56 protein-coding genes, 7 tRNA genes and 2 pseudogenes (1 of these 65 only partly in view) are annotated in these 57,671 nt (G+C 42.6%); 50 read left to right on the top strand and 15 right to left on the bottom strand.

The window, feature by feature from the left end; genetic code table 11:
* The 4 genes in view from F9Y84_RS06305 to F9Y84_RS06320 are tightly spaced (at most 2 nt apart) and all read left to right on the top strand, a layout consistent with a single transcriptional unit that may run on beyond the window.
* A protein-coding gene (locus F9Y84_RS06305; RefSeq protein ID WP_147389664.1) for an autotransporter assembly complex protein TamA crosses the window boundary here: on the top strand, positions 1 to 536 show its final stretch. 1,201 nt of this gene lie to the left of the window's left edge; 536 of the gene's 1,737 nt are visible here — the last part of the coding sequence; its start codon lies off the left edge, out of view; the stop codon is at positions 534 to 536.
* Complete coding sequence (gene tamB / locus F9Y84_RS06310) at positions 536 to 4,195, top strand: autotransporter assembly complex protein TamB (RefSeq protein ID WP_147389666.1); 3,660 nt, start codon at positions 536 to 538, stop codon at positions 4,193 to 4,195. The genes F9Y84_RS06305 and tamB overlap by 1 nt, the downstream gene beginning before the upstream one ends.
* Entirely contained in the window at positions 4,192 to 5,013 is an 822-nt protein-coding gene (locus F9Y84_RS06315; protein WP_147389668.1) for a type 2 periplasmic-binding domain-containing protein, read from the top strand. Before tamB ends, F9Y84_RS06315 begins: the two co-directional genes overlap by 4 nt.
* Positions 5,014 to 5,015: 2 nt before the next feature.
* Positions 5,016 to 5,879, top strand: coding sequence for a peptidylprolyl isomerase (locus F9Y84_RS06320; RefSeq protein ID WP_147389670.1), 864 nt, complete (start codon positions 5,016 to 5,018; stop codon positions 5,877 to 5,879).
* A gap of 107 nt (positions 5,880 to 5,986) precedes the next feature.
* Here the strand turns inward: F9Y84_RS06320 and queF are convergent, their stop codons facing one another.
* Entirely contained in the window at positions 5,987 to 6,832 is an 846-nt protein-coding gene (queF, locus tag F9Y84_RS06325) for an NADPH-dependent 7-cyano-7-deazaguanine reductase QueF (protein WP_147389672.1), read from the bottom strand.
* A gap of 115 nt (positions 6,833 to 6,947) precedes the next feature.
* Here queF and syd point away from each other — a divergent pair, with 115 nt between their 5' ends.
* Entirely contained in the window at positions 6,948 to 7,499 is a 552-nt protein-coding gene (syd, locus tag F9Y84_RS06330; protein WP_147389674.1) for a SecY-interacting protein, read from the top strand.
* Between the two features lie 43 nt (positions 7,500 to 7,542).
* Here the strand turns inward: syd and F9Y84_RS06335 are convergent, their stop codons facing one another.
* From F9Y84_RS06335 to F9Y84_RS06345, 3 genes are all read right to left on the bottom strand, one after another.
* Positions 7,543 to 8,316 (bottom strand): Zn-ribbon-containing protein, encoded by a 774-nt coding sequence (locus F9Y84_RS06335; protein WP_125252335.1) that lies wholly within the window; start codon positions 8,314 to 8,316, stop codon positions 7,543 to 7,545.
* Entirely contained in the window at positions 8,316 to 8,576 is a 261-nt protein-coding gene (locus F9Y84_RS06340; RefSeq protein WP_147389676.1) for a hypothetical protein, read from the bottom strand. Before F9Y84_RS06340 ends, F9Y84_RS06335 begins: the two co-directional genes overlap by 1 nt.
* Before the next feature lie 91 nt (positions 8,577 to 8,667).
* Positions 8,668 to 8,895 (bottom strand): DUF2789 domain-containing protein, encoded by a 228-nt coding sequence (locus F9Y84_RS06345; protein ID WP_125252333.1) that lies wholly within the window; start codon positions 8,893 to 8,895, stop codon positions 8,668 to 8,670.
* Positions 8,896 to 9,393: 498 nt separating this feature from the next.
* On the opposite strand from F9Y84_RS06345, the gene F9Y84_RS06350 reads away from it, so the two are divergent.
* Positions 9,394 to 10,026 carry a GNAT family N-acetyltransferase gene (locus tag F9Y84_RS06350; protein WP_147389678.1) on the top strand — a complete coding sequence of 211 codons (633 nt, stop codon included), beginning with the start codon at positions 9,394 to 9,396 and terminating at the stop codon, positions 10,024 to 10,026.
* Between the two features lie 967 nt (positions 10,027 to 10,993).
* Here the strand turns inward: F9Y84_RS06350 and F9Y84_RS06355 are convergent.
* Both F9Y84_RS06355 and F9Y84_RS06360 read right to left on the bottom strand, forming a co-directional pair.
* Entirely contained in the window at positions 10,994 to 11,299 is a 306-nt protein-coding gene (locus F9Y84_RS06355) for a DUF3301 domain-containing protein (RefSeq protein WP_125252331.1), read from the bottom strand.
* Positions 11,300 to 12,328, bottom strand: a complete 1,029-nt coding sequence (locus tag F9Y84_RS06360) for a DUF3549 family protein (protein ID WP_147389680.1) — start codon at positions 12,326 to 12,328, stop codon at positions 11,300 to 11,302.
* Between the two features lie 156 nt (positions 12,329 to 12,484).
* Here F9Y84_RS06360 and F9Y84_RS06365 point away from each other — a divergent pair, with 156 nt between their 5' ends.
* From F9Y84_RS06365 to F9Y84_RS06375, 3 genes are read left to right on the top strand one after another with little or no spacing between them, the layout of a single operon-like run.
* Positions 12,485 to 12,802 carry a YqcC family protein gene (locus F9Y84_RS06365; protein WP_128732556.1) on the top strand — a complete coding sequence of 106 codons (318 nt, stop codon included), beginning with the start codon at positions 12,485 to 12,487 and terminating at the stop codon, positions 12,800 to 12,802.
* Positions 12,802 to 13,536, top strand: coding sequence for a tRNA pseudouridine(65) synthase TruC (truC, locus tag F9Y84_RS06370; RefSeq protein WP_147389683.1), 735 nt, complete (start codon positions 12,802 to 12,804; stop codon positions 13,534 to 13,536). The genes F9Y84_RS06365 and truC overlap by 1 nt, the downstream gene beginning before the upstream one ends.
* Positions 13,536 to 13,979: a flavodoxin gene (locus F9Y84_RS06375; protein ID WP_125252328.1), complete on the top strand. Its 444-nt coding sequence runs from the start codon at positions 13,536 to 13,538 to the stop codon at positions 13,977 to 13,979. Before truC ends, F9Y84_RS06375 begins: the two co-directional genes overlap by 1 nt.
* Before the next feature lie 212 nt (positions 13,980 to 14,191).
* On the opposite strand, the gene F9Y84_RS06380 is transcribed toward F9Y84_RS06375, so the two are convergent.
* Together F9Y84_RS06380 and gloB are read right to left on the bottom strand one after the other, a co-directional pair.
* Entirely contained in the window at positions 14,192 to 15,766 is a 1,575-nt protein-coding gene (locus F9Y84_RS06380; RefSeq protein WP_147391316.1) for a lytic transglycosylase, read from the bottom strand.
* A gap of 223 nt (positions 15,767 to 15,989) precedes the next feature.
* Positions 15,990 to 16,757 carry a hydroxyacylglutathione hydrolase gene (gene gloB, locus F9Y84_RS06385; protein WP_147391317.1) on the bottom strand — a complete coding sequence of 256 codons (768 nt, stop codon included), beginning with the start codon at positions 16,755 to 16,757 and terminating at the stop codon, positions 15,990 to 15,992.
* Between the two features lie 52 nt (positions 16,758 to 16,809).
* Here gloB and F9Y84_RS06390 point away from each other — a divergent pair, with 52 nt between their 5' ends.
* Positions 16,810 to 17,559 (top strand): class I SAM-dependent methyltransferase, encoded by a 750-nt coding sequence (locus F9Y84_RS06390; RefSeq protein WP_125252325.1) that lies wholly within the window; start codon positions 16,810 to 16,812, stop codon positions 17,557 to 17,559.
* Positions 17,560 to 17,621: 62 nt separating this feature from the next.
* Here F9Y84_RS06390 and rnhA read toward each other — a convergent pair whose 3' ends face one another.
* On the bottom strand, positions 17,622 to 18,092 hold the full coding sequence (rnhA, locus tag F9Y84_RS06395) for a ribonuclease HI (protein ID WP_125252324.1): 471 nt from the start codon (positions 18,090 to 18,092) through the stop codon (positions 17,622 to 17,624).
* Positions 18,093 to 18,161: 69 nt separating this feature from the next.
* Between rnhA and dnaQ the strand changes: the two genes are divergently transcribed.
* The 12 genes from dnaQ (at position 18,162) to F9Y84_RS06455 (ending at position 26,888) form a co-directional block, all read left to right on the top strand.
* On the top strand, positions 18,162 to 18,872 hold the full coding sequence (gene dnaQ / locus F9Y84_RS06400; protein ID WP_147391318.1) for a DNA polymerase III subunit epsilon: 711 nt from the start codon (positions 18,162 to 18,164) through the stop codon (positions 18,870 to 18,872).
* A gap of 50 nt (positions 18,873 to 18,922) precedes the next feature.
* A complete protein-coding gene (locus F9Y84_RS06405) occupies positions 18,923 to 20,293 on the top strand; it encodes a TIGR03503 family protein (protein WP_147391319.1) in 1,371 nt (456 codons plus the stop codon).
* Positions 20,294 to 20,403: 110 nt separating this feature from the next.
* Positions 20,404 to 20,480, top strand: a tRNA-Asp gene (locus F9Y84_RS06410).
* Positions 20,481 to 20,510: 30 nt separating this feature from the next.
* Positions 20,511 to 20,587: transfer RNA gene (locus F9Y84_RS06415), tRNA-Asp, on the top strand.
* 32 nt (positions 20,588 to 20,619) lie between these two features.
* Positions 20,620 to 20,696 (top strand) — tRNA-Asp (locus tag F9Y84_RS06420).
* A gap of 32 nt (positions 20,697 to 20,728) precedes the next feature.
* Positions 20,729 to 20,805 (top strand) — tRNA-Asp (locus tag F9Y84_RS06425).
* A gap of 49 nt (positions 20,806 to 20,854) precedes the next feature.
* Positions 20,855 to 20,931 (top strand) — tRNA-Asp (locus F9Y84_RS06430).
* 41 nt (positions 20,932 to 20,972) lie between these two features.
* Positions 20,973 to 21,049, top strand: a tRNA-Asp gene (locus tag F9Y84_RS06435).
* 28 nt (positions 21,050 to 21,077) lie between these two features.
* Positions 21,078 to 21,154 (top strand) — tRNA-Asp (locus F9Y84_RS06440).
* 570 nt (positions 21,155 to 21,724) lie between these two features.
* Positions 21,725 to 22,411 (top strand): translesion DNA synthesis-associated protein ImuA, encoded by a 687-nt coding sequence (gene imuA, locus F9Y84_RS06445; protein WP_147388823.1) that lies wholly within the window; start codon positions 21,725 to 21,727, stop codon positions 22,409 to 22,411.
* 2 nt (positions 22,412 to 22,413) lie between these two features.
* A complete protein-coding gene (locus F9Y84_RS06450) occupies positions 22,414 to 23,811 on the top strand; it encodes a Y-family DNA polymerase (RefSeq protein WP_147388824.1) in 1,398 nt (465 codons plus the stop codon).
* On the top strand, positions 23,811 to 26,888 hold the full coding sequence (locus F9Y84_RS06455; protein WP_147388825.1) for an error-prone DNA polymerase: 3,078 nt from the start codon (positions 23,811 to 23,813) through the stop codon (positions 26,886 to 26,888). Before F9Y84_RS06450 ends, F9Y84_RS06455 begins: the two co-directional genes overlap by 1 nt.
* A 181-nt stretch (positions 26,889 to 27,069) precedes the next feature.
* Here the strand turns inward: F9Y84_RS06455 and F9Y84_RS06460 are convergent, their stop codons facing one another.
* Positions 27,070 to 27,543: a hypothetical protein gene (locus F9Y84_RS06460; protein ID WP_147388826.1), complete on the bottom strand. Its 474-nt coding sequence runs from the start codon at positions 27,541 to 27,543 to the stop codon at positions 27,070 to 27,072.
* 92 nt (positions 27,544 to 27,635) lie between these two features.
* Between F9Y84_RS06460 and F9Y84_RS06465 the strand changes: the two genes are divergently transcribed.
* Positions 27,636 to 28,019: a response regulator gene (locus F9Y84_RS06465; protein ID WP_125254259.1), complete on the top strand. Its 384-nt coding sequence runs from the start codon at positions 27,636 to 27,638 to the stop codon at positions 28,017 to 28,019.
* Positions 28,020 to 28,037: 18 nt separating this feature from the next.
* Here F9Y84_RS06465 and F9Y84_RS22615 read toward each other — a convergent pair.
* A pseudogene (locus F9Y84_RS22615) lies at positions 28,038 to 28,085 on the bottom strand (DUF3789 domain-containing protein); the annotation flags it as partial.
* A gap of 28 nt (positions 28,086 to 28,113) precedes the next feature.
* Positions 28,114 to 28,374 carry a 30S ribosomal protein S20 gene (gene rpsT / locus F9Y84_RS06470; protein WP_010370978.1) on the bottom strand — a complete coding sequence of 87 codons (261 nt, stop codon included), beginning with the start codon at positions 28,372 to 28,374 and terminating at the stop codon, positions 28,114 to 28,116.
* 426 nt (positions 28,375 to 28,800) lie between these two features.
* Between rpsT and murJ the strand changes: the two genes are divergently transcribed.
* From murJ to F9Y84_RS06535, 13 genes are all read left to right on the top strand, one after another.
* Positions 28,801 to 30,363: a murein biosynthesis integral membrane protein MurJ gene (gene murJ, locus F9Y84_RS06475; protein WP_280177899.1), complete on the top strand. Its 1,563-nt coding sequence runs from the start codon at positions 28,801 to 28,803 to the stop codon at positions 30,361 to 30,363.
* Positions 30,364 to 30,430: 67 nt separating this feature from the next.
* Positions 30,431 to 31,357, top strand: coding sequence for a bifunctional riboflavin kinase/FAD synthetase (ribF, locus tag F9Y84_RS06480; RefSeq protein WP_147388827.1), 927 nt, complete (start codon positions 30,431 to 30,433; stop codon positions 31,355 to 31,357).
* A gap of 21 nt (positions 31,358 to 31,378) precedes the next feature.
* Positions 31,379 to 34,207, top strand: coding sequence for an isoleucine--tRNA ligase (gene ileS / locus F9Y84_RS06485; protein ID WP_125254257.1), 2,829 nt, complete (start codon positions 31,379 to 31,381; stop codon positions 34,205 to 34,207).
* 9 nt (positions 34,208 to 34,216) lie between these two features.
* On the top strand, positions 34,217 to 34,720 hold the full coding sequence (lspA, locus tag F9Y84_RS06490) for a signal peptidase II (RefSeq protein ID WP_125254256.1): 504 nt from the start codon (positions 34,217 to 34,219) through the stop codon (positions 34,718 to 34,720).
* Positions 34,717 to 35,157 carry an FKBP-type peptidyl-prolyl cis-trans isomerase gene (gene fkpB, locus F9Y84_RS06495; RefSeq protein ID WP_125254255.1) on the top strand — a complete coding sequence of 147 codons (441 nt, stop codon included), beginning with the start codon at positions 34,717 to 34,719 and terminating at the stop codon, positions 35,155 to 35,157. The genes lspA and fkpB overlap by 4 nt, the downstream gene beginning before the upstream one ends.
* Positions 35,157 to 36,086, top strand: coding sequence for a 4-hydroxy-3-methylbut-2-enyl diphosphate reductase (ispH, locus tag F9Y84_RS06500; RefSeq protein WP_128731376.1), 930 nt, complete (start codon positions 35,157 to 35,159; stop codon positions 36,084 to 36,086). Before fkpB ends, ispH begins: the two co-directional genes overlap by 1 nt.
* A gap of 12 nt (positions 36,087 to 36,098) precedes the next feature.
* Complete coding sequence (locus tag F9Y84_RS06505; protein ID WP_147388828.1) at positions 36,099 to 37,103, top strand: sensor histidine kinase; 1,005 nt, start codon at positions 36,099 to 36,101, stop codon at positions 37,101 to 37,103.
* Positions 37,100 to 37,786, top strand: a complete 687-nt coding sequence (locus F9Y84_RS06510; RefSeq protein WP_147388829.1) for a LytR/AlgR family response regulator transcription factor — start codon at positions 37,100 to 37,102, stop codon at positions 37,784 to 37,786. Before F9Y84_RS06505 ends, F9Y84_RS06510 begins: the two co-directional genes overlap by 4 nt.
* Before the next feature lie 102 nt (positions 37,787 to 37,888).
* The gene (pilV, locus tag F9Y84_RS06515; protein WP_147388830.1) at positions 37,889 to 38,443 is read left to right on the top strand and encodes a type IV pilus modification protein PilV; all 555 of its coding nucleotides are present in this window, start codon (positions 37,889 to 37,891) and stop codon (positions 38,441 to 38,443) included.
* Entirely contained in the window at positions 38,440 to 39,447 is a 1,008-nt protein-coding gene (locus tag F9Y84_RS06520; RefSeq protein WP_147388831.1) for a PilW family protein, read from the top strand. Before pilV ends, F9Y84_RS06520 begins: the two co-directional genes overlap by 4 nt.
* Positions 39,435 to 39,896 (top strand): pilus assembly protein PilX, encoded by a 462-nt coding sequence (locus tag F9Y84_RS06525; RefSeq protein ID WP_147388832.1) that lies wholly within the window; start codon positions 39,435 to 39,437, stop codon positions 39,894 to 39,896. Before F9Y84_RS06520 ends, F9Y84_RS06525 begins: the two co-directional genes overlap by 13 nt.
* 19 nt (positions 39,897 to 39,915) lie before the next feature.
* Complete coding sequence (locus F9Y84_RS06530; protein ID WP_192503250.1) at positions 39,916 to 43,041, top strand: pilus assembly protein; 3,126 nt, start codon at positions 39,916 to 39,918, stop codon at positions 43,039 to 43,041.
* A complete protein-coding gene (locus F9Y84_RS06535) occupies positions 43,028 to 43,465 on the top strand; it encodes a type IV pilin protein (RefSeq protein WP_147388833.1) in 438 nt (145 codons plus the stop codon). The genes F9Y84_RS06530 and F9Y84_RS06535 overlap by 14 nt, the downstream gene beginning before the upstream one ends.
* Positions 43,466 to 43,494: 29 nt before the next feature.
* Here the strand turns inward: F9Y84_RS06535 and F9Y84_RS06540 are convergent, their stop codons facing one another.
* Entirely contained in the window at positions 43,495 to 44,001 is a 507-nt protein-coding gene (locus tag F9Y84_RS06540; RefSeq protein WP_128731384.1) for a GspH/FimT family pseudopilin, read from the bottom strand.
* 160 nt (positions 44,002 to 44,161) lie between these two features.
* Complete coding sequence (locus tag F9Y84_RS06545) at positions 44,162 to 44,698, bottom strand: GspH/FimT family pseudopilin (RefSeq protein ID WP_225740684.1); 537 nt, start codon at positions 44,696 to 44,698, stop codon at positions 44,162 to 44,164.
* A 137-nt stretch (positions 44,699 to 44,835) separates the two neighbouring features.
* Here F9Y84_RS06545 and glnB point away from each other — a divergent pair, with 137 nt between their 5' ends.
* Complete coding sequence (gene glnB, locus F9Y84_RS06550; protein ID WP_010371023.1) at positions 44,836 to 45,174, top strand: nitrogen regulatory protein P-II; 339 nt, start codon at positions 44,836 to 44,838, stop codon at positions 45,172 to 45,174.
* A gap of 67 nt (positions 45,175 to 45,241) precedes the next feature.
* On the opposite strand, the gene F9Y84_RS06555 is transcribed toward glnB, so the two are convergent.
* Positions 45,242 to 46,006: an outer membrane protein assembly factor BamD gene (locus tag F9Y84_RS06555; RefSeq protein WP_128731386.1), complete on the bottom strand. Its 765-nt coding sequence runs from the start codon at positions 46,004 to 46,006 to the stop codon at positions 45,242 to 45,244.
* Positions 46,007 to 46,129: 123 nt separating this feature from the next.
* On the opposite strand from F9Y84_RS06555, the gene rluD reads away from it, so the two are divergent.
* The 13 genes and pseudogenes from rluD (at position 46,130) to F9Y84_RS06620 (ending at position 57,525) form a co-directional block, all read left to right on the top strand.
* Positions 46,130 to 47,107, top strand: a complete 978-nt coding sequence (gene rluD / locus F9Y84_RS06560; RefSeq protein WP_147388834.1) for a 23S rRNA pseudouridine(1911/1915/1917) synthase RluD — start codon at positions 46,130 to 46,132, stop codon at positions 47,105 to 47,107.
* Between the two features lies 1 nt (position 47,108).
* Positions 47,109 to 47,825, top strand: coding sequence for a peptidoglycan editing factor PgeF (gene pgeF / locus F9Y84_RS06565; RefSeq protein ID WP_147388835.1), 717 nt, complete (start codon positions 47,109 to 47,111; stop codon positions 47,823 to 47,825).
* 90 nt (positions 47,826 to 47,915) lie between these two features.
* Positions 47,916 to 50,489, top strand: a complete 2,574-nt coding sequence (gene clpB, locus F9Y84_RS06570) for an ATP-dependent chaperone ClpB (RefSeq protein ID WP_147388836.1) — start codon at positions 47,916 to 47,918, stop codon at positions 50,487 to 50,489.
* A 151-nt stretch (positions 50,490 to 50,640) separates the two neighbouring features.
* Positions 50,641 to 51,576, top strand: coding sequence for a zinc-binding dehydrogenase (locus F9Y84_RS06575; RefSeq protein WP_147388837.1), 936 nt, complete (start codon positions 50,641 to 50,643; stop codon positions 51,574 to 51,576).
* Between the two features lie 118 nt (positions 51,577 to 51,694).
* Positions 51,695 to 53,272 carry a glutamate--cysteine ligase gene (gshA, locus tag F9Y84_RS06580; protein WP_147388838.1) on the top strand — a complete coding sequence of 526 codons (1,578 nt, stop codon included), beginning with the start codon at positions 51,695 to 51,697 and terminating at the stop codon, positions 53,270 to 53,272.
* Positions 53,273 to 53,388: 116 nt separating this feature from the next.
* The gene (locus F9Y84_RS06585) at positions 53,389 to 53,997 is read left to right on the top strand and encodes a transglycosylase SLT domain-containing protein (RefSeq protein ID WP_147388839.1); all 609 of its coding nucleotides are present in this window, start codon (positions 53,389 to 53,391) and stop codon (positions 53,995 to 53,997) included.
* A gap of 30 nt (positions 53,998 to 54,027) precedes the next feature.
* Positions 54,028 to 54,111 (top strand): annotated as a pseudogene (locus F9Y84_RS22100) (transposase); the annotation flags it as partial.
* Between the two features lie 395 nt (positions 54,112 to 54,506).
* Positions 54,507 to 55,046 carry a hypothetical protein gene (locus F9Y84_RS06595; protein WP_128731392.1) on the top strand — a complete coding sequence of 180 codons (540 nt, stop codon included), beginning with the start codon at positions 54,507 to 54,509 and terminating at the stop codon, positions 55,044 to 55,046.
* A 113-nt stretch (positions 55,047 to 55,159) separates the two neighbouring features.
* On the top strand, positions 55,160 to 55,495 hold the full coding sequence (locus tag F9Y84_RS06600; protein WP_128731407.1) for a hypothetical protein: 336 nt from the start codon (positions 55,160 to 55,162) through the stop codon (positions 55,493 to 55,495).
* An 80-nt stretch (positions 55,496 to 55,575) separates the two neighbouring features.
* Positions 55,576 to 55,752 carry a hypothetical protein gene (locus F9Y84_RS06605; RefSeq protein ID WP_167508207.1) on the top strand — a complete coding sequence of 59 codons (177 nt, stop codon included), beginning with the start codon at positions 55,576 to 55,578 and terminating at the stop codon, positions 55,750 to 55,752.
* A gap of 180 nt (positions 55,753 to 55,932) precedes the next feature.
* Positions 55,933 to 56,250: a hypothetical protein gene (locus tag F9Y84_RS06610; RefSeq protein ID WP_167508208.1), complete on the top strand. Its 318-nt coding sequence runs from the start codon at positions 55,933 to 55,935 to the stop codon at positions 56,248 to 56,250.
* A gap of 123 nt (positions 56,251 to 56,373) precedes the next feature.
* Positions 56,374 to 57,246, top strand: coding sequence for a trypsin-like serine protease (locus tag F9Y84_RS06615; protein WP_147388841.1), 873 nt, complete (start codon positions 56,374 to 56,376; stop codon positions 57,244 to 57,246).
* A gap of 99 nt (positions 57,247 to 57,345) precedes the next feature.
* Positions 57,346 to 57,525 (top strand): hypothetical protein, encoded by a 180-nt coding sequence (locus F9Y84_RS06620; RefSeq protein WP_147388842.1) that lies wholly within the window; start codon positions 57,346 to 57,348, stop codon positions 57,523 to 57,525.
* Positions 57,526 to 57,671 lie beyond the last annotated feature (146 nt).

Genomic DNA, 57,671 nt, shown 5'->3' on the forward strand with positions numbered 1-57,671 from the left:
AAGGTGGCGCGCTGCCGTATTGGGGTAATAAAAGGTTAATTTCCATAGAGGGAGCTGCTGACTCCTTATTGTCCTCGACGAATATGTTAAAAGTGCGTTGGAACAATGAGTGGCTAAGAAGTGTGGAGGCTAGACATTTGTTCTTTGGCCGTATCGATCTAGGTGCCATTGTGACTAAAGATATCGATAAAATACCCTTCACTCACCGCTTCTTGGCAGGCGGCGATCAGAGTATCCGTGGCTTTGCCTACGAGTCAGTCGGTCCACGAGATGACGAGGGGCGGATCTTAGGCGGTAAGTACCTGGCAACAGGCACTTTGGAATACAATTACCAATTTCACCCAAGTTGGAGAGCGGCGTTATTCATTGATGCAGGGACTGCAACGAATGACTTCTCCGATGCTTGGGAAGTCGGTGCTGGTTTTGGTTTTCGTTACCTAACACCAGTAGGCCCAATCCGCCTAGACCATGCGTGGGGGCTTACCAAAGAAAGTAAAAGTACTCGTCTTAGTATTGTCATAGGGCCTGAAATTTAATGCAGTTTAGACGCTTCAAAATCAAACTTATCACCGCCTCAATCAGTGTGTTTATACTGCTAGTTTGTTTATGTTTTACTTTACCCGGGCAACAGCTATTAGTTTGGGTCGCGAATAAATCAGTTGCAGGCCTTGAGATAAAGGGGATAGACAAGCGTTTGTTGTCGGGTGCAAATCTGAACTTACGTTACCAGAATGAAAACATAGATGTTCGTCTCAAAGACGCCAAGATAGCTCTGGCGTGGTGGAGCTGCGCTAGTGTGTGTCTGTCTGTAGATGCTAAGACGATAGCAGTAGAACAAAAATCTATCAGTAAAAGTGATACGCAACCTTCCCAAAGCAGCATGCTTGATTTGCCATTTTCATTTGCCATTCAGCAGGCTCAAATTCAGCAGCTCTCACTTAAGACACCTGAGCTTAATGTACAGGTACATAATTTTGATACGCAGCTATCAGGAGCAGGCTCACATATTGATGTCAGTGCTTTATCTATTGACTCGGTGCTGATAAACACCAAAGTGGCTAAGCCGCCAGCTTCTGCTCAAGTATCAACACCATTACGTGAAATAGCGCCACTGCAATTGCCAGAAGTAGCGTTACCGTTTACAGCGATGCTAGGTGAATTGACACTCAACAGGCTCTCCATTGATGAACAGACAATCACTAATATAAAAGTCTCTGGAGTCGAGCTGGCTGAGACCGTGAAAGTGCAACATGCGCAGCTCAACTATCAGCAATGGTTTTTATCGACAGCGGCAGACATCGCCTTAGATAACTGGACGATGACATTAGATGCCACGATGAGCGCGCCGCAAGGACTAATAACTGCCAGCCTAGTAGGTCAACCGCATAACTTAACACTCTCACTGAACACCAAAGGTGCGGTGTTTTCATCAATGCAAGCGCATGCAAACTTAACGCAAAAAAATTGGCCGTTTACGTTGCAAGGAAAAGTTGAAAAGTGGCTTACCCCTGCAAAGCCAGTGGCGCTGAAAAGTGCCACCCTTAGTCTACAAGGAGACATTACAAACTATAAAATGTCTACATCGTTGGCTGTTAATGCGCAGTCTATTGGTGATATTAGCGCTACACTTGATGGTTACGGAGGGATAGACACATTTATCTTGGCTAAAGGCGCGCTTTTACTCAACAAAGCTCAGGCCGAGGTGTCAGGAGAGATAAATTGGCAGACAGGGCTGAAAGCCAGCGCAAAAGGAGAGTTTACTCAGCTACCTATAGATAAGTTGCTAAGCTTGCTACCATCGAATGTTGAGATGGTCGAAGATGATGTGTTAAATGGCCAGTTTGCTCTGGGCTTTTCCAGCCACGCAGAGCAGTGGCAGGTTAATATCGAGCGCTTTAAAACAGAAGGGCAGCTTGCTGGATTGCCAATACAGGCAGAAGTTAAGTTTACTGTTGACCAAAGCCTGCTCGGCGAGCTGAGTCATGCACATTTAACTTATGGCAAAAATAAGCTCATCTTAAGTGGTGAGCTTGGGCAGCAGCTAGATTTACATCTTGATCTACAGCTGGAGCAAACAGCAAACGCGCTGTTTCCTGCGGATATTATAGGTGACGGTGAAGTTTTTATTCGGGGTGATCATACAAAGCCGAGCATTCAGACTGAACTGTATTTTGATTTGTTACGTTATCAGGATAAAACATTACACGGTTTGGCCGCAAACGGGAAAGTTGATATAGCCAATGTGCTGTCTGGTCAAATGAAATTGGCTTTAGATCGCCTGCATATCGACACTGAAGTGTTTGAAGGTATTCACCTTACGGTGAAAGGAGATCAAAAGCAGCATAATATCGCATTGGATGTTCGTGATAAGCGCGTCGTTGCCAGTCTAAAAGTCAGTGGTAAGACCCAGCAGTCAGCTTGGTATGGAGAATTATCGTCAGGTGAAATCACCGCTTCGGGTCAAACGATAACACTCCAAGACCCAGCTGTAATTGTGCTAAGTGGATCTGCTCAGCGTGTTGCATCACAGTGCTGGAAAATGGCGGATAGCATGCTGTGTTTCGCCGCCGAGCAGCAAAGTGGACAAGGAAAAGCAGAGTTTAAACTTGATAAATTAGCGCTGGCTACATTACAAGCTTGGTTACCAAATGAATTGGCGTTAAATGGGCAAACCCATGCTACAGCAAAACTTGCATGGAAAGGTGGTCAGATAATACGTGCAAATGGTGACCTAAATATCGTTGATGTAGAGCTTGCTACACATGGTCAAAGAGTTTCAATTTCTGAGTTTAAAGCACAGCTGAAAACCGATAACAAACAACTCAATGCCGATTGGCGTATGATGTCTGAGACACTAGGTAAATTCAGTGGTACGACGCGTCTACCGCTAAATAAGCAGACTCCAACGCTGGCCGGAAAGATTAAAGTCGAGTCTATCGTGCTGGCCAAGTTGTCTACTTTATTAAATCGAGTAACAGATCAAAGCTTTGATCTTCAGGGCACGGTGTCTGGAGATATAGATATTGCAGGCACACTATTGGCACCTGGGGTTAGTGGTAAGCTGAGTGCTCAACATTTATCTATGTCATCTGACTCTTTGCCGATAGAAATCGACGAAGGCAGTATAAATCTCGATTTTAATACAACGTCTGCACAGCTAAAGGCCGAGCTTAATGCTACCAAAGGCGGTAAATTAGTACTCACAGGTGACGCTGATTGGTCATCGGAATTATCCGCTAAAGTGAGTATGCAGGGGGATGAATTATATTTACAGCCGAGTTCGCGAATAGAGTTAACGGCAAATCCTGATTTAACGCTGTCTTATAAAGACAAAGTAGCACGTGTCTTTGGAGAGATTTTAGTGCCATTTGGTCGAGTGAATATCGAGTCATTGCCTGCGGGCGTAACCTCACCAAGCGACGATGAAATTATTGTCGATGCTAAGGTAAAAAAGCAAATGTCAGTGCCTGTCCAGCATGAAATAGATTTAGAGCTAATAGTTGGTGATAACTTTAGGGTTAATGCTCTGGGCTTAGATAGCTTTGTTACTGGTGCTATCAAAGTTGATAAACAAATAACAACGCCGATGTTAGCAACTGGGGAGCTGCAACTCAGAGAAGGAAAGTACCGAGCGTTTGGCCAAGATTTACTTATCCGTACAGGGCAAATTGGCTTTAATGGTGCGTTAGATAAGCCCTATTTAAATATTCGTGCGATCCGAAATCCAGTGACTACAGCGAATGATGTAACCGCTGGAGTAGAGTTAACCGGTAGTATTACTTCACCGCGTTTAGTTGTGTTTTCAGAGCCCACCATGGATCAAGCTAAAGCATTATCATATTTACTAAACGGCCAACCGCTAGGAAAGTCAGAGACTTCAAATAATGCGCTCCTCACTCAATTTTTACTCTCACAAGGAATTGATCGAAGCGAAAGCTTTTTTAGCAAGGCTGGTGAATCACTCGGCTTTTCCGACGTTAACTTATCAGCTAAAGGCAGTGGTGATGATACACAAGTTGAAGTGTCAGGCTATCTTACCCCCAATATACAAATAAGTTATCGAGTGGGTGTGTTTGAATCAATTAATGAAATTGCATTGCGCTATCGGGTTTTTTCTAAGTTTTATGTGGAAGCAACCAGTGGGTTATATAACAGCATAGATTTTCTATATAAGTTCGATTGGGATCAACAATGAAGTGGTTGATACTGACATTTAGCTTATTGTGGTTACCAGCGGTTGCTCAAGAAGCTAGGGTGATACGGATCAGTATTGGCGCAGATCCTTATATTGTCGAATTATTGACCTTAGCTTTATCTTATGAACAAACGCTGAGCAAAATAGTGTCGGTGCGCAATGTGGTGTCGCAAGCGCGAGCTATCAGGTTACTTGGGAAAAAGTCTGGGGTAGATGTTAGTTGGCTGGTGACTAACTCTCAACGTGAAAAAGCGGCAAGAGCCATTCGTATTCCGTTAGTCAAAGGTTTATTAGGTTATCGGATCCCGCTAGTACATCGAGATAATCGCCACGCACTCAGTGCTATACGTTACATTGGTGATTTACGAAGCTTTACGTTTGGTCTTCGTAGTGATTGGCCGGATCATGAAATTTTTGAGCAAAATGGGCTTCATGTTATGTCGTTTTCGCAAGAGCAAAGTGGCTATGAAATGTTAGCTAAAAAAAGATTTGATATTTTACCCAGCGATTTTGTGAGTATTGAAAGCGCACTCAGTGATCCGCGCTTACACGCAGATCACTATGTCGCATTTTATTACCCTTCTGCGGTGTACTTTTTTGTATCCCATGATGATCAGCTGTTATATGAACAGCTTAAAAAAGGGCTAAAACGAGCGCTACAAGATGGTAAGTTTGAAGCGCTGTTTTTAAAACACTTTTCTAGCCGAGTCAAAGCACTAGATCTCGAAAATAAAACAATTATAGAATTGAGTAATCCAACTTTGCCACCAAGCGCGCCGCTAGAAATACCGCATTACTGGCACACACAAGGAAAATAATAATGAAAAAGGCCTTAATTCTCACCGCATGTATTACTGCTTCATCCATCGTGGCGGCAACGCCATATACAAAGTCACCATCAGAAGTTGTTGCGGGAGCAAAAAAGTCGGATTGGCAGGAGTTAGACCCTCAAAATATCTTAAAAATCAAATTACAAACGGGGCCTGTGTACATTTCACTAAATTCTGAACTTGCACCTAACCATGTAGCAAATATCAAGGCATTAGCGCGAGAAGGGTTTTATACCAATTTAAATATGTATCGGTTTGTCGAAAATTTTGTTGCACAGGGGGGAGATATGTCAGATAAAAAAATTCCCCAAAAAGGAAAAAAGACGATCGCTGCGGAGTTTTACCATAGCACCGACTCAGGGTTACCGATTACCTCTGTGCAGGCTGTAGATGGTTACGCTCCTCGTACAGGCTTTCGAAATGGATTTGCGGTGGCACAAAATCAATCTGGTACAAAAACGTGGATGACCCACTGTGTTGGTGCTTTTGCAATGGCAAGAAGCAATGATGTAAACAGTGGCGGTACTGAGTTTTATATCACCCTCACACCGCAGCGCTATCTTGACAAAAATACCACCGTATTTGGTCAGTTGTTATCTGGGATGGAACATGTACAGCAGCTAAAGCGCCAGCCAGTGGCGGGACAAGCTTATAATGTGATCGAAGGTGTCTCAGTACTTGCGGATGTAAAAAATGCACCAACGTTCAAGCGACTAAGAACGGACACCGAGGTATTTGCAGAGTTAATATCAGCGCGTAAAAATAGAGCTGGTGAGTGGTTTGTCGATACTCCAAATCATACTGATGTATGTTCGGTGCCCGTCCCTGTAGAAATGCAAGAGGCGGCAAATTAAGATCACCTATAGCTTGGGATAAAGCGTCGCTATTTGCTGTTTTTTTATCTTAATCGGTGCCCATTACGCAGTTTGCACCTATCGCAAACTGCGTAATGGAGTTGGTATTATTGCCTGTTAGTTCGCACGGCATAAGGCGTCTTATTTTGCTCGTTTGAGCGGTATGGATTGATGTCCAATCCGCCACGGCGAGTATAGCGCGCATATACCGAGAGTTTCTCAGGATTAAATGTGCGCCACAGCTCGCAGTAAATACGCTCTACGCATTGCTCATGAAACTCGTTATGATCACGAAACGAAATCAGATACTTAAGTAACGCGGCCTTATCAATTTGCTTGCCCTGATAACTAATGACGATACTCGCCCAATCAGGTTGTGAAGTGATTAAGCAATTTGATTTGAGCAAGTGACTGTGAAGCGTCTCTTGCACTACTTTATCAGACGCTAATTTAAGTAAATTATGGTCTGGTGTGTAGGTGTCAACTTCTATATCAAGAGAGTCAATACACTCACCAGGTAATGATGAGAATGGAATACAATCAAAATCACCAGCGCCAAAAAGTGTGACGTTAACCTCGCTGTTTGAAGCTGCGGATAAATCCTCTGCCAGTGTTTGACGCACCACTTCCATCGAATCAAATCGGCTTTGATTAAAGCTATTTAAGTAAAGTTTGAATGACTTTGACTCAATAATATGAGAACTCTGGCAAGGAAAAACAAAGGTGGCAACGGCGACTTGTGGTTTGCCCTTAGTATTTAACCAAGATAACTCATAACCTGTCCACGTATCTTCACCTTTAAATGGTAGCTCAGTTTCGTCTACGTGAATTTGGTCACGATTAAGCTTTCGTGCAATTGGATGAAGTAAACTCGGGGTATAAATACTGGCATATTCTGTGGTTTTACCAAGCACAGAAGATTGCAGCTCTGGTGAATTGTTGTAGTCTGTCATGTTAACTCAAATCTCGTTACAATATTCATATTATAGCGAATGTTCACTTGAGGATTAATACCCCCTTGACGGTATTACCTAAGAATGTGGACAGAAAATAAAGAGAGCTTTACTTATGACTCAGCCTGTGAATATGGCATGCCTTCATCAAGCCCATGCGGATTATTATCAACGCACAGTTAAAGCATTACCCAGTACAGAATATGACGAAGCCTGGCCAAGCCCGTGCGAGCAAGGTGAGCCTAATAAACTCAATGAGATTAATTGGCAAGCTGTCGAGCGTAATCCTAAGGGGACTTTTGACGAGTTAGCAAATGCACTTGAAACACAATTTCCTGACGGTTTGAATACACTATATGGGGATTTTTTTTCAGGTAATATAACAGCCTTCATAGATGGTAAAAAAATTGAGTTACTTCAGGCGTGGAATGCGGATGACTTTGATAGACTTCAGCAAAATATCACAGGGCACATCTTAATGAAACGCAGACTCAAGCAGCCAGATACAGTATTTATTGGATTAACCGAAGCTGATGATTTATTGGTGTCAGTGGATGTGTCGACGGGGCAAGTTGGGCTGGAATTTGTTGGGAAAAAACAACATCATGTGCTGGCAGACTCAATCGCAGAGTTTGTAGATTGCTTGATTGCGAACTATCCCGAGTAAATTAACGAGCTAGGAGCCTAGGCTCCTTATGCCATATATGGTACTACTGAAAGTCCCACGAGATGTTGGAAACTAATTGACACGTCTCACAGCGAAAATCAAACAGCCCAAACCAAGGAGACTCCAATAACCACTCACCATTACAACTTGGGCACTTTCGTGCTTTTTCAGTCGCAAGGCTTTCTCCACCTACTCGATAAAGATAGTAGTAAACTGGCTTTTGAGTGAGGTAGCGAATACGCTTACTTAAATCCATTCCTCTTCTGTATAGGTCACTGTCGGTACTAGATATTTCCTCAAGCGCAGCAAACTCACAGCGTGTAGCACCATTTATCTGGATCTGATCACAGGCTTGCCAATCCTCTTTCCATTTTATCAGCGCCTTGTAGTCGCCATTGGCTATGGCTGGGATTTTATAGAGCGGTACAGGTAAGAAATCATCGCCACAATATAACGGACTGCAGGTATGAACATAAGTCGTATAGAGGATGTAGCTAGACGGTGTTTGGCAAGCGTCGGCACTATTGGCGTGGATGTCTTGACCAATTACCTTTACCTTAGGTGCAAGTAAGCCTGATTTTTGGAGCTCATCAATGGCAAATTTCACGAAAGGACTATGATTGAGCGGGTGTAGTGAGTCTTCCTCAGGACACATAACTCGAGTGATGAAATATCCCTCTTTGAGTACTGTTGGGAACTCATCACCGATAATTTGACCATTGAAGCGCAGCGCATTTACAACACGGTTGATTGCTTGTTCGGCGGCATCTAAGGTAGTTTCCTCGTAGCAATCAAAGATGAGATCAATGACAAACACTATGACTTCTCCAATAATTCGATAAGCTTATCTAGTTTTGCTTCTATGCGGTCTAATTGGCTCTGAGAAGCTTGGGCTGTGGGCTTGTCAATTGCTTGAGAGTCTTCTATACAAGTGGGATCTTGTTTATAAGCCGCAATACCCGCAATGATATCGGGCATTGCAACACTTTGAGTTAGTTTACTCTTGGTCAACGCAACGGTTGGCGTGATTCCACTGTCTACTAACTTCTTAATGGCGTTGGCAACAACTGGGTGCATAAATCTTCCTGAGTCCAGAAACAAGAAAGAGATCATATCACCATGTGATGCTGGGCGCTATTTGCCGGGCACCCAAGTTAATAACAAGAGGTTACCTTAACATAGCGTCAAGCTCATCAATCACTTCACTCCAGTCCGCATCTTCCCGCAACGACTCTTCAATAAAATGCCGTTGGCCTTCATTCCAAAATGGTGCCTGACTCAGTAACATCTCGTCAGGAAGGCGATGCTGCTTAACAAAACCATCGATTGATTTAGGATCATTATCTAGCCCTAATTGGGCAAATAATGTGCTCATTGTGTGGCGGCTTGTATCCATATCGTACTCCCTCATTTAATTGAGTTTTACTTACTTTGGCTTATTAAACTTACTACTGTTGGTATAACCTTTGTGAAAGTACAAGTTGTCATTCCAAGTTTTGGTTAACTATAGTAAAGGTGGTTGCCAACCCTTTAGCAAGTCATCATGGGTAAAAAGTCATGGTGTGAATATCGCAACTAATAACAATTTGCTTAATTTAAGTGGCCTCCTTTAAGGCGGTCAATCTTGTCTATAGGCCCGCGACAATATTTTGCGCACAGCAATATTTTTGTGGCGATTTCGACAAGGTTAAAACTCGCTATTTAGCTGTTTTAAAAAGTAATTCTTAGTGAAGGTTACTCCTTCGAATTGATCAACTAGTAAGCCAAGAGAGTACAATATAACCGCTTATGGCTGAATAAAGCATGACTTGTGTCAAATCAATCATAGCGTAAACGCTGTTGAAGTCGGCTTCAGCTGGTCAACTGTGTCAATAATCAATAATAAGGTTCGGCTATGTCAGTACAAACTAAAATGGATAATTTAGCAGTAAAGTTCTTAAGCCCAGAAGATATAAATGTAGCAGCAAGCGTATTGTACCAAGCGTATCATGATGACCCTTTACTAAAGCATGTGTTGCAAGCAAAGCACGAAGCTAGCTTTGAGAAAAAGCTCAGAGCGCTAATACGAGAGGAACTATCCGCATTTGGTCACACCGGCCAACCTTTAGTAGGGTTATATAACCAAGCTAGGCTGATGGCGGTGGCCTGTGTTATCGCCGATAGTAATGAATTAGAAGCGAGTCGGCAATGGCATTGGCGACTTAGGCTGATGATGAGTGCTGGGTACTTACAGACGCAACAGCTTATTGAAAAGGAAAGAGTAATTAGAGAGGAGTTGCAAGCTCATGAGCCGTATCACTTCTTATCTTTTATTGCTGTTGACCCGCATGTTCAAGGGTTGGGGTATGGACATTACTTACTAACAGCCTTAGATGACTTGCTATCGCAGCATGATAAGACCACGGGTATGGCTGTATTTATCACGCAGCAAGACCACTTAGCGTTATTCACAGCACATGACTACCACATTATAAAAAACTTTGTATTTAGTAGTGTTGAGAGGACGCTGCTGTTTAAGAAAAAGTAACTTTTGCATTTGGATTACACCTTTCCTTTCTGGTTATTGTGCGCCTTATTACCTTCATTGAATGTGTTTGCAATGGTTTAGCTGTTGTAAACACATTTCTGATATCAAGAAACAACTACGAACTTGCGTCAAGCTTCTTAAGTGTAAATAACAACGTCATGCCTTAAGTTTCAGTGAAATAGCAACAACGGAAATTGTTGTGTGAGATATCTCCTACGGTAATGTGGGTAAAGGCGTTTTGTCATACCGAGTTTGGTGTGTTTTTAAACTCTATCTTTTTGTTTATAAATGAAATTGTGTTTTTTGCTTTAAAATTACAGCAAAAAGATTGTCTGAGCCTATCTGCCAAAAAATTAAGAACCCCGTAAACTTAACAATGTAAGGAAACACAAGAGCAGGAGCTCAGCGTCAAAGGATAAGGAATATGACGACAACAGAAGGAAGTAGTACATAAGGCAAGGAAGGATGGAACTCTAGGAAGAGAGTATGAAGCGGAGCTTCATTAGGGATAAGGAGTCATAAGGAATGACAAGGAGCGCGGGAAGCGAAGTGGAACAAGGAAGATAAATAAGGATGAGCAAGGCTTTAGGATGAGGGAGCGTGGTCAGGATGACTACGAAGTGGATAAGTAACATAGGATGTTATAAATGGAGCACATAAGGATAGTGTGAAGTGGAGCCAAGCTGGCGTAGGAGCGCAGGACGCGAAGTGGAGGCCAAGGTGGCTAAAAGGAAACAGCACTGGAAGTGCGAATGGACGATACAAGGATGAGGCAAGGGTAAGTCGGAGTACATACCCGTTCAGGGGATGAAAAATTGGCGGATTGCTTTTTAGTGGTAAAGCAGAGGAATTGGATACCTCTTGGGATAAACGTCAGGATTGAGGCGCGGCAAACAGGCTGGCGCCTTGGTTTTTTTTATTTTTGTAAAAACTCCCTATCGATACGTCAACAATCGTAAATGCAAAATTAGCTGGTGACCCTATACGCTGGCAACTCTTTTCGTACCAACCTTTCATTTTCTAAGTAAAGCTTACCTTGATAGGCTGACTCACCGTCAGAGCTAAATTCGAACATAAACTGGCTCTTTATACCTAGTTTGCCGTTTTTCAACACACCAATTCTACGTTTTGTACAAGCTACACTTAATAATTGCACTTGCAAGCTCTCAGCTTGATGCTGGGCGTGTCTAGTTGCGGCTTCTGCGATTTGACGACTATACCAAAATAGCGCGATAACAGATGATACGATGATAAAAAGCCAGAGTGTTGTCATTTAAGAAAATAGCCTTCCAATTGCACGTGACAAAGTATTACTACGATTCTCTGCCCTCATTATTCCTAAAACATGTGGGCGCAACATTGGGATTGCAACTAAATCTGCGAAAATACTGTTGAAAAGACCATCAATTTGATTGTGCTCAGCGGCTTTCTCCAAATAACTATGTAGTCTATTTTGATCGGTGAGTGTTTCCCAAGTACGACCTGCAATAGTGAGCAAGCAGTCTGCATCGGTGGCCAGTTCAGAAGCTAAAATCGTATCTACTGCCTTTGCGATTAAACCAAGTGCATGACTGCCCGACATCGCGCGTAAATTAGTGACTACGGCATCCTTATTTTGTTCTTGGCAGGCGTGAGCTAAAACGGCTAAAAAGTCTTCGGTTTGTGTTGTTGAGACAGTAACGTGTTCAAGCATGGCGGCTAATGGGGTCTTAACTTCTACAGGCAAAATAGGCCATGCCTGTTGCAGGTTGCTTGAGTTTTGGCCATGGTCTAGGCGTAGAGCGAAGTCTGCAATACCTTGTAGCGCTATCTCTTGCCAACGATCGAACCCAAGCTTGCCAGAAAAGTAGAGTTCGGCGTGCTCGTAATATTGAGAGGCTGGGCGATTAAGATCACGCTTTAATAGTGCATTGAACGCAGCGAGTTTGTTCGCGTTAGGGGTAAAAACATAGGGGTTGTTGTCCAGTTTCCCTTGTGCGGCCTCTCCGGTTAATTGAGTGCCCAAGGCTTCGATCACCATTGAAGCAAAATGATCTCTGCTGGCGATGATCAACTTACTTTGTTCATCCAGTGGAAACTTTAAGAACCAAACATAGGGGTCAACAGTTGCTTGATTATCCCAAAACTGAATCGCCATGATAGCGTGGCCAGCTAAAGGGTATGGGTAAGGGGCTTGAGTATTTTCAATTTGCGCAAATTGCTTTTTGTCGATTTTTGTGATGCGACGGCCTATGTCGTATACACGCCACTGTGTACCGGCGTTAGTTAATAGTTCACCTAAAGTAGAGATTTGCGCTGTCATGAATACTCTGTTGTTACTGATACTGAAATTAGCGGCAATTATAGCGGTTTTTATTGGTACTGATAAGTCTCATAAAAAGGGCAGAGGCGAGAATTGGCTGGCTGAGTGATCACGCATATAGTTATAATGTCTAAAATTTAAAATGAGAAAGTACCGATGAACTCGGAAGTATTAATTCAGTTAGACGAACTAGAAGCGTGTTTGAAAGCGGCTGGTCTTTGGCAAGATTCACCGATTTCAGCAGAAGCCTTGTCCTCTGTTGAACCATTTTGCTGCGATACCATGGCATTCGAGCAGTGGTTGCAGTTTGTATTTTTGAACAAAATACGGGATATGGTGGCAAAAGGCGAGGCACTCCCGACCAACATGGCTATTGCACCAATGGCTGAAATGGTATTAAGTGACCACCTATATTTTAATGCTGTGCATCAGTGCTTGAAAAATTTAGATAGTACATTTGCAAAGGAGTGCTAATGCTTGAAATTTTGTATCAAGATGAACACTATGTTGCCATCAATAAACCATCTGGGTTACTCGTTCATCGCTCTTTTTTAGACAAACGTGAAACGCAATTTGCAATGCAGATGCTACGTGATCAGCTCGATCAACATGTCTTTCCTGTTCATCGTTTAGATAGACCTACATCTGGTGTACTGCTGTTTGCACTGAGTTCAGAGGCTGCACGAGCGATGAATGAAGTCTTTATTGCAGGTAAAATTAAAAAGCGTTATTTGGCCTTAACACGTGGCTTTGCACCTGACTCTAAGCTTGTTGATAAGCCGTTAAAAGAAGAGTTAGATAAGATAGCGGACAAATTTGCCGATCAGAATAAAGCACCGCAAGAAGCCCAAACACAGGTCAACTGTTTGGCGCAAGCTACATTGCCAATAGCTTTTGGTAAATATCCGAGTATTCGTTACTCTTTGGTTGAGTGTTTTCCACATACCGGGCGTAAACATCAGATCAGGCGTCATCTAAATCACTTAACACATCCCATTATTGGTGATGTGAACCACGGTGATAACAAGCATAATCATTTTTTCGTTGAACACTTTGGCTTACGTCGTTTGATGTTATTTGCAACACGGCTGGAATTTGTTCATCCTTACACCAACGTTGAGATTTCAATTACCGCCGATCTCGGAGAAGATACGCTCGCTGTATTTTCTCGCCTAGGGTGGTCAGACAATGAGAAGGATTATAAATAATGGCAAAAATTTCTATTTTTGTGGGTAGTATGTATGGTAATGCTGAAAACTTGGCAAACGATAGCGCTGAGCTCTTGAACCAAGCTGGACATGAAGCACATGTGGTTGAGCCTGCAACCTTAGCGGATCTAAAACAAGCCGAGAATATTTTGTTTATATCGTCGACAACCGGCGCAGGTGATATTCCGGATAATTTATTACCTCTGTTTTTGCAGATGCAAAGTGAGTTTCCGATGCTCACTGGTAAGCAAGTTGCAGTGATTGCGTTAGGGGATAGGAGTTACGGTGATACCTATTGTGGCGCAGGAAAGCAGATTGACGCCTTGGTCGAGGAATTAAATGCCACTCGGGTGCAAGCACGTTTGGATATCGATGCTTGTGAGCATTTTGAGCCATGGGAACCAGCTAAGCCTTGGCTACAGTCACTAGCCGACAAACTATAAGAAAATAGAGCCCGTAGGCTCTATTTCTATCTTTGCTTATAAACGGGTATTATACCAATTAGACTTAATACTTGCTCAATTTGAGGGAGTAAATCTGACGCTAACAGCGTTAAAAACTTCTTATTTAGAACAACTAAATCGCAAAATTTTTGCCTAGTTATCGACAAGATTTTCTCGCCTCAAAATAGACCACTTAATTAAGATAATTGGTATTACACTCGTTTAGTTTGTACGGTTAGTTTTAGTTTTTGACCCGGCTGAAGGTACTTTTGCCCAGCTAAATTATTCCATTTTACAATATCATTGACGTTTACATTAAACTTAGTAGCAATACGGGCAAGCGAGTCACCCTTTCGCACTTTGTAGGTAATTGTACGCTGCGTATCAACGAGTGCTGTTTGGCGAGGTGCTTTTTCACTTTTAAACACTGTGAGCTTTTGACCCAAGCGTAGTACCGCATTAGTTTTTAACTTATTCCAGCTGGCCAGCTGCTTCACAGTGACATCGTACTCGCGACTAATATCCCACAAGGTATCGCCAGGTTTCACAGTATGACTTAGCTTTTGCTTCGTCACTTTATTAGCTGCTAGGCGTACTTCAGGTGGTAAATGTTCGCTTTGTAATTCACCGTCACTCAGTGGCACAAGGAGCTTTTGGCCAACACGTATCATGTTTCCGTTTACATTATTGAGTGAGCGGATAGCGCCAATGCTGGTATTGAACTTAGTTGCGACGACCGACAGGCTATCGCCTTTTTGCACCGTATAATATTGCCAGCGTAATCTATCTTTAACTTCGGTTTTTGCTAGCTTATCTTTAAAGGCATCGACTTTTTCCATCGGTAATAGCAACTGGTGCGGACCATCAGGATCGGTTGCCCAGCGATTAAAGCCTGGGTTTAAGCGATAAAGTTCGGTTAAAGATATGTCTGCCATTTCTGCCGCCAGAGCTAAATCGATTTGGGAGCCTACCTCAACGGTATCTACAACTTGTGCATTAATAATCGGCTGCCAAGTCACTTTGAATTCATCTGAGCGCTTCAGCAGGTCTGACAAAGCGAGTAACTTTGGTACGTATGCGGTGGTTTCTCTTGGTAAATCAAGAGACCAGAAATCAGTAGGAAGGTGCTTTTTTCGATTTTTTCTGATGGCTCTTAGCAATCTGCCTTCACCTGAGTTATAGGCTGCAATGGCATTGAGCCAGTCACCTTCTAATGTTTTATGTAGATAGGTGAGGTAATCAAGCGCTGCTTGTGTTGAGGCAACAATATCGCGGCGACCGTCATACCACCAGTTTTGCTTTAAGTTGAAGCGCTCACCTGTTTGGGGCATAAACTGCCAAATACCAGAAGCGGTTCTATGAGAATATCCAAAAGGGTCAAAAGCGCTTTCTACTATTGGGAGCAAAGCAATTTCTACTGGCATGTTGCGCTTTTCGACTTCTTCTACAATGTAGTAAAGGTATGGCTCTGCGCGTTTAGCTATACGGTCTAAGTAAGCTTGGTGGCGTTGATAATAGTTACGTTCAGCAACTACTGGGCGGTTTTGTGGTACTTCGATAGAGAGCTGATAGCGGATCCGCTCCCATACATCGTCAAATACAGGGGCAACTTCTTCGTCCTCATCTTGCCATGAGGTGCTCAGTGTCTGAGAGATATCATAAGGGCTCGCATGGTCTAAATTAGCCTGCTTAACTTGCTCTGTTGCAGTCTCTAAGGGAGTTTCTTGGGTGATTTCACAACCACTTAAAATTGTTGCAGATGCAACAACGAGGGCGAGCTTTTTCATAAATGCGTTCTTTCGTTTGGAGGTTCGGACAAAAACTCGGCAATACTACCGAGTTTGTATCTGCATTTAAAGCTTCTTTGCTATTTTCTTTATAGCTGTCTAAATATGACGCAAGCAGCACTTCGTAGTGAGCGCGAGAAATAAATGGTTTTCCAGTGGAGATAAAGCAAGGTAACGCCAAATAGCTAGCCATTGACGTTACATTGAATCACTGTTGAATATGTTAAAAGTTATCCTTCCACTTTCTCAAAGCAGCAAAGTGAGCTTCGGGTGTGCTGTCATTGCTGATAAACTCTATAGGTGTATATGTAAGAATGTCAGCTTTAGCCGCGCGTGCAAATGGATTTATGGCTTTTTGCTGACCAATGGTAGTCGGGATAGTGCTTCTACCACCTTGGCGCAGTTTTTGCGCTTGTTGATGATACTCAGTGAGTGCGAGGTTATTTGGATCAACGGCGTGGGCAAATGCTAAGTTAGCTAGTGTGTACTCATGTGTGCAGTAAACTTGGCATGAGTTAGGGAGAGAGAGGAGTTTATTAAATGAGTGCCACATTTGCTCAGGCGTCCCTTCAAATAACCGGCCACACCCTGCGTTAAACAGAGTGTCTCCAGTGAAGGCGACCTCGTTATTAACATAACAAATATGATCTAACGTATGTCCCGGTGTGGCGATAACTTTTAGGGTAATACCAGCTAGGGTAATGGTATCGTGCTCTACGAGTGGACGCGTGATCCCCTGATACTTGCCGTTTTTTGGCCCATAAACGGGAAGATGTGGAAAACTCGTGAGCAGTGGTGCGATGCCATCAGTATGATCCCAATGGTGGTGAGTAACCAAGATGCCTTCAAGGGTAAGGTTTTGTTGATTTAAGTAATCTAAAACAGGTTTTTCGTCACCGGGGTCGACGACCCAGCAGCTTGAGCTGGTAGGGTCTTTTATCACCCAAATATAATTATCATCAAATGCTTTGATTGCATCGACTTGCACCATAACGCAATGCTCTATAAAGTGATTAATAACATCAGTATAACGAGCTTAGTAAATGAAACCAGCGTTAAGTTTTTTACAAGGACCTAAACCGGATGAGTGGCATGACTTCCCTCACGGTGATTACTTAAAAGTAGGGATCCAAAAACGGCTGGATGAATGGTTGCCTAGAATGTTCGGCTATCACATGCTAAAGCTGGGGTGTTTAAGTGGTCAAATGGATACCTCTGCAAGTCCCATTAAACATCAAGTTTGTGTTGCGCCGCAAGGTAAGCATGTAGGGGTCTTTGCCGAAATTGATGAGCTACCATTTTATGAGAATTCGGTAGATGCGTGTATTTTGAGTCAATGTTTAGAGTATCACTCCGACCCACATCATATTCTACGAGAAGCCCATCGGACATTAATTCCTGGTGGCTATATTGTTATCTCAGGCTTTAACCCATTCAGTCTTTGTGGCGTAGCGCAAATGTTGCCCTTCAGCAAAGAGAAGCTGCCCTGGTCAGGACGCTTTTTTACGCCATCAAGAGTAAAAGACTGGCTAGATTTACTTGGTTTTGAAATCGTTGCTGATGAGCGCTTTATTCATGCTTCGTTGGCACGTGGGTCGAGATTATCTCGTTTTGCCCCTTGGCGGCGATTTTGTCGACATTACTTAAAGCCGATGGGTAGTGTGTATATGCTGGTGGCCAGAAAGCGAGTAATGCCTCTGACACCCATTAAACCTAAGTGGCACGTCAAACCTAAGTGGACACCAGCAGTCAAAGGGGCTGGACTTAGACAAACTTGTCAAGATAAAGAGTAGCTTTGTGACTCAAGTTAATTATTAATGGAGCAGGTACAGGGAACACTGCTCCTGAGGGCGTATCAAATACTGGCTTCGTAGCCCTCATCTACAAGTAGATTAGAACCTGATGCAGCCTCTCGCGCTAAGTCATCAACCCGTTCATTGTACTTGTTTCCTGCGTGACCTTTTACCCAGCGCCACTGGATTGTGTGGCGGCTAGTTGCAGCATCTAACCGCTGCCATAAATCTACATTTTTAACCGGTTGCTTCGCCGCGGTTTTCCAATTGCGTTTTTTCCAGTTTTCTAGCCACGACTCTATGCCTTGCTTCACATACTGACTATCCGTATACAAGGTAATTTCACATGGGCGCTTTAGTGTTTCAAGTGCAACAATAGCGGCGAGCATCTCCATGCGATTATTGGTGGTGAGTTTATACCCTTCACTCATTTCTTTTTCATGCCCTTGATAGGAAAGGTAAATACCATAACCTCCAGGACCTGGGTTGCCTAAACATGAGCCATCGGTATAAATCTCTACGGTTTTTTGCACTGAATTGCCTATTTTTATGTAAAATGTGCGAATAGGGTAAAATAATAGCAAAGTTAAGCGAGCAACGATATGCACACTCGGCAAATAGTACTGGATACAGAAACCACAGGTATTGATCCGAAAGCAGGACATAGGATCATTGAAATAGGTTGTGTTGAGCTGGTTAATCGCAGACTAACAGGTAATAATTTCCACGTTTATATTAACCCCCAACGTGACATTGAAGAAGAAGCCATTGACGTTCACGGTATTACCAATGAGTTTTTACGTGGCAAGCCATTTTTTCATCAAGTTGCTCAAGAGTTTTTTGACTATATTAAAGGGGCACAGCTTGTTATTCATAACGCACCGTTCGACGTCGGCTTTATGGATCACGAGTTTGCTAAACTAAACCAAGGTTTTCCGGCAACCCATGAATATTGCCAAGTGCTAGATACTCTCGTAATGGCACGAGATCTTCACCCAGGCCAGAAAAATAGCCTCGATGCACTTTGCCGACGCTACGATATCGATAACTCAAAGCGTACGCTACACGGCGCTTTGCTGGATTCCGAGATTTTAGCAGATGTTTACCTGTCGATGACGGGAGGACAAAAAAAGCTGAATTTGGCAAACCAGAACAAAGGTAACCAAGCTAATTCAGCTGGAAGTATTATTCGATTGGATAGTAATCGTCCTGCGCTTAAAGTTTTACGCGCCTCTGCCGATGAAGAGTTAGCGCATTCAGAACGCTTGGAGCTGGTCAATAAAGCTTGCGGGCAAAGTCTGTGGCAACAATAGCGATAGAGATACAGTCAACTTTTCCACCAAAGTGATATTAAGGTTAATGCATGGTTTTACATCGGCTTTTTTTGGTGCTTATTTTGTTTGTCAGTATGGTGGTGAGTGCGCAAACACCGCAAATTACCATGCTACAGCGAGATGGCAAGGCAAATGAAATTCCGCTGCTAGATAACCGTTTTCGAATTGACCATAACATTGAAGAAATAACACTGCTATTTTTTCGAGCTCCTGGTACGCCTGCTGTTGTATTGGTAAAACCAGATGGTAGCAAATACTATGCAACAAGCTCGTTGGATAACGACGCTTTACAGTGGTATGACGAAGTTAGCTATGATCTTATCATCTTAAAAAAACCCACACCGGGCCCTTGGCAAGTGATTGGGCAAATTCAAAAAAACAGTCGGATCATGGTACTTGGAGATATTGAGCTTGAGGTAGAGGCGTTACCGCCACTTCTTTTTCGTGGTGAAGTACTAAAGGTAACAGGGCGTGTTACCAATGACGACAAGCCAATTGAAGTTGGCTATTTTCGGGATGTCGTTACATTATATGTTGAGTTTTCTAGCACCAATAATGATGAATATGCAAACTTTGGTGCAGGTACACAAAGCGTAACGGATTTTAAAGATGATGGTCGAGAGTTCGACGAAAGACCACTAGACGGTATTTTTACTGGGGAGTTTAAACTTAACTTTCCGGCAGGCGAGTGGCAACCTGAGTTTTTTATAGAAACTCCCATTCTCAAACGTAGAGTCATCAAACCCCCAATTATAATTGCAGAGCCACCATTTAATTTTGAACTGATGTTAGCGGGAGAGAATGAGTTTGAACATGGCCTCACCATCTCTATTGATGAGTCGGTGGTGAAGCCAGAAACAATCATTTTGCAAGGTAAGATTTTTTACCCTAACGGTGAAGAGCAGATGTTCACTTTAGACAAACAAGAACGTCTGTATCGCCAGCTTGCAATAAAAAACTATGATTGGGGACGATATAGCGTTGAGATTTCAGCATTTGGAGAAAACATCAATGGTCGTGAGTTTATGGCGACATTACCGAGCTATAATTTTGAAATAGAAAGACCGATAGAAAAGGTGCCAGAATTAGAAGCGCCGCAATTACCGCAAACAGCACTGCCTGAGCCTGAGCCAGAACCAACAATCAGTACAGGCTTATTAATTAGCATTATTGTGGCAGGTAACCTTGTGGTTTTACTCATTGGTTGGCTTGCGATCCGAGTTTTTGTTCAGAAAAAACCAATAAAGATTAAATTACCCGCACTAAAGAACCCTTTTAAGAAAACAGAAGAAGTGATTGATCTGAATGATTTGGGGGAAGATGAAAATAACACAACTGCAAATGGTTCAAAAAATGATAAATCAGGTGATATTTTGAACCTTTCGATGAAAGATAACTAAAAAACACGGTTTTTTTTCAAAAAACGGTTGACTCATGAGGGGGTCATTCGTATTATTCACGCCGCTGTCAGGGAGCACACCTTACAGCAAACACTGCAAGAATATGACGCGGAGTGGTAGTTCAGTTGGTTAGAATACCGGCCTGTCACGCCGGGGGTCGCGGGTTCGAGTCCCGTCCACTCCGCCAAATTTCTTCGTAGTATCAATAAGTCGCGCTGGAGTGGTAGTTCAGTTGGTTAGAATACCGGCCTGTCACGCCGGGGGTCGCGGGTTCGAGTCCCGTCCACTCCGCCAATACTTATTACAAACGTGCATTTGCTTCTTATGGAGTGGTAGTTCAGTTGGTTAGAATACCGGCCTGTCACGCCGGGGGTCGCGGGTTCGAGTCCCGTCCACTCCGCCAACACTTCGAAGCAAAAAATGCGAATACTCAGTGGAGTGGTAGTTCAGTTGGTTAGAATACCGGCCTGTCACGCCGGGGGTCGCGGGTTCGAGTCCCGTCCACTCCGCCAATGTATCGCATAACTATATTCAAGCTTTATGACAGCTTGTTTACTCGCTGGAGTGGTAGTTCAGTTGGTTAGAATACCGGCCTGTCACGCCGGGGGTCGCGGGTTCGAGTCCCGTCCACTCCGCCAACACCAAAACGAGTAAAATAATGTCATTAAGATATCTCTGCGGAGTGGTAGTTCAGTTGGTTAGAATACCGGCCTGTCACGCCGGGGGTCGCGGGTTCGAGTCCCGTCCACTCCGCCATTAAGATATCTTGCAAATCTATCACTGCGGAGTGGTAGTTCAGTTGGTTAGAATACCGGCCTGTCACGCCGGGGGTCGCGGGTTCGAGTCCCGTCCACTCCGCCAGTTTGCATTGTTTCCTCTAAGCAAACTTAATTATTCAAAGTAAAAGTCCCTTCTTATTGAATCTATTCACAACCTAAATAAAAGCTCACCGTATACTAAAATCTATTTTTACGCCTTGTCTGTATGATGTCAAAAGGTGGTATATACCAATTTTTCTTAATACATTGCTCAATGTGAAGATATAAATCCAAGCCTAACAGTGCTAAAAATTTCTTATTTAGAACAAGTAAGTAGCAAACCTTTTGCTTCAACATAGTTCATGTTTCTAAACAAACTAACATAATACCAATTAGACTTAATACTTGCTCAATTTGAAGGAGTAAATCTGACGCTAACAGCGTTAAAAATTTCTTATTTAGAACAACTAAATAGCAAAATTTTTGCCTCGTTATCGACAAGATTTTCTCGCCTCAAAATAGACCACTTAATTAAGCAAATTGGTATAAGTTTTTGGCTGACCCCATATTCACTCCTATGCTTTTGAGCGAGGCTCTATCTCGATTTTTTATGATCTACTTGCGATCCTTACAGATTTAAATATACTGTATATATAAACAGTGTTGGTGGGTTATGGCTAATTATCTAGAGCTTCTTGAGCGTAAAAATTTGCTTTGGCGCGGACGTGGTCGAGTATGTAAGCCTGAAGCGGTAAGTACCGGGTTTACCTTGCTTGATAGTGTTTTGCAAGGAGGTTGGCCTAAGCATGGTGTGATAGATATTCAAACAGCTGTTGGTATAGGGGAGCTACGTCTAATACTGCCTCATTTTACACAAGAAAAGCGCTTAAAGGTGTTAATTAATCCACCGGGTCGAGTGCAGGCTGCTGCAATTAATTACTTATCACTAGACTTAAGTGAGTTTGTAATATTGCAGCCAAAAAGCGATAGCGAAGCATTATGGGCTGCTGAGCAATGTTTAAAAAGTGGAGCATCGAGTGCTGTAGTACTTTGGCAGGATGCGCTTTCTATCGCTGTGGTGAAGCGTTTGCAGTTAGCTGCGCAATCTGGCGATAGTCGGTTATTTGTTTTACATCAAGGGCAATACATGAGTACCTTGCCTTTTTCTCTTTCTTTGGTACTAGAGGCAAAGCCCTGTGCCTTACAGGTGTCGATAAAAAAGCAAAGAGGGTCTTTTTCCCAGCATGCCATTAAGCTGCGTAATACAAACTACTGGCCGGAACTTGAAAAGCAAACCTTACCGAATATAGATGAGAGTATCACCATGCCTTGTGGATATGATCAGCGGTTAACGAGCTAATTATGTGGATATATCTTTATTTTCCAATGCTGCAGCTGGAGGGAATAAGTAAGCAAGCAACTACAACTGATTTTATCTCGTCTGTTGTTATCATTGATGGGCGCAAGAATCAGGTAGTGCAATTAAACTCTGTTGCAGAGCAAAAAGGCATAAAAATTGGCATGGGATTAGGTACGGCCTGCGCATTATGTATGCAGCTTCATGTTTTAGCATATGATAGCCAGCTAGAGCGTCAACAGTTGCTTGAAATTGCAGATGCACTGTACCAAGTTAGCGCTGATTTGGTGATAGAGTCACCTAATGGTATTGCGCTTAAAGTGGATGGCATGTTGTCTTTACACAAAGATTTGAGCTGCTATTGGCTCGTGATTACCGAGCAACTACGCCAATTAGAGGTCAGCTATCACTATGGTGTTGGCGTATCAATAACCATGGCTAAGCTATTAGCGCGGAGCCACAACGATACTTTGCAATTAACCGCCTCACAAACTCGTTATGCGTTGAGTAAAGTGACGTTGCAGCACACGACTCTTGCAGAAAAAGTGATAGATAAGCTGATACGCACAGGCGTGAAAACGGTAGCGCAGCTGGAACAGTTTACGCTGTCTGAATTAGCAAAACGGTTTGATACTGAGCTGGTGCATTATGTTGGTTGCTTATTTGGTAAGCTAAGAGAAACTCCCACTTTTTATCATCCTCCTGAGGTATTCGAGTTAACAGCCCCTTTACTATATGAAGTGGAAGTGGTTGCGTGGCTAGATAAGCCAATAGGGTATCTATTATCACGTTTATCGATGTTTTTACAAAAACGCAGTCTAGTGACCAGAGCCGTCAACTTTACATTTGTGCTGAGAGACAAAAACGCTTTGGAGGTCACGTTACACAGTGCTGAGCCCGAATATCGAATATCATATTGGCGACGACTGCTAGATCTAAAACTGGAGTCTATTACGCTCGAGGCCCCAGTACAAAGCGTATCGTTAAAAGTCGATGAACTAGAAACACAACATGCTACGGTGCAGGATTTATTTTCAGCCCAACAAAGTGCGATATCCCAGCAGGGGTTATTATCTATCTTATGTACAAAACTTGGTGATCAAGCTGTGCAGCACCTAAAATTAACGGGAGATCCTCGCCCCGAGAAAGCCAGTACGTATAGTCGTACACCTGATATTAGCAATATTCAAACTCCACCAAGGCCGACTATTTTGTTGTCTGAGCCACGGCCTTTATGTGAAAAAGTCAGAGTCATCTCAGGCCCTGAGCGAATAGTATCCGGATGGTGGGATGGTGAGCCAGTTCAACGTGATTATTTTATTGTGCAAAACCAACAAGACCAGCATTTATGGGTATTTCGCGAGCACAGTAATCAATGGTATATCCATGGGGTGTTTAGTTAATGTCGTATGCAGAGCTATTTTGCCAGAGTAATTTTTCGTTTTTAACCGGAGCTTCACGACCAGAAGAGCTGGTAAAACAAGCGGACTTTTTAGGTTACAGTGCTATTGCTATTACCGATGAGTGTTCATTAGCGGGTATTGTTCGTGCTCACGCCTATATACAAGAGCATAAGCTCAAGATAAAGCTTATTATAGGGAGCTTATTAAAATACCAGAACATTAAGTTTGTTGCGATTTGTCCAAATCAACTTGCTTATTCTGAACTATGTAGAGTGATTAGCAACGCTCGTAGACGCAGTGAAAAGGGCGCTTATCAACTGAGTGAATGGGATATTATGTCCCTTAAACATGTTTTACTATTGTGGCTACCACAGGGCAATATCCAAGATACTCAATCAGTACAGTGGCTTTGTAAATATCATCACGACAGAGTATGGATTGCTTATCAGCGCAAATTAGCTGTAGAAGACGACCGTTATTTTGCGCATTGTATCAAACTTGCAAAAGCCTATCATATACCTCTATGTGCAGTTGGTGGGGTATTAATGCACTGTCCATCCAGACTGGCGCTACAGCATACGCTCACCGCTATCCGCTTGAATCGTGTGATCAGTGATATTCCAGAGTTTATGATCAGCAATGCTGAGTTTGCGCTTAGGCCTATTCCCAAGCTCAAAAAGCTATATGCACTTAGCTTACTTGAAGAGAGTGAGCATATTGCTAGGCAATGTGATTTTAATTTAGCCAATTTAGCGTATCAATATCCTCAAGAGCTTGTGCCTCAAGGATTAACACCTATGGCTTACTTACGTTCACTGGTTGAAAAAGGTAAAAAAACTCGTTTTCCAGATGGTGTGCCGCCAGAAATTGCCGCGACAATAGAAAAAGAGTTGGCACTAATTGAAGCGCTAGACTATCCATTTTTCTTTATTACTATTCACGATATTGTGATGTATGCCAAGCAACATGACATCCTGTATCAAGGACGCGGATCAGCGGCAAATTCTGTCGTTTGTTATTGTTTGGAAATTACCGCAGTCGATCCTAGACAAGTGGGCGTGCTATTTGAACGTTTCATCAGTAAAGAGCGCAATGAGCCGCCGGATATTGATGTGGACTTTGAACATCAACGCCGCGAAGAAGTTATTCAGTATATTTACAATAAGTATGGCCGCAAACGGGCTGCGCTTGCTGCAACGGTGATCACATATCGTTTAAAAAGTGCAATGCGTGATGTCGGTAAGGCTCTAGGCATTGAGATGGCGCAAATAGAGTACTTTATTAAGCACTTGAATAGGCGTGATAAAGGACTTAATTGGCAAGCGCAGTTGGTTGAGCTTGGTTTTGAACCAAGTTCGCTAAAGGGACAGCATTTTATTCAACTTGTAAATGAAATTATTGGTTTTCCAAGGCACTTATCACAGCATGTTGGTGGCTTTGTGATCTCACAAAGCCCGCTGCATGAGCTAGTTCCCACAGAAAATGCAGCCATGCCCGAGCGCACGATTATTCAATGGGATAAAGATGACTTAGAAACACTAAAGCTGCTTAAAGTGGATGTACTTGCGTTGGGAATGTTAAGCGCAATACGCAAGTGCTTTGGTTATATAGCTCAACATACAGATAAAAGCTTGGATTTAGCCCAATTAACGCGTATGCAAGACGACCCTTTGGTTTACAAAATGCTGCAAAAAGGCGATAGCATTGGGGTATTTCAAGTGGAGTCACGCGCTCAAATGAGTATGCTACCAAGGCTCAAGCCTGCTTGCTATTATGATTTGGTGATTCAAATTGCAATCGTACGGCCAGGGCCTATTCAAGGTGATATGGTTCATCCATTTTTAAAGCGCCGAGAGGGAGAAGAACAGGTAAGCTATCCATCTGAAGCGGTTAAATCGGTATTAGAGAGGACCATGGGGGTTCCCATCTTCCAAGAACAAGTGATAAAACTAGCTATGGTTGCAGCTGGATTCACGGGAGGAGAAGCAGATAGCCTACGCCGAGCCATGGCGTCATGGAAAAAAACCGGAGAGCTGATGCAGTTTAAAGAAAAGCTCATTCGAGGCATGTTGGAGCGGGGCTATGAAGCACAGTTTGCTGAGCGTATTTTTGAGCAGATCTGTGGCTTTGGTGAATATGGTTTTCCTGAAAGCCACTCAGCCTCTTTTGCTGTGCTGGCTTATGCCTCTGCATGGTTGAAATACTATTACCCAGCTATGTTTTATACTGCGTTACTTAATAGCTTACCAATGGGGTTTTATTCGGCTTCACAGCTGTTGCAAGATGCCGCTAGACATAATGTGACTATTCTACCTATCTGTATAAACCACTCAGACTATCATCACCTAGTTGTGAAAGCAGATAACACAAACACTTTTGCTATTCGGTTAGGACTCAGGCTAATAAAGGGCTTAAGTGAGACTGAGGCGCAGCATATCACACAACAAAGACCTGACAGCGGGTTTCATCGGATCGCACAGTTACAACAAGTTGGTATTGCGAAAAGCACGATTAAAAAGTTGATTTCAGCAGATGCTTTACATCGCTTTGTTGATAGTCGCTATGCCGGGAGGTGGTCTTTGGCAGATCAAAGTAGGGCTTTGCCACTATTTGTTGAACTTGAAGAATCTGCACCCCAATATAATCACTTTCAAACCAGTGAGTTTGAGGAGCTTCGAGAAGATTACAATACCACTAAAGTTTCCCTACGAACCCATCCAGTTAAGCAACTTGAACAAGCTAAATTGATCAGTCGTACGGTGAAAGCAAATGAATTACTTTACCGCACACATAAGTCCTTAGTAACAGTGGTAGGTCTTGTCACTGGAAAGCAATCGCCTGGAACTGCAAAAGGAGTTACTTTTTTTACGTTGGAAGATGAAACGGGCAATATGAATGTAATTGTTTGGTCTGGCACAGCAAGAGCACAAAAACAGGCTTATATGGGAGCCCAACTACTAGAAGTAAAGGGCATACTGGAAAAAGAGGGGGAGGTTGTACATGTGATAGCAGGAAAGTTGATTGATAGAACTGAGTTACTAGAAGCGATGACTATTAAAGCACGCGCTTTTCGATAAGCATTTATTGTTTCAAAAATAAATGTTTTTTGGCTCCCCGCTGTTGGCGTTAGTTTTATTGAGATTACTGTTAATAATCAACTGCTGGTATTGCACCCATTTTTTGGAAGTGGCAATGAGCGTGGATGCAATTAATCTTATCGCTGAAAAGTTAAATGCCTCTTTTAAGATATAATTATTGCTATCCTTTAATCAATTTGATGGTTGCAGCAATAAAACCTTCTTGTTTGATTATTTGGTACTTTTGGCACGTGTCTGGTTTTTTCAAATCGTGGCATAGGTATAGTGTATTACGCTCAAGCGCGGGCTGAGGGTGTAAACTTGAATCAAATAGCACAGGATCTATCCCTGGTAGCCCTGGCCAATAAACACTGCTTGCAACAAGACCTAATTTTTCATAAGTAATTAACTTTGGCTTTGGAAAAACAATAAATAAAGCGAGTAACACACCAAGTATTATCCACTTTGCTTTGCGTTTTGGTTTTTCCTCATTTAGGCTACTTTGTTGATTTTGAAGTGCTGCTGCTTGTTGCGCTTTCAGTGCAGCTACCTGCTGCGGTGAGGTGCGATGGTTTTGTACCTTGCGCTTTATTGGTTTTTTGGTGCTGGGCTGTACTTGGCCTAAAAGCGATTGTTTTTTTGATGTTTTTGCCATGCTTTAAGTAGCCTTTTAGTTGCAGGTCTCTATAATGCTTCTATGCTAAATATAATAGCCTATTTTTACATTACAGCCTACGGGAAAGGACTATGGATCAAAGTATCTCTATTTTAATTGTTGATGATGTAGGGACAGTTCGCAGTTTTTTACATCAAACCTTGATGCACTTAGGCATTGACCATGTGCGTGAAGCCTCAACAGCAACACAGTGCGTAAAGTCATGTGAAGAGCAGCACTTTGATATTGTCTTCTTGGATATTGAGTTACCAGACGGTGATGGTAAAGAGTTAATTGCGACGCTTAACGAGATTAACCCGAATGTCAATGTGGTTATGGTATCCGCCCACTCAACGGTAGACAATGTAAAAGATGCTATTGAACGTGGCGCAAAAGGGTTTGTTGTAAAGCCATTCTCACCTAAGAAAATCGCAGCTATGTTGAAGAAGTTTTACCCAGATCTAGAATTGGTGTAGTGGTTATACCAAATTCATTCATTGACATAAACACATGTGAATTACAGATATAAAAAAACCGACTAAGCGTCGGTTTTTTCAATCCAGCAACAAATTAAAGTGCTTTAATCTTAGCAACTAAACGACTCTTATGACGAGCAGCTTTGTTTTTGTGGATTAGACCTTTAGTTGCGTAACGGTCTAGGATAGGCGCAGCAACAGCAAATGCTTGAGTTGCAGCTTCTTTATCACCAGCTTCAATTGCAGCGATTACTTTTTTGAAGTATGTACGCATCATTGAACGACGACTTGCGTTGTGCTTACGACGCTTTTCGCTAGTGATAGCGCGTTTTTTTGCAGACTTGATGTTAGCCAAGGTTTGCTCCTAACAATCTTAAAATAAGCTTAATTTAAAGGCCGAGGAATATGCCTGTTTTAATCGCAAAAGTCAATATAAATTAACAAGCGCGGCCTAATGTTCAACACCCAAGACTTGACTTGGGCTATTCTCAATTCTTAACCTGCAAGCAAAAGGCATTGTAAGGTAATGCTTTTTGTCTAACACAGGCAAGTAAACCCGTAATATCCCAAGTTGCACAAAAAATGAAAAGCCGTAGCTTTGCATGGTGCCTTGAAAATCTCAGGTTCGAACCAGAGTAAACAGTTTATATTCCACTAACGTGCAATAGGCTTACTTAGGTTAATGGCGCGTATTGTAGCAAAGCTGACCGAGCGCGCCTAGTGCTAAATGCACAACGACTGTGGCATAATTTGCTGCTAATCGCTGAATTTAGGAGTTAAGGTGATAAAAGGGTTATTTAAATCAGGTATGATTGTCAGCGCGATGACAATGATTTCGCGTGTGCTCGGTCTGGTGCGCGATGCTGTGGTAGCAAATTTACTGGGCGCAGGGTTGGCCGCCGATGTCTTTTTATTCGCCAACCGTATTCCTAACTTTTTACGTAGATTATTTGCTGAAGGAGCCTTTGCTCAAGCATTTGTCCCTGTATTATCAGAAATCAAAGAAAAACATGGCGACGATAAAGTACGGTTATTCGTTGCACAAGCCGCTGGTACCTTGGGAACCGTCTTACTGTGTGTCACTATCTTAGGCGTAATAGGCTCTCCTGTCATTGCTGCATTATTTGGCACAAGCTGGTTTATAGATTGGATGCAAGAGGGAGCCGATGCTGAAAAATTTGTCCTTGCAAGCGCGTTATTAAAACTTACATTTCCTTATCTATTTTTTGTTTCTTTGGTTGCACTAAGTGGCGCAGTATTAAATGTGTATAACCGCTTTGCGGCCGCGGCGTTTACTCCAGTTTTACTTAATATTACCATTATCGCTTGCGCTATTTTCCTTCATGATAAATTTGAGCAAGGCGCGTATGCACTGGCTTTAGGTGTATTTATTGGTGGTATTGTACAGCTACTTTTTCAACTCCCATTTTTGCTAAAGCTTGGTGTCTTAAGCCGTCCGCGGTTTGCTTGGCAAAGTCCTGAGGTGACAAAAGTGAGGACGTTAATGATACCTGCATTATTTGGCGTGTCGGTGAGTCAAATTAACTTATTATTAGACACTATGATTGCCTCGTTTTTAGTTACAGGCTCTATTGCATGGCTGTACTATTCGGACAGACTGATTGAGTTCCCACTTGGGCTGTTCGGTGTTGGTATTGCTACTGTTATTTTACCGGCACTTTCTAAGCTGCATGCGGGTGACAAAGGCTCCGACTTTCAAAAAACGCTTGATTGGGGAGTGCGTTTTGTGATCTTTTTGGGGTTGCCTGCCATGCTTGGTTTAATGGTTATAAGCCCACTTATCATCTCGGTTTTATTTGGTCACGGTGAGTTCGTATCGCAAGATGCAGACAACATTAATAAAGTTAGCATGGGGGTCGCAGCATATTCAGTTGGCTTACTTAGCTTTATGTTAATTAAGGTTTTAGCTCCAGGCTTTTATGCAAGGCAGGACATCAAAACACCGGTTCGTATTGGGATTATCGCAATGGCGCTCAATATGGTATTTAATCTGATGTTGGCACCATTTATTGGTTACCTTGGCTTAGCTCTTGCGACTTCTTTATCTGCATCTTGCAACGCGTTTTTGTTATATCGACATTTATCTCGTCAAGGGGTGTATAAGGTAAGTGGGTTCTCATTAACTTTTGCGGCAAAATGCTTGGTATCGGCGGTGGCTATGGCTATCTCGGTATATAGTTTGGCAATACAATTTGATTGGCTAGCATGGGGACTCATAGATCAAATTTTATTACTTTGTGGTTTATTAACGGTCGCGATAGTGAGCTATTTCAGTCTACTATTTATGCTAGGGGTAAGATTCAACACAATCCGTGATGCTTGATTCGCATTTTTAAGCAACTTGGGTATAATCGAGCTCTTTGATATTTGCTGCACAAAGGCACGGCACTATGCAACTAATCCGAGGGATCCATAATATTCGACCACATCACTTTGGTTGTGTGTTGACGATTGGAAACTTTGATGGGGTTCACCTGGGACATGTAGAAGTTTTGAAAGGGCTGATTAGCGATGCAAAACACTACCAACTACCAAGCACTGTGATGTTATTTGAACCACAACCTTTGGAGTTTTTTGCAAAAGATAAAGCGCCGGCAAGATTAACTCGACTGCGTGACAAACTCGTTTTATTGCAAGAATTGGGAATAGAACGGGTGATATGTGTGAACTTTAATCATAAGTTTGCATCACAAGATGCCGAGCAATTTATTAGGGATGTGTTGATAGCTAAGCTCGGTACTCGTGCCTTGACTATTGGCGACGACTTTCGTTTTGGCCGTGAACGAGCCGGAGATTTTTCGATGCTAAAGCGGGTGGGTGAACCACTTGGTATGCACGTTAAGGATACGGCAAGCTTTCGTAAACAAAACTGCCGAGTGAGTAGTACCTTAATCCGTAGCGCACTGGCACAGGGAGACTTAAACCAAGCACATGAAATGCTGGGTCATACTTACGCTATCTCTGGTCGTGTTATCCATGGGTGGAAAAAGGGTAGAGAGCTTGGGTTTCGTACTGCAAATATCGCCTTGAAACGCCAGGTCAGTCCCGTATGTGGGGTATATGCGGTAATTGCAACGGTAAATCAAAAAACACATTATGGTGTAGCTAATGTGGGTACTAAACCAACGTTAAATGGCACTAAAGCCCTCTTAGAGGTGCATCTATTTAATTTTAATGAGACCATCTACGGTCAATTTATGAAGGTGGAGCTGATTGAAAAGCTTCGCGATGAGCAAAAATTCGAAACATTGTCGCAACTAACAGAGCAAATCAGCCGAGATGTTAGTCATGCAAAACAGTGTTTTTCTTTAACGTAGCCGATACGGAAAGTAGGATAAATGAGCGACTACAAACATACTTTAAATCTACCGGAAACTGAGTTTCCGATGCGTGGTAATTTGGCGCAACGCGAACCAAAGATGCTGAAAAAATGGTATGAAGAAGACTTATACGGTCAAATTCGCATTGCGAAAAAAGGTAAAAAGCCATTTATTTTGCATGACGGTCCTCCGTATGCAAATGGTAATATTCACCTAGGTCACTCAGTAAATAAAATCCTAAAAGATATTATTATTAAGTCAAAAACGCTTTCAGATTTTGACGCACCCTACGTGCCAGGTTGGGACTGTCATGGTCTACCCATTGAGCTACAAGTTGAAAAGAAAGTTGGCAAGCCAGGCAAAAAGGTATCAGTTGCTGAGTTTCGCGAAAAATGCCGTGACTATGCTAAAAAGCAAGTTGAAGGTCAAAAGGTAGACTTTAAGCGTCTTGGTGTTTTGGGTGACTGGGACAAACCATACTTAACCATGAATTTTGATTTTGAAGCCAATGCTATTCGTGTACTTGGTCGTATTATCAAAAATGGCCACCTACACAAAGGTGCAAAACCAGTTCATTGGTGTACAGACTGTGGCTCGGCACTTGCTGAAGCGGAAGTTGAATATCAAGATAAGCAATCTCCAGCTATAGACGTAAAATTTGTATTTGCAGACCAAGCAGCAATTGTCGACGCGTTTAGCTTGACCGATGGCCATGAGGGCAAAGGCGAAGTAAGTACTGCAATCTGGACTACAACACCTTGGACATTGCCTGCAAACCGCGCTGTAGCGGTACATGGTGCACTAGAATATGCGTTGGTACAAATCGAAGATGAAGGTCAAGAGCAGCGAATTGTACTTGGCTCTGAGTTAGTCAAAGATGCAGTAGACCGTTTTGGCTTTAAGCACTTCCATGTATTAGGGTATGCAAAAGGCGCAGCACTTGAAAATCTTCGTGTTGTACACCCATTCTTGGACTTTGATGTTCCAGTGATTTTAGGTGAGCACGTAACAACAGATTCAGGTACTGGTATTGTTCATACGGCACCTGGTCACGGTCAAGAAGACTTTGTAGCAGGTCAGGCTTATGGCCTTGAAGTTGCAAACCCTGTTGGTGCAAATGGTGTTTATCTACCGGACACGCCAATTTTTGCAGGTCAGCACGTGTTTAAAGCGAATGACAGCATTATCGAACTGTTGAACGAAAAAGGTGTGCTGTTCCGCCATAAGGCACTGACGCATAGCTACCCGCATTGCTGGCGCCACAAGACTCCTATTATTTTCCGTGCGACGCCGCAGTGGTTTGTGAGTATGGATCAAGCGAACTTACGCACAGATTCACTGAATGAAATCAAAAAGACCGAATGGTTACCAGAGTGGGGTGAAAGCCGCATTGCAAACATGGTTGAAGGTCGCCCAGATTGGTGTATTTCTCGTCAACGTACTTGGGGTGTACCAATCGCGCTATTTGTTGACAAAGACACAGGTAGCCTGCACCCAGATACAGAAAGCTTAATTGAAGCCGTTGCCAAGTTAGTAGATGAGAAAGGTATTCAGGCTTGGTATGACCTTGAGCCGACAACTTTACTGAGCGATGCAGATGCGCAGCAATACGTTAAAGTACAAGATACACTCGATGTTTGGTTTGATTCTGGTGTAACACACGCTTGTGTAGTAGATGCCCGCGAGGAGTTAAGCGGTCCTGCTGATCTGTATCTAGAAGGTTCTGACCAACACCGTGGCTGGTTTATGTCATCAATGATGACTTCTGTTGCTATCAACGGTCATGCGCCATATAAGCAAGTGCTAACGCATGGCTTTACGGTAGACGAAAAAGGTCACAAGATGTCTAAGTCATTGGGCAATGTGATTTCACCGCAAGATATTATGAATAAACTGGGAGCAGACATTCTGCGCCTGTGGGTTGCGTCAACAGATTATACTGCTGAGATGACGGTATCTGACGAAATTTTTAAGCGCTCAGCGGATCGTTATCGCCGTATTCGTAATACAAGTCGTTATTTACTTGCTAACCTAAGCGGTTTTGATCCAAAAACTGACTTAGTAGCGATAGAAGATATGGTTGAGCTAGACCGCTGGATTGTAGCGCGTGCAGCACAACTACAAACTGAGATCAAAGCAGCCTATGACAAGTATCAGATGTTGCAAGTTACACAAAAGCTTATGAACTTCTGTACTGGTGAGCTTGGCTCTTTCTATCTTGACGTAATTAAAGATCGTCAATACACCGCGAAAAGTGATAGCCACGCTCGTCGTTCTTGTCAGTCAGCGCTTTATCATATCGCTGAGGCGATGACACGTTGGATGGCGCCGATCATGAGCTTTACCGCACAAGAAATCTGGGAAGTTTTACCGGGTGAACGTGGAAAGTTCGTATTTACTGATACTTGGTATGATGCAATTGAAGGTGCAACAGAAGGGTCACTAAATAACGAATACTGGCAGAACTTACTGGCAGTACGTGACGAAGTGAACCGTGTACTTGAAAATGCGCGTAAAGAAGAAGTTATTGGTGCGACTTTACAAGCTGAAGTAACGCTGTACACGGGTGGTGATTTAGCTGAGCAATTAAATGCTATCGGTGATGAACTGCGCTTCGTACTATTGACTTCAAAAGCAGTGGTAGAGGTGGTGAATAGCCAGCCTGAACATGCTATCTCAACAGAAATAGATGGTTTGTTTATCAGTGTTACTGCAACAGAAGCTAAAAAGTGTGACCGTTGTTGGCATTATACTGATGATGTAGGTAGTGACTCACAATACCCTGATATTTGTGGTCGCTGTATCAGTAATGTTGAAGGTGATGGCGAGCAACGCCAATTTGCCTAGGAGTCAAATGTGACACAAACTACACAGAAAAGTGGTCTAGTGTGGTTGTGGCTTAGTCTACTGCTTTTTGCAGTAGACTACTTCACCAAAGCACTGGTAATGACCGAAATGGATCTCTATGAGTCCATCGATATCCTACCTATCTTCAATTTAACCTATATGCACAATTATGGGGCTGCATTTAGCTTTTTAAGTGATGCGGGTGGTTGGCAGCGCTATTTTTTAAGTGGTATTGCTATTGCCATTAGTACGTTATTAGTATTTTGGCTGCGCAAACTTCCGGCTTCGAATTGGCAGTTAGGTCTTGCATATTCACTCGTACTCGGAGGGGCAGTTGGCAATTTATTCGATCGGATCATCCACGGGTATGTGATCGACTTTTTGCACTTTTATTATCAGGATTGGCATTATCCGGCATTTAATGTTGCGGACATGGCAATTGTTGGTGGTGCAGCACTGCTTATTTTTGATGCCTTTACCAGTGGCGATAAACCACAGGAGAAACAATCGTGAATGAACAAGTGATTGGAGCAAAATCAGAGGTTTTGTTTCACTTCTCAATAAAGTTAGAAGACGGTTCAGCGGCCGACTCGACTAAGGTCCATAACAAACCAGCCAAGCTTTTTATGGGCGATGGCAGCTTAACTGAAAACTTCGAAAAATGCTTACTGGGACTAAAAGCAGGCGATGAAAAGTCGTTTGAGCTTGAGCCAGAAGATGCGTTTGGGCAACCAAACCCTGACAATATTTACTACGTTGATAGAAGTAAATTTGGTGCAGATACACCGGCTCAGGTTGGTAGTATTATTGCCTTTACTCAACCTGATGGTACTGATCTACCTGGGTTGATCCGAGAAGTTGCTGGTGATTCGGTAACGGTGGATTTCAACCACCCGCTTGCGGGTCAAAAAGTGACATTTGAAGTTGAAATCCTAGAGGTAAGCAATTAATGGAAATCTTGCTCGCAAACCCAAGAGGATTTTGTGCTGGCGTTGATAGAGCCATCAGTATTGTTGAGCGTGCGCTCGACATTTTTACTGCGCCCATCTACGTCCGTCATGAAGTTGTGCACAACAAGTATGTGGTGGATGGTTTAAAATCTCGTGGAGCCGTGTTTGTTGAAGAGCTGGATGAGGTACCCGATGACAGTATCGTCATTTTTAGTGCACACGGTGTTTCTCAGCAAGTCCGTAACGAAGCAAAGCGCAGAGAGCTAAAAGTGTTTGACGCTACTTGCCCGTTAGTGACCAAAGTGCATATGGAAGTAACTCGCGCTAGTCGAAGAGGCACTGAATGTGTGCTGATTGGACATCATGGTCACCCTGAAGTTGAAGGGACGATGGGGCAATATGACAACCCTAATGGTGGTATCTATCTTGTTGAGACACCCGAAGACGTAGCGGTGCTTGAAGTTAAAGATGCCAATAACGTGTTTTATTGTAGCCAAACGACACTCTCTGTCGATGATACAGCTGACGTTATAGACGCTCTGCGAGAGAAGTTCCCAAACATAAGTGGCCCGCGTAAAGATGACATTTGTTATGCGACCCAGAATCGTCAAGATGCGGTACGTGACTTGGCAGACAAAGTTGATTTACTTCTTGTTGTTGGTGCTAAAAACAGCTCAAACTCGAATCGCTTGAGAGAGTTGTCGGATAAAATGGGCACTAAATCTTTTTTGATTGACGACGCCTCTTCCATCGATGAGTCATGGTTATCAAATGTCGAAAAAGTTGGTGTGACAGCAGGAGCATCGGCACCTGAAGTATTAGTACAGCAAGTTATAACTCGGCTTCAGGAACTTGGCGGTAAAACCGTTGTTGAAAATCCAGGGCAAGAAGAAAATGTTGTCTTTGCAGTTCCTGTCGAGCTGAGATAGCAGGATAGGGCGATGACACCGAGAATTAGGTTGTTGTCAGCACTATTATCAGAACGAGGCATACTAGCTTTACTAGTTGCCTCGCAGCTCTTTGCTTTTTTATACTCTTTGATCATTTCAGGACCATTTTGGCAGAGTTTGGGTCTTGTTAGCTTATTTATTCACTTCACGAGCTTTTTATCTCTCACTATCTTAGTAGTGATACGTCGCTTCGTAGAAACTCGCTCTGATCTTGTTGAAGCAGGCATACTTATCTTAGTGTTTGTGATGGCAACGGCGCTCACCAGTTGGTTCTTTCCTTACTTATTTACGCTACTTGGATGGATTGATGAAGCCAAAGTTGAGATCAACCTTTGGCGGAACATTGCAATGTGTTTGTGCATTATGACTATCTTTGCTCACTTTCTCGCAATTTTTACAGACAACATCCGCAAGGTAGAAGCATTATCTCGGGCTGAACTAGAAGCATTGCAGGCAAGGATCCGACCGCACTTTCTATATAATACGTTAAATACGGTTGCTGAGTTGATACATCTGGATCCGAGCAATGCAGAAAAATCAGCGCTAGCACTAGCTGATTTATCCCGTGCAGCGATGTCAACCCAAAGTGTTGTACGTTTAGACGATGAAATTCAAATGTGTAAAGCGTATCTGGATCTGGAACGCTGGCGGTTTGCTGAGCGCTTGAGGGATGACTGGATACTAGAAAATATCATAGGAGATGAGCGTATCCCTGCACTTATTTTGCAGCCGCTCGTAGAAAATGCAGTAAGCCATGCTGTTGAGCCAAACCCCTCTGGTGCAGATATTAAAATATCTATCCATCGAGCTGGGCGCATATTGACGATAGTGATTGCCAACTCCTACAATCCAACATTACAACCTACTCACCAAGGTCATGGTATTGGTCTGAGTAATATCCAGCGTCGTTTGGCGCTATATTATGAACCGTCTGTTGATTTTGAGGTTAATGCCAGTGAAGACAGCTTTACCGTTTCTATTTGTATACCGTTATGAATACGTTAATACCTTACCTCATTGTGGATGATGAACCACTCGCAAGAGCTCGCATTAGACGATTGATGGACAAACAGTTGCGATTTGTCTGTGTGGGTGAAGCGAATAACTCAGCAAGTGCTAGACCAGTACTTGATGAAACGGCGGTCACACTTATTTTTTTAGATATTTCTATGCCAGGTGAGTCCGGTCTGACGTTTGCCACTGAACTTAGACAGCGGTTTCCTCGGATAAAAATTGTTTTTTTAACAGCACACCCAGAATATGCACTTGAGGCATTTGATTTGCATGCTAATGGCTATTTGGTGAAACCGCTGCGCGAAGATAAGTTGATGGCTTTATTGATGACTATTTTCCCAGAAGTAGAAACGATTAGCTATCATGTCGGAAATGAGCTTCGTCATGTGCAATTAGCCGATGTGCTTGTGGCACAAGCAGATGATAAATATACTCGTATTACGTTAAAGTCAGGGACAGATGCACTTGTCGATATATCACTCAAAGCATTGATGGATAAATTCCCCTCACACTTTGTACAAATCCACCGAAGCACGCTTGTCAATCGTAATGATATCGCTGTATTGGAGTCGCAGGGACACAAGCACTTTGTTGGTTTAAAGTCGTTATCTGCACGATACGAAGTGAGTCGAAGAGCTTATTCCCAATTAAAAGCGCTACTGTAATAAACCGTTTATCGGCTAAATAAACCTTTCAGACCATTTCACGTTGAGTTTCAGATCCTCCTGTTTACACTGAACCTAGGATAATAATATTCTGGTTCCACTATGAGGATAAAATACAGGCAGCAAGGCTTCACTCTGTTAGAAGTGCTCATTGCCTTTATGATTCTGAGCTTTGGGTTATTAGGCGCGGTGGCGCTGCAAGCAAAAGCAAAACAAGCAAGCTTTGACTCAATGCAAAGAGCGGCAGCAGTTGAATTGGCCAGCGACATTATGCACCGTATTCGTAGTAACGACGCAACGAATATCGCTACTTTATACAACGTTGATTTTAATAGTACCGAAGCGGTGCAAGACACAACGGCATGTTATAACAACTTTTGTAATGCCGCAGCCATTGCACAGACGGATATTGCGAATTGGCGTCGAGCGATTAGAGCGCGAGAAAACACAGGCGCATTGGATAATGCAGTTGTATGTATTAATCCAACGACAGGGGCGGACGCCTCGGGGATCAATGTAGAGGTTATCGTAACATGGCGCGGTCGCCAAGCGATGACAGCGCTAGAGAATAACCCCGCAGGTGATTGTGGTGTGGCTGACGATAGGCGCAGGGCGGTTGTAATGCAGACATTTGTACTCATTAGGAGTGAGCCATGAGAAAAGTACTTGGCTTTACTTTGCTAGAAATCATGATAGCTATGTTTATTGGTGCCATGCTTTTAGGTGGCGTTATTGCCACCTATGTTGGAATGAAAGCCACGACAAGCGATACCATGCAAATCGGAGAGCTTCAGGAAAAAGGGCGTTTAGCGTTGTCAATTATGCGTCGTGATATTGAACAAGTTGGTTTTTGGGGCACGTTTTACGACAAAGGGTTTACACTGGATAACCAAAGTGCGCCAGCAAACCCTGGTAATGACTGTTCTGGTGGGATTAACAATGGCAGTTTTCCGAACAACCAACCAGCTAACTTTAGACCAATTTGGGCCACATTTACGACTAATGCTACAGCGCTCGGCTGTGTGACATCTGCAAGACCGCAATCAGAAGTACTACAAGTAAAATTTCTGGAAGGAAACCCGGTCACAACAGTAGGGCTTGTCCCTGACATGGCGGCGATCCGAGACACAAGGTATTACTTTATTGCTCAGCAAGAGCAAGCTGAATTTATTGCTGGGGGTAATATCGCTAATATGCCAAGTGTCAACGCGACGTTATGGCCATACAGTCATCACGTTTATTATGTCAGTGAAGAACAGCAAGTGATCAATAATCGCACCCTTACCATTCCGGTGTTAAGGCGACAACGTTTGCTCGTCAATGGCGGAATGAGTGATGAGCTGGTCATTGAGGGGGTTGAACAAATCCGCTTTGTTTTCGGTCTAGATACAGACTATGACGGTCGCGTTGATAGGTATCGACACACAGCCAATATGTCTGAAACCGATTGGGAAGGCACCCGCGGTATTTTGTCGTTACAGCTTTTTGTATTGGTTAGGGTATTGCAACCCGATCCTGACTTTGGTGTACAGGCACGAATGTACACCCTAGGAAATGACCCTAATAGACGTGAGCTGACTTACACAGACGCTATTCGTCGCACCGTATTCTCAACCACTATTTCAATGCATAACATGGGGGGCTCATCGTGGGAAATGTAAAACAGCGAGGAGTAGTTTTGATCATGGCCATGGTAATGGTGGTGGCTGTGATGGCGATAGCGGTGACACTGATGAGTACCAGTACACTGGATATTAAAATGACACATGCGGTGATGGAGCGAGAAGAAGCTGAAAGTCTGTTATTTGGTGAAATGCAGCGCTTGATCAGGCAAGAACAAAGGGCGCCAAACAACGTTTTTTTACGTTCACGGCAGCAACTCGCTGATGATGGTGCAACAGTACAGACTCCTGGCGGCCTTCAAGCTACGGTAACGAATTTAAACAATGGTGAGCTGGAGCTATTTTGCCCACGCCAATTTGATTATACCGCAGGCTTTGTTTGCAACATGACAGAGGTACAGGCCACAGTAGGGTATGGTGATAAGGGTCGTCACAATGTCACAATTGTGATGGGAATAGGCCAAGAAATTGTCAGTGTTTCTAACTAGTATTTCTCGAGTACAGACTATGAATAAGCTCTTTTATGTTATTACCGTTATAGCAATAGTGCTACAGACTGCAAAAGCGGAAGATATAGAACTTTATGTTAAACACAATGTGTCAACTCGGGAGCAGCCGAGAGTTTTGATGCTTTTTGATACCTCAGGCAGTATGGCTTGGGATTCACAAAATGGTAAAACCTGCTATGAACGCTACTCCTACAGGTATCGAGGGCGCTGGCGGTATGGCTATCGAGAGGCCGAGTGCTTTAACGGTAGTAATTGCTACCAAGCTAACCAATATAACCAAGCTGTTCAAGGTTGTGCCGATAGCCGTTTAAAGGTTGCTAAAGACGCCATGCGTAACTTAGTAACTAAGAATGATGACATTCAATTTGGCTTATCTCGTCTGTATTCATCAAGTGGTGGATATATTTTAAATGGCATTGGCAGCAGCCAGTCTGATATTGTAGATAAAATAAACGCCTTGCCAGCATCGGGGTCAACTCCGCTATCAGAAACGCTGTGGGAGCTTTATAACTACTTAAAAGGCGGAGATGTATATTGGGGAGAGAATGGTGGCTATGACCGAGATAGAAGTATTGAAAGTGGTGGTGATTACATTTCTGCATTTAAGCGTCAGCCCGGTGCAGAAGAGCGCTGTGATACATCTGTAAATTTGATCTTGATGACAGATGGCGATCCAACTAGTGATACCGACTCGAATAATAGCATAGTCAATGAGTATTATTCTGTGTATGGCGCATATCCGGATTATTTTGATGTAAATGCAGGCTCTGGCGTTACCAGAAACTACTTACCAGCATTAGCAAAAGCCATGCGTGGTACTTCGCAGGTAAAGGTTGACTTATATCCGACTACCCCAGATGAACATGATTTTGCACGTGTATTTACCATTGGATTTGGTAATGGGATGTCAGAGCTAGGTAAGAATTTACTTGCTGAAACCGCAGAGCAGGGCGGTGGACAATACCTACATGCTAATAGCGCAAATGAGTTGTCAGACGTACTAAAAACTACCATCACCAACATTCGTAACATTAGCGCTAGCTTCAGCTCGCCAACCGTTTCTGCTAATGCAGAAGATCAAACGCAAACTGGTGATGCGCTTTATTATACTTTGTTCAAACCTGAAACTCATACACGCTGGCGTGGTAACTTAAAAAAGCTAAAGTTTGAGAACAAGAAGATAATTGGCCAAGAGAAAACGTCAGCAATTGACAGCAAAGGAGCCATTTCAACTAACGTTACAACCTACTGGTCTGAACCAGGCTCAAAAGATGGTAACAATATAGAAAAAGGCGGAGTAAATTACGCGCTTCAAAATCAGATCAGCAGAAAAGTACTATCTGATTTTGGTGGCAGTGCACTGGTTAGTTTTACCTATACTAATGGTAAAAATACCTACGGAGATCATGCTAGTTTAGCTTCAGCTATGGAGATGAGTGGGGCAAGTGAGGGCCAATTACAAGAAGTTTTTGATTGGGCGATGGGTCAAGATGTTGACGATGATGATGGCGACAGTAACCGCTCAGAAAGAAGAGCGGATATTTTCGCCGATCCACTTCACTCAAAGCCTGCTACGGTTGACTATGGTAATGGAGACGTCCGTATTCTCGTCGGTACGAATGCTGGTATGCTGCATATGTTTAAAGACAGTGGTAATAGTGTTAGTGAGAGCTGGGCGTTTATTCCTGGAGAGCTGCTGCCAGTCTTAAACTCAGTTAAGACACAAAAACCAGAAACAAAAATTTATGGGGTCGATGGTCCAATTACGACTTATTTTCATGACCTAAATAAGAACCACAAAGTAGATAATGGTGATAAAGTCTGGGCGTTTGTTGGTTTGCGACGCGGCGGGAATGAGTATTATGGCTTTGATATTACCGACCCTGATTCGCCTAAATTATTGTGGGGTGGGCCTATTTCTGGTGACAAGACCAAGTTTAATCACCTAGGGCAAACGTGGTCGAAGCCGGTTGTTTCTTTTATTGAAAAACAAAAAGAAAGGCCTGTATTAATATTCGCCGCGGGTTATAACACGAATAAAGATAATGTCTCGAGATCAGAAGATAAAGACAATAAGGGCGTAGGGCTTTACATGGTTGATATTATGTCTAGCAATGCTGATATTGTTTGGTCACTAACAGGTGATGCTTTTAAAGGAAAGCATAGTATCGTAGCGGAGCCAACACTGACTGACTCTGATTATGATGGCTTTGTTGACAGAATATATTTGGCCGACACCGCAGGTAGTATTTGGAGAATTGATATTCCTGGTCCAAATCCCAATGATAGCGACGAGCCTTGGACACACTTTGAGCTTGCCCGTTTAGGCAGCTCCGCAGCTGATCAAGATAGGCGTTTTTTCTATCGCCCGACTGTGGCAAGGACATTCTATAGCCAAGTCACAAAGACAGTGAACAGAGACAATGTTAATGATACTCGAATCGATAGGAAAGACACGCCATTTGACGCTATTGTCATTGGTAGTGGTAACCGTTCCAAACCAACAGATTCAAGTGTGACTGACTATTTATTTATGATCCGAGATATACACACCAAAACACAGTCGTTCGTTAATGATATTCCCGAACCCATTTTGGTTGAAGAGTTAATGGAAATGAAAAACGACCCATTTGGTAATGCTGTTAGCGATCTAAATACATTTATCAACCTAGAGGTAGAGCTTAGTAAATTTAAAGGTTGGAAATATCAGCTATCCGGCGGCGAAAAGTCCTTAGCTGCGACAACAGTTATTGGTGGAGTTGCATATTATACTTCCTTTACGCCAGCTGATCAGACAACACAACAGTGCACATTGACAGGTGGTAAAGGACAGCTTTATATGTTTCATCTTCATTATGGAACAGGTAAAACCTATATTACATCACAAGACTTACCTGATACACCGACCATGATCGTGAGAGAAAACGTGGTTTATATCCCAGGTCCTGGTATTGAAGCCGGTCCTGATGCAAGTACGCCATTTGCGCCACCAAGTATTCCGAGTGAGCCGGTTCCTGTCGTCGGAGAAAATGGTTTAATCGAAATTTTTAAAAGTAAAAGTACAGGAATAAGAACTAGGCAGCTTTACATCTATAAACGGGAAGAAAGTGATGAGAAAAATTAACGGGCTACCTCATAATCGTCAGGGCTTTACGTTAATCGAAGTCATGATAGTGGTGGTAATAATTGGCATCATGTCAGCTATAGCGTACCCTAATTATACTGACTACGTCAGACGAGGTGCACGTGCTGAGGCGATGACTGTGTTGCTCGATGCAGCAAATAAGCAAGAACAGTTTTTTGTTGATAATCGTCGCTACTCCAATGATTTAGGTGCAATAGGAGTACCTCGGGAAACAGGTAATGGTTACTTTGTTATTACCTTACAAAATGTCACTGTAGATACATTCAGGGTTGTTGCAACTGCAACTGCGGGCCCAGTAAGAGGAGACCAAGAATGTCCAGCACTAACAATTGACGAGCTTGGTGTGCGTGGCGTAGCTGGCGTAGTAGGGCAAGCCCAAATTGATCGTTGTTGGGAGCGATAAGCACACATCATGAGGGAGATGTCACTCCCTCATTGATTACACTTCTCAGTATCTTTAAGTGTACTACGTCCAGTGTAACTAACTGATAGTGCAAGTCCTGATGTATTGCTACTATTGCAGTAAATAAACGTACCATTATATAACCCTGCAAGGTGGCCAAAACGGCGAAATACCACAGCATGGCGAGGATAAACTAATGTATCTCCACGCGCTGTTGAGTCAAATACACTTAACTTAACGTCTTTACCTGTAAAAATACCTACAGGGTAATAGTCTACAAATATCGTAATAGACTTATGCCAATCACGTTTGTCGCAACGGTCTTTGTTTAAGGGGCAAAGTGTGACAGTCGCATCATTAGCAACAGCTTTAATACGAGCAAAGTTAATTGCACGCCTTAATGCCTCTAACTTAAATTCAGCATTGTTAGCGCGTAACGACGAACTAAGAAATGGTAGCGTCAACGCGCTAACAATAAGAATAATGGTGATGCAAACTAAGCTTTCTAAAAGTGAGAAACCAAATTGACGACGCATATCCTTTGCCTCGAAATGATCATATAAAGGAGCGTAGCGTCACTATGGCTAAAAACAAGGAAAGTGAAAAGCTTTCAAGTTAACTGACATGATGTCTAAACAGAAAATAGGCTGCCTGGTTACGTTAGTTGATTAACTCACTGTTTATTCCGAAATCAGGTTAATTACACTGATCCTCAGTATCGCCTCTATAGAGTGCTGTGCCAGCTTGAGACACACTAAGTTGTTGATTGTTATCTTCACTGCCCGGACAATAGGTGAAATTACCAGTAGCTGCGCCACTAAGTAGCCCACTAGAGTCAAATCTTAGGCGATTATCGCCAGAAAATACCATATTATCACTGGTATTTACGACTTCCATTACTCTGTGAAGCGTATCATTATTGTTAAATTGGCCGTCATTATTCCTATCGACAAAAACGGAAATTCGGTTTGTTGCCCAATCATCTGCACAAGCGAACGGAGCCCGGTTTTGTATACTTTCAGGGGGAGCTGGGCATAGAATGACAATCTCATCAGACGCTGTAGCTTTGACGCGAGCAAAGGCAATATTTCGCTGTAACTCCTGTAAAAAAGATTGCGCGCGGTCACGTTGCAACAGGTTGCCATCAAAGCTAAATGAAACAGCTAATACAATTGCTAAAATGGCAATTGTTATCATAAGTTCTAACAGGTTGAATCCCGCTGATTGTTTCATTACTGCCTCACAACCAAAAATTAATAATTTAATATTAGTATTATTGCGTGAAATCACCTCAACTTTCAATGTCTTTGTTTGCCTTGAACAGGTGTATTGTCTAAAATCGACGCTATACCAAAGGAATCGAGATAGTCATGAAGAAAATAGAAGCAATAATTAAACCGTTCAAACTAGATGATGTCCGAGAGGCGCTTTCGGATGTGGGGATCACGGGGATGACAGTGTGTGAAGTAAAGGGCTTCGGTCGTCAAAAAGGCCATACTGAGTTGTATCGTGGTGCCGAGTATATGGTAGATTTTTTGCCCAAGGTAAAACTTGATATAGTCACGGCAGACGAAGATGTTGATAGAGCCATTGAAGTGATCTTGAAAACAGCACAAACAGGCAAAATTGGCGATGGCAAAATATTTGTGACTGATGTTGAGCGTGTGGTGCGGATCCGTACCGGTGAAGAAGACGAAGAAGCGATTTAAGCCAGTGAGTCGGCTATTGTAGTGTAGTCAGTCGCGACCAGTATGTAGTCGCGACTGACTAGTATATCTATTTACTGCGTGGGTTAGCTGATTTTGCTTTTTTTACGTTTTCTGCAAGATCCTGTAACCCCAATTTACGGTAACTCTTTTCCATAATATCAAAAGCTTGTTTTAGGTAACTACTTTGAGAGTAGTGTTCCACAACATATTTACCTCGATTAGCTGCTGCAAGGTACGCTTCACGTTCAAAGTAATATTCAGCTACTTTTAATTCATAACGCGCCATTTTGTTTAATAGCCAGACGATGCGCTTTTTGGCTTCTGGTGCATAAGGACTGTTGGGATAGTTTTTAACGAGTGTGGTTAAATCTTGAAATGCTACACGAGTACGATTTGCGTCTCTGTCAGCCCTATCCACTCCAAAGTACTCCTGAAATGCGTTTTCATCAGCTTTGATGCTTACAAGACCGCGCATGTAGTACATGTAATCAAGATCTTTATGGTTTGGATTTAAACGGATAAAGCGGTCAATTGTCGCTAGTGCTTGATCTGTGTTACCTGTTTGGTAATAAGCATAAACTAAGTCCATTTGAACTTGTCTTGCATATGGCCCAAAAGGGTATCTTGCGTTAATTGCGCCAAGTAACTCAATGGCGCGTGCATAAAGACCTGAATCTAAAGTTTGCTTTGCATCTTCATACAGTGCTTGTGCAGATTTGTTTGGTACGCGTTCTATATCTTCTTGTTCTGGTGCGGATGAACAGGCTGCCAAACCTAAAACAGACGCGGCTAACGCCAGCCTAAAGGCGTGTGTCCTTAAGTTTTTAATCATTTTATTTTACTACCTTTGTTTTCTTCGGCTAGGCCAACTCGGCAAAACCGAGTAAACTATGCATTTATACGATTCTAACCCAGTCGAGCACGGCTTGCACTGGTAAATTAGGTAAAGTTTCAGATGTCAGAGCAAATTTCCCTCCAAGCGGAGGTTCCAGTCGAACTCGGTGGTAAACGTCTAGACCAAATATTGGCGCAATTGTTCCCGGATTTTTCTCGTTCAAGAATAAAAACTTGGATCCTTGAAGATAAGGTCACCGTCGATGGTGAAGTTTTCAACACGCCTCGTGAAAAGTTATTAGGTGGTGAAAGCGTCGCCATTGAAACGGTAATTGAAGCCCAGCGTGAATACGAAGCGCAAGATATAGACCTAGACATCGTCTATGAAGATGATGATATTCTGGTGATAAATAAGCCGATGGGGTTGGTCGTTCATCCTGGTGCTGGTAACCCAGATGGCACAGTGTTAAATGCTCTGCTACACCATCACCCAGAAATCATTAACGTGCCTCGTGCTGGTATAGTTCACCGTCTTGATAAAGACACGACCGGTCTAATGGTTGTGGCGAAAACCATCCAAGCGCAAACACATTTAGTAAAAAACTTACAGGCGCGTGAAAACTTCACCCGTGAGTATGAAGCAATTTGTAACGGCACCATGACAGCTGGTGGCATGATTGAAAAGCCAATAGGGCGCCACGCTACAAAACGTACGCATATGGCGGTACATGAAATGGGTAAACCTGCTATTACGCACTACCGTGTTGCAGAAAAATTCCGTGCACATACTCGGCTTCGTCTGCGACTAGAAACGGGTAGAACGCACCAAATTCGCGTGCATATGGCATATTTAAACCATCCACTGATTGGCGATCAGTTGTACGGTGGCCGTCCTCGCCCACCGAGAAATGCCACTCAAGGACTTACAGAGCAGTTAAGAGCATTTAAACGTCAGGCGCTACATGCGATAAAGTTGAGTATCGCTCACCCAATTACGGGTGAGATGATGACATGGGAAGCGCCAGTGCCTGAAGATATGGTAAATCTGGTGACGGCGCTAAGAGAGGACACCAAAGAAAACCCAGACTTGACGCTGTAAGATGCAGCTAGCTCAGTGGCCACTTTCTCAACTTGTTGGGACACTATCGACAACGCGCGAAGGTGGTGTTTCTCTACCGCCTTTCGACAGTTTTAATCTTGCCTCTCATGTTGGCGATAATGCCGAACATGTTGCAGAAAACCGTCGAATTTTGCATGGTTACGTTGCCAACCCCATTGTTTGGCTTGAACAAGTCCATGGCGCTGAGGTTGTGGTGGTTGATGAGCAGTTTGAGGCGGCGCAAGTCCATCAAGCAGATGCAATCTATACGCGCTTACGGCAAACGCCTCTAGCTATCATGACGGCAGACTGTTTGCCGATCTTGTTGGCATCAGAAAGTGGCGAAGAAGTAGCAGCTATCCATGGTGGCTGGAAGCCGCTCGCTGCTGGTATTATTGCAAATACACTTGCTAAGTTTCGTTGTGCCCCTGAAGAAATTCACGCATGGTTTGGCCCTGCAATAGGACCTGATGCTTTTGAAGTGGGTGAAGATGTAGTAGATGCGTTCGAAGCACAAAAAAGTACGGCCTTTAAAGCTACAAAAAAGGGTAAGTACCTTGGTAATATTTTTGCGCTTGCTGAAACACTATTGCGCCAACAAGGTGTTATAAAATGCTACGGTGAGAGACACTGTACAGTCAGTTTGCCTGAGCTGTACTTTTCTTATCGTAGAGACAACATAACAGGCCGTATGGCGACTTTGATTTGGCGCAAATAATCAGGTTAAATTATTACTTTAACGCTTGATCTTCGCTCCACTAATACCCATAAATAAGGTAATTCAATATTTTATATGGGTAAATAAATCATGCGTTTAGATAGATTTACAAGCAAATTTCAAGCTGCGCTTTCTGACGCGCAATCACTCGCGCTTGGGCGTGACCATCAATTTATTGAACCTGTTCATTTAATGTACGCTCTGCTACAGCAAAGTGGCTCAAGTGTACGAGCGTTATTGGCGCAAGCAGGTGTAAGCGCTGATGAACTCAATACCAAGCTATCTCAAGCCATTGAAAAACTATTTAAGGTTGAAGGCGTAGGTGGAGATGTCCAGCTTTCGAATAACCTGATTTCACTTATCAATCTATGTGATAAATACGCTCAAAAACGCAAAGATAAATATATTTCTAGTGAGCTTTTTGTTTTTGCGGCAGTTGAAGACAAAGGAGCTTTGGGTGAAATTTTCAAAACTTTGAATATTACCCAAGCAAAAATCGAGCAAGCGATTAAAGCGATCCGAGGCGGGCAGAAGGTTGACGATCCCAATGCAGAAGATACACGTCAAGCACTTGAGAAATTCACCGTTGACCTTACTGAGCGAGCCGAACAAGGTAAACTAGACCCGGTAATTGGTCGCGATGATGAAATTCGTCGCACCATTCAGGTGCTACAGCGCCGTACTAAAAATAACCCTGTACTTATCGGTGAACCGGGTGTTGGTAAGACCGCTATCGTTGAGGGACTTGCACAACGTATTATCAACGGTGAGGTGCCAGAAGGGCTGAAAAATAAGCGTGTACTATCACTGGATATGGGGGCGCTAGTCGCTGGTGCTAAATACCGTGGCGAATTTGAAGAGCGTTTAAAGTCGGTGTTAAACGAGCTTGCCAAAGAAGAGGGGCAAGTTATTCTGTTTATTGACGAAATTCACACTATGGTTGGGGCCGGAAAAACCGATGGTGCAATGGATGCTGGCAATATGCTCAAACCTGCACTTGCGCGTGGAGAGCTCCACTGCGTCGGAGCCACGACGCTCGACGAGTATCGACAATATATTGAAAAAGATGCTGCACTTGAGCGCCGCTTCCAAAAGGTATTTGTCGCAGAGCCAACCGTTGAAGACACTATTGCCATACTCCGTGGCTTAAAAGAGCGCTACGAACTTCATCATTCAGTCGATATTACTGATCCGGCGATCGTAGCTGCGGCGAACCTGTCACACCGTTATATTACGGATAGACAGCTTCCAGATAAAGCCATTGACTTAATTGATGAAGCCGGTTCATCAATTCGACTGCAAATAGACTCAAAGCCGGAGCAATTAGATAGACTTGAACGTCGTATTATTCAACTGAAGTTGGAAGACAGTGCACTGGCCAAAGAAAAAGATGAAGCCAGCCAAAAGCGTCGAACCGAGATGCAAGCACTCATCAATGAATTAGAAATGGAGTATCGTGAGCTAGACGAAGTATGGAACGCTGAAAAAGCCTCGCTTCAGGGTACACAAGTGATCAAAGCAGAGCTGGAACAAGCGCGGTTAGATTTAGAAGTCGCGCGCCGTGCAAGTGATTTACAACGTATGTCTGAGCTGCAATATGGCCGTATTCCTGAACTAGAGCGTAAGCTTGACTTGGCATCCCAAGCAGAGATGCAAGAAATGAGTCTACTGAAAAATCAGGTTGGCGAAGATGAAATTGCAGAAATTCTCTCTCGCTGGACAGGGATCCCAGTGGCTAAAATGCTTCAAGGTGAACGTGAAAAATTACTCCAAATGGAAGATGAACTGCACAAAAAGGTCATTGGTCAAGATGAAGCGGTGAATGCGGTTGCCAATGCTATCCGCCGCTCTCGAGCTGGGCTTGCTGATCCTAATCGTCCAATTGGTTCGTTTTTATTTTTAGGCCCAACTGGTGTTGGTAAAACGGAGCTAACCAAAGCATTAGCCAACTTTATGTTTGATACCGAAGATGCCATGGTGCGGATTGATATGTCTGAATTTATGGAAAAGCATTCGGTGGCAAGGTTGGTAGGTGCGCCTCCGGGTTACGTTGGTTATGAAGAAGGTGGATATTTAACTGAAGCGGTGCGTCGCCGTCCGTACTCGGTGGTGTTACTTGATGAAGTAGAAAAAGCTCACCCTGATGTGTTTAACATCTTACTGCAAGTCTTGGATGATGGTCGCTTAACTGACGGACAAGGGCGTACGGTAGACTTTAAAAACTCAGTGATCATCATGACTTCAAACTTAGGCTCAGATGTAATTCAAGAGCAGGCCGGTAGTAATGATTACGCCGCACTTAAAGAGCGGGTGATGGCAGTGTTGGCAAATCAATTTAGACCGGAGTTTATTAACCGGATTGATGAAACCGTTGTGTTCCACCCGTTAGTTAATGAGCATATTAAAGAGATAGCGAGTATCCAATTAGCGCGATTAAGCCAGCGCTTAACGCAAAGAGGTTTTGTGCTTGAACTAAGTGACGCTGCGCTTGATAAAATTGCTGCAAGTGGTTTTGATCCAGTCTATGGTGCGCGGCCATTAAAACGTGCTGTACAACAGTACATTGAAAACCCGCTGGCACAGGATTTATTACAAGGTAAATTTGTGACAGGAGATACTATCAAAGTCGATGTAGTGGATGACCAAATCGTTTTTAATCATTAACCGAGATTTGGATAAAGCATAAACTATCCACCACTAACAGTATACAAACGCGCTTGCTGGAGTAAGGCAAGCGCGTTTTTCATTGTTGTAAATTGCGTCTTCTTTCGCGTATTCTAAAAAACAACAAGCTCTCTCTAAAACTGAATCTCTTATGATAAATGAGTCAACTACTTACGGTGTTTATGAGTTTGGTGATAGCAGCCAATTATGTCCGCTCACTCGTACTTTGCTAGCCCTTAACAACGGGCAGGTAGTGGTGAGGGTACTCAGCACCAGTGTTAACCCAATCGAGCTTAAAACAAGACAAGGCTTAGGCTATGTTGCAGAACAAAAAGAGGCAGGTACCTTTCTACCTTTGGGGTATGACTTATTTGGCGAAGTGGTGGGAGTATCTGACTCTGGTACACAACTTCAAGTGGGTCAACATGTTATAGGCATGGTTGGTTTTGCAAACAACCCTGGTACCTACAGTGATTATGTGGTTGCCAATGAAACTGAATTATTAGCGGTTTCAGCGCAAGAAAGTCTAGCGATCTCTGGTCTATGTTTAGCAGGCTTAACTGCAAAGCAAGCCCTTGATAAATTTTCCCAGTACGAGCGTCCTTTATATGTTTTGGCACCTACTGGGGGGGGGGGCCACTTAGCTATTCAATTAGCACAACTTCAAGGACGTAACGTAGTTGCTGTGTCCACTCGTGCAGAACACCCACTATTGGCTCAGCTAAATGTTACCGCGATTAGTTACGATGAATTTTATCAGTGTGATGTTGAATGCGACCTATTAGATTTGATTGGTGGTGAAATAGCACTACAGTGTTTGAATGCACTTCGCAGTGGCTCACAATTAGTTACAGTCCCCAGTGTGACCAAGGCACTTATTTGTGAGCAAGCCACGATAAAAGGGATAACGGCACAGGGAATGTTGGTTGCGCCTGATTTAGATGACCTGAAATATTTGTATCAGGCGTACCAAGCTGGCAAAATCAACATCAATGTGAGTCATTATTTTGATCTGGCAGACATTGCGCTTGCGCATGCTTATATGGAAAATGCGCAATATGTCGGTAAAGTTATTATTAAAGCCTGACCGTGGTGAGATAGGCAGTGATGGACAGTGAGCCTCACTCTTTTTATCAACACCCTTGGTATAAACTAATTTCGACCCCATAAACTTGAAATTGGCCTGTAGGTTCGAGGAAGAATTTTTGAAACAATTAGACTTAAACACTAAGCTGGATTTGTTGTCTGGCGGTGTACATCGCGGCGCTTTTAAGGGTATCAAAAGAGGTATCGAGAGAGAGGCCTTGAGGATCCAAGGGTCAGGAAAGATAGCAAAAACTCCACATCCAGAAAAGACTGGCCATGCTCTAACTAATGGTTACATTACCACGGATTTCTCTGAATCCTTATTAGAGTTCATTACTCCAGTCAGTGAAAATCCTGAAGAGACGCTAGCGCAGTTGTCTGATTTACAGAAATTTACGCTAGCCAATATGGGCGATGAGTTATTATGGCCTTTATCTATGCCATGCTTCATTGAAGATGAAGAAGATATTGTATTGGCGCAGTTTGGTACTTCCAACATTGGGAAGATGAAAACGCTGTATCGTGAAGGGTTAAAAAACCGCTATGGTAGTATGATGCAGGCCATTGCCGGGGTGCATTTTAATATCTCTTTTCCCGAGCAAGTATGGCAAAGCCTGCAATCCATATCAGAAGATAAACAAGCTCAGCAAACGTTTATCTCACAACAGTATTTAGGCTTAATTCGCAACTTTAAGCGTGAAATGTGGCTGATCAGTTATCTCTTTGGTGCTTCACCGGCGCTGTGCCCATCATTTTTGCAAGGTAAGAAAAGCGACCTACCATTTAAGACACTAGAAAACGGTGCTATTTACTTAGAATATGGTACTGCGTTGAGATTAGGTGATTTAGGTTATACCAATAGCGCGCAAAGCTCGCTGAAAGTGATGTATAACGACTTGGATGAGTATATCGCTGGACTTAGAGAAGCGATTAGATGTCGCTCTGATTTATATCATGAGATCCCAGACTACCGTGCAGCAGAGCCAAAGCAGTTAAATCGTAATATTCTACAAATAGAAAACGAATTCTACTCGCCAATTAGACCGAAGCGTAATGCGAAATCGGGTGAAACGCCAACTCAGGCACTAGAACGTGGTGGCATTGAGTACATCGAAATCCGTGCCTTAGATGTTAACCCATTTGAACATACCGGTATTAGCCTTGAACAAATTCATTTCTTGGATGTCTTCTTAACTTACTGCTTATTAAAGCCAAGTGCTGAGTTGACCTTTGATGCGCAAAAATTAGCAGGTAAAAACTTACGTCAGGTAGTAAACCAAGGGCGCTGTACTGAGCTTGAATTGGAAAGGGAAGGTGTACCAGTCACAGTAAAGCAGTGGGGGTCAGAGATCTTCGCTGATTTAGGTCGTGTCGCACGGATGTTAGATTCTAATAGTGGTAAATCTGTTTACGTAGAAGTGATTGAAAAGCTATCGCGCGCGATAGAGGCACCTGCACTGACCTTTTCAGGACAGTTGCTATCGCAATTACAAAACCGAACCCTTGAACAGGGGTCAATGGGACTTGAGCTTGCAAACAACTATAAGCAGCTGCATCAAGACGTAGAATATGGTTACTATGATGAAGCGGAACTTGCAGCATTTGCGCAGCAATCATTTGAGGATGAAGAAGCAGTAAGAGCTGGTGATACAGTTGATTTTACCAGTTTCTTAGATGATTATTTTTCTCGAGCATAAAAAAGCGCAGCCATAGGGCTGCGCAAATAAATTTCAGGGATGAAACAATGCTAAACTGCTGCATTCATAAGTTCAGACCAATGCAAATTGTTAAAGTTCATTAGGTTTCGAAAAAAATGCAAAAAAAATTAATTTTAGTTGGTCTTATTGCTGTTTTATCTGGATGTGCGACTGCACCACCAAAGCAACCTCATGATATTTGCAAGATTTTTGAGGAAAAAGAAGATTGGTACTATGACGCTCGAGACGCCCAAGAAAAATGGGGATCGCCCAAACATGTTCTGATGAGCATGATGTTTCAGGAAAGCTCTTTTCGTCATGATGCTGCACCTCCGATGGAATATTTCCTTTGGTTTATTCCCATTGGCCGTGCCAGCTCAGCTTATGGCTATTCTCAGGCCAAAACTCCCACCTGGTCAGACTATATTAGAGAAACGGGTAATTCTGGGGCAGACCGTGATGACTTCGACGATGCTATCGATTTCATGGCTTGGTTCGTTTACAAAACCAATAAAGTAAATGGTGTGTCTAAGTGGGATGCTTATGCGCAATATTTAAATTACCATGAAGGTTGGGGTGGCTATCGCCGTGGCACCTATAAAAAGAAAAAATGGCTCATGCAGGTCGCTAATAAAGTGAAACATCGCGCGGCAAGATACGCCGTTCAGCTAAAACGCTGTGAAGATGATTTGGATAAGAATTGGTTCGAAAGGCTATTTTCTTAGAGGCGTGTTTTCTTTATTTTAGAAAAGGTGATAGTGCATACTTGGAGGCAAAATTTAAGTCAGCATATTCACTTATATTGTTTAATCCCTGCCGGTACGCTCGATAAGGTTCAATGAAGTGAGATAGAAAAAGGCTATCATTTCTATTTCACTTTGATAACCCTAAAAGTTATCTTGCTTTTTACACAATTCCTAATGATCCAGACGTTATAAATATTACTTCCTATAGATTTAAAGTATAATATTACGCCCAGTTAGCTTAATATTATGTGCAAATTACATTGATAAGTATTCTGATGAGCAACATATTCAACAGAAATTTGAAACTTTTGATATTAAAGAATATGTCGCAAAAACAAAAAGTTAACAATGCCGTAAAGCCAAGGACACAAAACAGCAGGCTCGCGCTCCTTCGCCGCCAGCTTTAGCCAACTATTAACCGCCGCTTTTAGGGGCGTTGTTTTCAATCGGGTTCTAATCATACATTCGAAAAACAAAAAGGCAGAAAAATGAAAAAAGTAGTATTAGCAGCAAGTATTTTAGCATTAAGTGCGTGTTCAACAATGCAACCGCCACGCTACGCTGTTTCTGTAGATAATATTCAAACTTTAAAAAGTCTAACGGAGATTAAAGGCGAATTTGCATCATTAAATCAACCTGCAAAATTTAGTTCAAATTGTCGTCTAATGGGGCCAATTGAACCTGCGGATGGTTTATCGATTCCGCAATTTATTACTAAAGCTTTCAATGATGAATTGAAGATGGCTGATAAATATTCAAAAGATAATGTTAAAATTACGGGTGATATTACAAAAATTGAATTTTCATCAATTTCAGGTTTAACCAGTGGGTATTGGGAAATTGGTCTCAAATTGAAATCAACGAATGGAACTAATTTAACTGTTAATAATAAATATTCATTTAAGAGTGGTTTTGACGCAATCACTGCGTGTAATGCTACAGCAGATGCCTTATCCCCAGCAGTACAAGATTTAATTAAAGCAACAGTCAATCACCCTGAATTTTCAAAATTAATGCAAGAAAGCTAATAAGGTGCTCAAACGGAAAAATTACAGTTGACTAGCGCTCCGGGCAGTTTAGTCGAACTGTATTTTTCCGCTTATCTTAGCGTTAGCTGTACAAGGAAAACCGAGTAGTGGAAATGTTCGTAGAAATTATCAAAAATATGTATGGGATATCACTGGCTGAGTTTGCAGTGATGATAGTAGATACTTTTACTTATTTAATTGCTCTTTTCATAGTACTCTTCGCATTTGTTAAGCTCGATAAAGTTACAAAAAGTAAGCATGCCAAAGGAGTTAAAATCTCTATTGTTGCTACAATTTTCTCTTCGTTTGTAGCGAGCTCAATTGTAGAGAATTCTGAAGAGCTTGGCTTAATTGAGGTTTCGGTATTTCTTATACCCTCCATTTTCACACTATTAGCCGCAGTTTGTTTTTATCGGTTTGCTAAAGAAGTTCTGGTAAAGTACAGTTAACAAAGCCGTTTACAGCAAGGGTTATGTTGTACGGAAAATAAGCTCAGAAATTAATATAAGATTAAATAAAAAGGAGCTTTATGAAAGCAGCTATGAATGAATTAAAAAATGAGGCAAAAGCTAAATTATTGTTTTGGAATAAGATTGACAGCAAAGCAATTAAGGTTGGTCTCGTATTTGTTTTTATTGGTTTAATCGCTTTAAAAGTGTTTACCACCGCACTTACTTTTGACTGGCTGAAAAATTTATTCGCTTAATTAACTCGTGGCTAAGTATGACATAACGAGCTGTTCAAGTGAGACTGCTAGCATTTGGTTCGGGTTCGCCTCGCTACACATTTTAGTCAAACATTATCAGCCCCGTAACAGGATGTCATGTTTCTAGGCAAATATACTCAAGCTTTTAGTTGTCCTTACATTTTAACAAGTTGGAATGTTGTGGCGTCTTATACCTTACATATTGAGCGTGAAAACCAAATCTCTGAGACCGAATGGCTCGCAATTTGTGAAAGTGACTCATCGTTAACGGTTCAGCATGTTGCTATAACCACGAACCCACAGACGGGAGAAGCTATTGAAATTCAAACACCAAACAGTTGCATCTGGACGAGCCCAATATTAAGAAGAAAGTACAACTTTAGTTATACTAATGGCAGTATCACCTTCGGTAGCGATAAGGCTCAAATTAAAAAAGCTAAAAAACTAGCTCAGCTACTTAGTGCAAAAGTCATTGGTGATGAAGGCGAAGAATATTAGGAATATAAAAAGTTAATTAAAAAGTGGACGTAAAACCGTAGGCTTGCGCTCACTCTTTGCGTTGTAAAGCCAGCTATTTTACGCCATTTATTAACGCGTCAGTACTTACTCAAAGGAATAAGCATGATTAAAATACTTACTATTACATTCCTTATAATTTCATTCGCTTGCCCTGCAGTTGTTAAACGACATGATGTTCAGCCAGAAATGTATGAAGTTAAAAAGATCCCTGATTTTTTTATTGATATGCCGCATGAAGGAGCTGCTGTTCTTATTGATAAATACTGGTTGGTCACTGCTGCGCATGTAGTCTTTTACGATTATCACGATAAACCTATAATGCTGCACGGCGTAGAAAATAGAATTGAAAGGGTTATCTTTCATCATGGATACAAAGAAGATCCAGGTAATTGGGGGCCAGGAGCTGCTAAGCCATTAATAGATTTTTTGAGCAGTCGAGATGATATAGTGCTACTCAAATTAGCTGAACCAGTTGAACACTTAAAACCTATATCTCGATACTATGATAATAAAGAAATAGGTGAGGAAGTCACGATATTTGGTAGGGGAGCAACTGGCACAGGTCTGACGGGAGAAATATTGACAACTAAAGCGCCTTCTCTTTGGGAAAGTATTTCAAACACGATAAGATCTCCGTTTACAGATCTAGACGAAACTCAAGCTAATAGAACACTCAATAATTATAAAAATATTATAGAGTCAGCAAATGAAAGCTGGCTTATGTTCCGGTTCGATAAAGCTGATGATGCACTTCCTCTAGAAGGTAATCTTGGTTCTGGTGATAGTGGAGGTCCTGCAATTATGATACGAAATGGCATACCTTTGCTGATCGGATTAGCAAGCTGGCAAGAGTACGAAGGTGATTTAGAGGGGTATGTCGGAGGAAAGTATGGCGCTGTTTCCGTATTTGTCAGGATTTCGTCATACAATCAATGGATCGATAAAACAATCTTGGCATACAGAAACAAAACCTAGCAAGGGTTTTTAAGTTGGACTCGAAACAGTTTGAGCTGTTTAATTTCATACTTTAACAAGCTACTACTTGCCGCTTAAAACGGCGTTAGGGTTCTCTTTATGATAAAAATGCTACGTATGAGTATTTTATCTCTTCTGTTTGTACCTCTCACTCCATTTGCTAATGGGTTAGAAATTCAAGATATGAAAACAGTCAACTATCGAGATGCCATTTCATTTCAAATCTTCACGAACTGGGAAGTCGAGGACGAGTTTGGCGTCCAGGGCACATTTTATTAAGACCTGCCTGATACTGGGACTTTAAGGATTAGCGTATTTGAATTTACCAGTAATTCTGAGGAAGAAAGAAACACAAAAATAAGAGATCCTTACTTCCCGGCACTGTTGAAATGCTCATTACAGTTACAGCACTGAATTAGAGCTTG

This window comes from Pseudoalteromonas peptidolytica, assembly GCF_012641745.1.
Lineage (GTDB): Bacteria > Pseudomonadota > Gammaproteobacteria > Enterobacterales > Alteromonadaceae > Pseudoalteromonas > Pseudoalteromonas peptidolytica.

Coding starts and splice junctions, on each gene's coding strand:
- tamB (WP_147389666.1), top strand. CDS start 536: ATGCAGTTTAGACGCTTCAAAATCAAACTTATCACCGCCTCAATCAGT.
- F9Y84_RS06315 (WP_147389668.1), top strand. CDS start 4,192: ATGAAGTGGTTGATACTGACATTTAGCTTATTGTGGTTACCAGCGGTT.
- F9Y84_RS06320 (WP_147389670.1), top strand. CDS start 5,016: ATGAAAAAGGCCTTAATTCTCACCGCATGTATTACTGCTTCATCCATC.
- queF (WP_147389672.1), bottom strand. CDS start 6,832: ATGACAGACTACAACAATTCACCAGAGCTGCAATCTTCTGTGCTTGGT.
- syd (WP_147389674.1), top strand. CDS start 6,948: ATGACTCAGCCTGTGAATATGGCATGCCTTCATCAAGCCCATGCGGAT.
- F9Y84_RS06340 (WP_147389676.1), bottom strand. CDS start 8,576: ATGCACCCAGTTGTTGCCAACGCCATTAAGAAGTTAGTAGACAGTGGA.
- F9Y84_RS06345 (WP_125252333.1), bottom strand. CDS start 8,895: ATGGATACAAGCCGCCACACAATGAGCACATTATTTGCCCAATTAGGG.
- F9Y84_RS06350 (WP_147389678.1), top strand. CDS start 9,394: ATGTCAGTACAAACTAAAATGGATAATTTAGCAGTAAAGTTCTTAAGC.
- F9Y84_RS06355 (WP_125252331.1), bottom strand. CDS start 11,299: ATGACAACACTCTGGCTTTTTATCATCGTATCATCTGTTATCGCGCTA.
- F9Y84_RS06360 (WP_147389680.1), bottom strand. CDS start 12,328: ATGACAGCGCAAATCTCTACTTTAGGTGAACTATTAACTAACGCCGGT.
- F9Y84_RS06365 (WP_128732556.1), top strand. CDS start 12,485: ATGAACTCGGAAGTATTAATTCAGTTAGACGAACTAGAAGCGTGTTTG.
- truC (WP_147389683.1), top strand. CDS start 12,802: ATGCTTGAAATTTTGTATCAAGATGAACACTATGTTGCCATCAATAAA.
- F9Y84_RS06375 (WP_125252328.1), top strand. CDS start 13,536: ATGGCAAAAATTTCTATTTTTGTGGGTAGTATGTATGGTAATGCTGAA.
- F9Y84_RS06380 (WP_147391316.1), bottom strand. CDS start 15,766: ATGAAAAAGCTCGCCCTCGTTGTTGCATCTGCAACAATTTTAAGTGGT.
- gloB (WP_147391317.1), bottom strand. CDS start 16,757: ATGGTGCAAGTCGATGCAATCAAAGCATTTGATGATAATTATATTTGG.
- F9Y84_RS06390 (WP_125252325.1), top strand. CDS start 16,810: ATGAAACCAGCGTTAAGTTTTTTACAAGGACCTAAACCGGATGAGTGG.
- dnaQ (WP_147391318.1), top strand. CDS start 18,162: ATGCACACTCGGCAAATAGTACTGGATACAGAAACCACAGGTATTGAT.
- F9Y84_RS06405 (WP_147391319.1), top strand. CDS start 18,923: ATGGTTTTACATCGGCTTTTTTTGGTGCTTATTTTGTTTGTCAGTATG.
- imuA (WP_147388823.1), top strand. CDS start 21,725: ATGGCTAATTATCTAGAGCTTCTTGAGCGTAAAAATTTGCTTTGGCGC.
- F9Y84_RS06450 (WP_147388824.1), top strand. CDS start 22,414: ATGTGGATATATCTTTATTTTCCAATGCTGCAGCTGGAGGGAATAAGT.
- F9Y84_RS06455 (WP_147388825.1), top strand. CDS start 23,811: ATGTCGTATGCAGAGCTATTTTGCCAGAGTAATTTTTCGTTTTTAACC.
- F9Y84_RS06460 (WP_147388826.1), bottom strand. CDS start 27,543: ATGGCAAAAACATCAAAAAAACAATCGCTTTTAGGCCAAGTACAGCCC.
- F9Y84_RS06465 (WP_125254259.1), top strand. CDS start 27,636: ATGGATCAAAGTATCTCTATTTTAATTGTTGATGATGTAGGGACAGTT.
- ribF (WP_147388827.1), top strand. CDS start 30,431: ATGCAACTAATCCGAGGGATCCATAATATTCGACCACATCACTTTGGT.
- ileS (WP_125254257.1), top strand. CDS start 31,379: ATGAGCGACTACAAACATACTTTAAATCTACCGGAAACTGAGTTTCCG.
- ispH (WP_128731376.1), top strand. CDS start 35,157: ATGGAAATCTTGCTCGCAAACCCAAGAGGATTTTGTGCTGGCGTTGAT.
- F9Y84_RS06505 (WP_147388828.1), top strand. CDS start 36,099: ATGACACCGAGAATTAGGTTGTTGTCAGCACTATTATCAGAACGAGGC.
- F9Y84_RS06510 (WP_147388829.1), top strand. CDS start 37,100: ATGAATACGTTAATACCTTACCTCATTGTGGATGATGAACCACTCGCA.
- pilV (WP_147388830.1), top strand. CDS start 37,889: ATGAGGATAAAATACAGGCAGCAAGGCTTCACTCTGTTAGAAGTGCTC.
- F9Y84_RS06520 (WP_147388831.1), top strand. CDS start 38,440: ATGAGAAAAGTACTTGGCTTTACTTTGCTAGAAATCATGATAGCTATG.
- F9Y84_RS06530 (WP_192503250.1), top strand. CDS start 39,916: ATGAATAAGCTCTTTTATGTTATTACCGTTATAGCAATAGTGCTACAG.
- F9Y84_RS06535 (WP_147388833.1), top strand. CDS start 43,028: ATGAGAAAAATTAACGGGCTACCTCATAATCGTCAGGGCTTTACGTTA.
- F9Y84_RS06540 (WP_128731384.1), bottom strand. CDS start 44,001: ATGCGTCGTCAATTTGGTTTCTCACTTTTAGAAAGCTTAGTTTGCATC.
- F9Y84_RS06545 (WP_225740684.1), bottom strand. CDS start 44,698: ATGAAACAATCAGCGGGATTCAACCTGTTAGAACTTATGATAACAATT.
- glnB (WP_010371023.1), top strand. CDS start 44,836: ATGAAGAAAATAGAAGCAATAATTAAACCGTTCAAACTAGATGATGTC.
- F9Y84_RS06555 (WP_128731386.1), bottom strand. CDS start 46,006: ATGATTAAAAACTTAAGGACACACGCCTTTAGGCTGGCGTTAGCCGCG.
- rluD (WP_147388834.1), top strand. CDS start 46,130: ATGTCAGAGCAAATTTCCCTCCAAGCGGAGGTTCCAGTCGAACTCGGT.
- pgeF (WP_147388835.1), top strand. CDS start 47,109: ATGCAGCTAGCTCAGTGGCCACTTTCTCAACTTGTTGGGACACTATCG.
- clpB (WP_147388836.1), top strand. CDS start 47,916: ATGCGTTTAGATAGATTTACAAGCAAATTTCAAGCTGCGCTTTCTGAC.
- F9Y84_RS06575 (WP_147388837.1), top strand. CDS start 50,641: ATGATAAATGAGTCAACTACTTACGGTGTTTATGAGTTTGGTGATAGC.
- F9Y84_RS06585 (WP_147388839.1), top strand. CDS start 53,389: ATGCAAAAAAAATTAATTTTAGTTGGTCTTATTGCTGTTTTATCTGGA.
- F9Y84_RS06595 (WP_128731392.1), top strand. CDS start 54,507: ATGAAAAAAGTAGTATTAGCAGCAAGTATTTTAGCATTAAGTGCGTGT.
- F9Y84_RS06600 (WP_128731407.1), top strand. CDS start 55,160: ATGTTCGTAGAAATTATCAAAAATATGTATGGGATATCACTGGCTGAG.
- F9Y84_RS06605 (WP_167508207.1), top strand. CDS start 55,576: ATGAAAGCAGCTATGAATGAATTAAAAAATGAGGCAAAAGCTAAATTA.
- F9Y84_RS06615 (WP_147388841.1), top strand. CDS start 56,374: ATGATTAAAATACTTACTATTACATTCCTTATAATTTCATTCGCTTGC.
- F9Y84_RS06620 (WP_147388842.1), top strand. CDS start 57,346: ATGATAAAAATGCTACGTATGAGTATTTTATCTCTTCTGTTTGTACCT.